Annotated in this window: 48 protein-coding genes (2 of these 48 running past the window's edge); 30 read left to right on the top strand and 18 right to left on the bottom strand. The window is 66.9% G+C overall.

Annotated elements, in window-relative coordinates:
* The 7 genes in view from KW836_RS15080 to treY are tightly spaced (at most 17 nt apart) and all read left to right on the top strand, a layout consistent with a single transcriptional unit that may run on beyond the window.
* Window positions 1-2,955 carry the 3' portion of an alpha-1,4-glucan--maltose-1-phosphate maltosyltransferase gene (locus tag KW836_RS15080; protein WP_218343785.1) on the top strand. The gene continues 243 nt to the left of window position 1, outside the view, so only the last 2,955 of its 3,198 coding nucleotides appear in the window; its start codon lies off the left edge, out of view; the stop codon is at window positions 2,953-2,955.
* A 17-nt stretch (window positions 2,956-2,972) separates the two neighbouring features.
* Window positions 2,973-6,329, top strand: a complete 3,357-nt coding sequence (treS, locus tag KW836_RS15075; protein WP_218343783.1) for a maltose alpha-D-glucosyltransferase — start codon at window positions 2,973-2,975, stop codon at window positions 6,327-6,329.
* Window positions 6,326-8,530, top strand: coding sequence for a 1,4-alpha-glucan branching protein GlgB (gene glgB, locus KW836_RS15070; protein ID WP_218343781.1), 2,205 nt, complete (start codon window positions 6,326-6,328; stop codon window positions 8,528-8,530). The genes treS and glgB overlap by 4 nt, the downstream gene beginning before the upstream one ends.
* Before the next feature lie 4 nt (window positions 8,531-8,534).
* Window positions 8,535-10,646: a glycogen debranching protein GlgX gene (gene glgX, locus KW836_RS15065; protein WP_175136536.1), complete on the top strand. Its 2,112-nt coding sequence runs from the start codon at window positions 8,535-8,537 to the stop codon at window positions 10,644-10,646.
* Complete coding sequence (gene treZ / locus KW836_RS15060; RefSeq protein WP_218343779.1) at window positions 10,643-12,430, top strand: malto-oligosyltrehalose trehalohydrolase; 1,788 nt, start codon at window positions 10,643-10,645, stop codon at window positions 12,428-12,430. Before glgX ends, treZ begins: the two co-directional genes overlap by 4 nt.
* A complete protein-coding gene (gene malQ / locus KW836_RS15055) occupies window positions 12,427-14,622 on the top strand; it encodes a 4-alpha-glucanotransferase (protein ID WP_218343777.1) in 2,196 nt (731 codons plus the stop codon). The genes treZ and malQ overlap by 4 nt, the downstream gene beginning before the upstream one ends.
* Window positions 14,619-17,246 carry a malto-oligosyltrehalose synthase gene (gene treY / locus KW836_RS15050; protein ID WP_218343775.1) on the top strand — a complete coding sequence of 876 codons (2,628 nt, stop codon included), beginning with the start codon at window positions 14,619-14,621 and terminating at the stop codon, window positions 17,244-17,246. Before malQ ends, treY begins: the two co-directional genes overlap by 4 nt.
* A gap of 127 nt (window positions 17,247-17,373) precedes the next feature.
* On the opposite strand, the gene KW836_RS15045 is transcribed toward treY, so the two are convergent.
* Together KW836_RS15045 and KW836_RS15040 are read right to left on the bottom strand one after the other, a co-directional pair.
* The gene (locus KW836_RS15045; protein ID WP_175136540.1) at window positions 17,374-17,550 is read right to left on the bottom strand and encodes a hypothetical protein; all 177 of its coding nucleotides are present in this window, start codon (window positions 17,548-17,550) and stop codon (window positions 17,374-17,376) included.
* A 163-nt stretch (window positions 17,551-17,713) separates the two neighbouring features.
* Complete coding sequence (locus KW836_RS15040) at window positions 17,714-18,625, bottom strand: EAL domain-containing protein (RefSeq protein WP_218343773.1); 912 nt, start codon at window positions 18,623-18,625, stop codon at window positions 17,714-17,716.
* Between the two features lie 299 nt (window positions 18,626-18,924).
* Between KW836_RS15040 and KW836_RS15035 the strand changes: the two genes are divergently transcribed.
* Window positions 18,925-21,048: an FUSC family protein gene (locus KW836_RS15035; RefSeq protein WP_218343771.1), complete on the top strand. Its 2,124-nt coding sequence runs from the start codon at window positions 18,925-18,927 to the stop codon at window positions 21,046-21,048.
* A gap of 154 nt (window positions 21,049-21,202) precedes the next feature.
* Window positions 21,203-22,039 carry a universal stress protein gene (locus tag KW836_RS15030; RefSeq protein WP_175136543.1) on the top strand — a complete coding sequence of 279 codons (837 nt, stop codon included), beginning with the start codon at window positions 21,203-21,205 and terminating at the stop codon, window positions 22,037-22,039.
* Between the two features lie 114 nt (window positions 22,040-22,153).
* Here KW836_RS15030 and KW836_RS15025 read toward each other — a convergent pair whose 3' ends face one another.
* From KW836_RS15025 to KW836_RS15015, 3 genes are all read right to left on the bottom strand, one after another.
* Window positions 22,154-23,110 (bottom strand): 2-hydroxyacid dehydrogenase, encoded by a 957-nt coding sequence (locus tag KW836_RS15025; RefSeq protein WP_218343769.1) that lies wholly within the window; start codon window positions 23,108-23,110, stop codon window positions 22,154-22,156.
* A 180-nt stretch (window positions 23,111-23,290) separates the two neighbouring features.
* Window positions 23,291-23,443, bottom strand: coding sequence for a DUF3309 family protein (locus KW836_RS15020; RefSeq protein ID WP_076520934.1), 153 nt, complete (start codon window positions 23,441-23,443; stop codon window positions 23,291-23,293).
* A 46-nt stretch (window positions 23,444-23,489) separates the two neighbouring features.
* Window positions 23,490-23,654 (bottom strand): hypothetical protein, encoded by a 165-nt coding sequence (locus KW836_RS15015; protein ID WP_167427925.1) that lies wholly within the window; start codon window positions 23,652-23,654, stop codon window positions 23,490-23,492.
* Between the two features lie 183 nt (window positions 23,655-23,837).
* On the opposite strand from KW836_RS15015, the gene KW836_RS15010 reads away from it, so the two are divergent.
* Entirely contained in the window at window positions 23,838-24,890 is a 1,053-nt protein-coding gene (locus KW836_RS15010; RefSeq protein WP_218343767.1) for a DNA topoisomerase IB, read from the top strand.
* Here the strand turns inward: KW836_RS15010 and KW836_RS15005 are convergent, their stop codons facing one another.
* The gene (locus KW836_RS15005) at window positions 24,891-25,142 is read right to left on the bottom strand and encodes a hypothetical protein (protein WP_056561187.1); all 252 of its coding nucleotides are present in this window, start codon (window positions 25,140-25,142) and stop codon (window positions 24,891-24,893) included.
* Window positions 25,143-25,289: 147 nt separating this feature from the next.
* Between KW836_RS15005 and KW836_RS15000 the strand changes: the two genes are divergently transcribed.
* The 3 genes from KW836_RS15000 to KW836_RS14990 all read left to right on the top strand — a co-directional run bounded on the left by KW836_RS15000 (window position 25,290) and on the right by KW836_RS14990 (window position 27,008).
* On the top strand, window positions 25,290-25,619 hold the full coding sequence (locus tag KW836_RS15000) for a four-helix bundle copper-binding protein (protein ID WP_175136547.1): 330 nt from the start codon (window positions 25,290-25,292) through the stop codon (window positions 25,617-25,619).
* Window positions 25,620-25,714: 95 nt separating this feature from the next.
* On the top strand, window positions 25,715-26,035 hold the full coding sequence (locus KW836_RS14995) for a YqjD family protein (protein WP_224776797.1): 321 nt from the start codon (window positions 25,715-25,717) through the stop codon (window positions 26,033-26,035).
* 82 nt (window positions 26,036-26,117) lie between these two features.
* Window positions 26,118-27,008, top strand: a complete 891-nt coding sequence (locus KW836_RS14990) for an SDR family oxidoreductase (protein ID WP_218343765.1) — start codon at window positions 26,118-26,120, stop codon at window positions 27,006-27,008.
* A gap of 75 nt (window positions 27,009-27,083) precedes the next feature.
* Here the strand turns inward: KW836_RS14990 and KW836_RS14985 are convergent, their stop codons facing one another.
* Together KW836_RS14985 and KW836_RS14980 are read right to left on the bottom strand one after the other, a co-directional pair.
* On the bottom strand, window positions 27,084-27,728 hold the full coding sequence (locus KW836_RS14985; protein WP_370633030.1) for a DUF4142 domain-containing protein: 645 nt from the start codon (window positions 27,726-27,728) through the stop codon (window positions 27,084-27,086).
* Between the two features lie 7 nt (window positions 27,729-27,735).
* Window positions 27,736-28,326 (bottom strand): hypothetical protein, encoded by a 591-nt coding sequence (locus KW836_RS14980; protein ID WP_218343763.1) that lies wholly within the window; start codon window positions 28,324-28,326, stop codon window positions 27,736-27,738.
* Between the two features lie 168 nt (window positions 28,327-28,494).
* Between KW836_RS14980 and KW836_RS14975 the strand changes: the two genes are divergently transcribed.
* Window positions 28,495-28,761, top strand: coding sequence for a hypothetical protein (locus KW836_RS14975; protein ID WP_218343761.1), 267 nt, complete (start codon window positions 28,495-28,497; stop codon window positions 28,759-28,761).
* A gap of 51 nt (window positions 28,762-28,812) precedes the next feature.
* On the opposite strand, the gene KW836_RS14970 is transcribed toward KW836_RS14975, so the two are convergent.
* Window positions 28,813-29,028, bottom strand: a complete 216-nt coding sequence (locus tag KW836_RS14970) for a hypothetical protein (RefSeq protein ID WP_218343759.1) — start codon at window positions 29,026-29,028, stop codon at window positions 28,813-28,815.
* Between the two features lie 151 nt (window positions 29,029-29,179).
* On the opposite strand from KW836_RS14970, the gene KW836_RS14965 reads away from it, so the two are divergent.
* The gene (locus KW836_RS14965; protein WP_175185471.1) at window positions 29,180-29,554 is read left to right on the top strand and encodes a hypothetical protein; all 375 of its coding nucleotides are present in this window, start codon (window positions 29,180-29,182) and stop codon (window positions 29,552-29,554) included.
* 6 nt (window positions 29,555-29,560) lie between these two features.
* Here the strand turns inward: KW836_RS14965 and KW836_RS14960 are convergent, their stop codons facing one another.
* A complete protein-coding gene (locus KW836_RS14960; RefSeq protein ID WP_175136551.1) occupies window positions 29,561-30,946 on the bottom strand; it encodes a sigma-54 dependent transcriptional regulator in 1,386 nt (461 codons plus the stop codon).
* 176 nt (window positions 30,947-31,122) lie between these two features.
* Between KW836_RS14960 and KW836_RS14955 the strand changes: the two genes are divergently transcribed.
* Both KW836_RS14955 and KW836_RS14950 read left to right on the top strand, forming a co-directional pair.
* Window positions 31,123-32,127: a sigma-54-dependent Fis family transcriptional regulator gene (locus KW836_RS14955; RefSeq protein ID WP_255595686.1), complete on the top strand. Its 1,005-nt coding sequence runs from the start codon at window positions 31,123-31,125 to the stop codon at window positions 32,125-32,127.
* Between the two features lie 157 nt (window positions 32,128-32,284).
* On the top strand, window positions 32,285-33,730 hold the full coding sequence (locus KW836_RS14950; RefSeq protein ID WP_218343757.1) for an RNA polymerase factor sigma-54: 1,446 nt from the start codon (window positions 32,285-32,287) through the stop codon (window positions 33,728-33,730).
* A 122-nt stretch (window positions 33,731-33,852) separates the two neighbouring features.
* Here the strand turns inward: KW836_RS14950 and KW836_RS14945 are convergent, their stop codons facing one another.
* From KW836_RS14945 to KW836_RS14935, 3 genes are all read right to left on the bottom strand, one after another.
* Window positions 33,853-34,215, bottom strand: a complete 363-nt coding sequence (locus KW836_RS14945; protein WP_175136553.1) for a hypothetical protein — start codon at window positions 34,213-34,215, stop codon at window positions 33,853-33,855.
* 145 nt (window positions 34,216-34,360) lie between these two features.
* A complete protein-coding gene (locus tag KW836_RS14940) occupies window positions 34,361-37,357 on the bottom strand; it encodes a GAF domain-containing protein (RefSeq protein WP_218343756.1) in 2,997 nt (998 codons plus the stop codon).
* A 98-nt stretch (window positions 37,358-37,455) separates the two neighbouring features.
* The gene (locus tag KW836_RS14935; RefSeq protein ID WP_218343754.1) at window positions 37,456-38,736 is read right to left on the bottom strand and encodes an MFS transporter; all 1,281 of its coding nucleotides are present in this window, start codon (window positions 38,734-38,736) and stop codon (window positions 37,456-37,458) included.
* A 104-nt stretch (window positions 38,737-38,840) separates the two neighbouring features.
* Here KW836_RS14935 and KW836_RS14930 point away from each other — a divergent pair, with 104 nt between their 5' ends.
* Both KW836_RS14930 and KW836_RS14925 read left to right on the top strand, forming a co-directional pair.
* Window positions 38,841-39,740 (top strand): LysR family transcriptional regulator, encoded by a 900-nt coding sequence (locus KW836_RS14930; protein ID WP_175121602.1) that lies wholly within the window; start codon window positions 38,841-38,843, stop codon window positions 39,738-39,740.
* Window positions 39,741-39,891: 151 nt separating this feature from the next.
* On the top strand, window positions 39,892-41,538 hold the full coding sequence (locus KW836_RS14925) for a mucoidy inhibitor MuiA family protein (protein ID WP_370633029.1): 1,647 nt from the start codon (window positions 39,892-39,894) through the stop codon (window positions 41,536-41,538).
* Between the two features lie 17 nt (window positions 41,539-41,555).
* Here KW836_RS14925 and KW836_RS14920 read toward each other — a convergent pair whose 3' ends face one another.
* Window positions 41,556-42,782 (bottom strand): EAL domain-containing protein, encoded by a 1,227-nt coding sequence (locus KW836_RS14920; RefSeq protein WP_218343752.1) that lies wholly within the window; start codon window positions 42,780-42,782, stop codon window positions 41,556-41,558.
* A 316-nt stretch (window positions 42,783-43,098) separates the two neighbouring features.
* On the opposite strand from KW836_RS14920, the gene KW836_RS14915 reads away from it, so the two are divergent.
* The 4 genes from KW836_RS14915 (at window position 43,099) to KW836_RS14900 (ending at window position 46,773) form a co-directional block, all read left to right on the top strand.
* Window positions 43,099-44,232 carry a 3-deoxy-7-phosphoheptulonate synthase gene (locus KW836_RS14915; RefSeq protein WP_239213366.1) on the top strand — a complete coding sequence of 378 codons (1,134 nt, stop codon included), beginning with the start codon at window positions 43,099-43,101 and terminating at the stop codon, window positions 44,230-44,232.
* Window positions 44,233-44,356: 124 nt separating this feature from the next.
* Window positions 44,357-44,851, top strand: a complete 495-nt coding sequence (locus tag KW836_RS14910; RefSeq protein WP_175121604.1) for a hypothetical protein — start codon at window positions 44,357-44,359, stop codon at window positions 44,849-44,851.
* 319 nt (window positions 44,852-45,170) lie between these two features.
* A complete protein-coding gene (locus KW836_RS14905; RefSeq protein ID WP_175121605.1) occupies window positions 45,171-45,893 on the top strand; it encodes a response regulator transcription factor in 723 nt (240 codons plus the stop codon).
* A gap of 10 nt (window positions 45,894-45,903) precedes the next feature.
* Window positions 45,904-46,773 carry a CoA ester lyase gene (locus tag KW836_RS14900; protein ID WP_218343750.1) on the top strand — a complete coding sequence of 290 codons (870 nt, stop codon included), beginning with the start codon at window positions 45,904-45,906 and terminating at the stop codon, window positions 46,771-46,773.
* 146 nt (window positions 46,774-46,919) lie between these two features.
* Here the strand turns inward: KW836_RS14900 and KW836_RS27910 are convergent, their stop codons facing one another.
* The gene (locus KW836_RS27910) at window positions 46,920-47,048 is read right to left on the bottom strand and encodes a hypothetical protein (protein ID WP_255595679.1); all 129 of its coding nucleotides are present in this window, start codon (window positions 47,046-47,048) and stop codon (window positions 46,920-46,922) included.
* Between KW836_RS27910 and KW836_RS14895 the strand changes: the two genes are divergently transcribed.
* The 4 genes from KW836_RS14895 (at window position 47,047) to KW836_RS14880 (ending at window position 52,326) form a co-directional block, all read left to right on the top strand.
* Window positions 47,047-48,678 (top strand): ATP-binding cassette domain-containing protein, encoded by a 1,632-nt coding sequence (locus tag KW836_RS14895; protein ID WP_218343749.1) that lies wholly within the window; start codon window positions 47,047-47,049, stop codon window positions 48,676-48,678. The two genes, KW836_RS27910 and KW836_RS14895, sit on opposite strands and share 2 nt — an antisense overlap.
* Before the next feature lie 137 nt (window positions 48,679-48,815).
* Window positions 48,816-49,685 carry an archaetidylserine decarboxylase gene (asd, locus tag KW836_RS14890; protein ID WP_175121608.1) on the top strand — a complete coding sequence of 290 codons (870 nt, stop codon included), beginning with the start codon at window positions 48,816-48,818 and terminating at the stop codon, window positions 49,683-49,685.
* 101 nt (window positions 49,686-49,786) lie between these two features.
* On the top strand, window positions 49,787-51,019 hold the full coding sequence (locus tag KW836_RS14885; RefSeq protein ID WP_218343747.1) for an alpha-hydroxy acid oxidase: 1,233 nt from the start codon (window positions 49,787-49,789) through the stop codon (window positions 51,017-51,019).
* A 137-nt stretch (window positions 51,020-51,156) separates the two neighbouring features.
* Window positions 51,157-52,326, top strand: a complete 1,170-nt coding sequence (locus KW836_RS14880) for a metallophosphoesterase (RefSeq protein WP_175136561.1) — start codon at window positions 51,157-51,159, stop codon at window positions 52,324-52,326.
* Between the two features lie 67 nt (window positions 52,327-52,393).
* On the opposite strand, the gene KW836_RS14875 is transcribed toward KW836_RS14880, so the two are convergent.
* On the bottom strand, window positions 52,394-52,849 hold the full coding sequence (locus KW836_RS14875; RefSeq protein ID WP_056561122.1) for an Lrp/AsnC family transcriptional regulator: 456 nt from the start codon (window positions 52,847-52,849) through the stop codon (window positions 52,394-52,396).
* 97 nt (window positions 52,850-52,946) lie between these two features.
* Window positions 52,947-53,738 (bottom strand): MetQ/NlpA family ABC transporter substrate-binding protein, encoded by a 792-nt coding sequence (locus KW836_RS14870; RefSeq protein ID WP_239213423.1) that lies wholly within the window; start codon window positions 53,736-53,738, stop codon window positions 52,947-52,949.
* Between the two features lie 192 nt (window positions 53,739-53,930).
* Between KW836_RS14870 and rocD the strand changes: the two genes are divergently transcribed.
* Complete coding sequence (gene rocD / locus KW836_RS14865) at window positions 53,931-55,166, top strand: ornithine--oxo-acid transaminase (protein ID WP_217481032.1); 1,236 nt, start codon at window positions 53,931-53,933, stop codon at window positions 55,164-55,166.
* A 56-nt stretch (window positions 55,167-55,222) separates the two neighbouring features.
* The gene (gene rocF, locus KW836_RS14860) at window positions 55,223-56,161 is read left to right on the top strand and encodes an arginase (protein ID WP_254594871.1); all 939 of its coding nucleotides are present in this window, start codon (window positions 55,223-55,225) and stop codon (window positions 56,159-56,161) included.
* Window positions 56,162-56,233: 72 nt separating this feature from the next.
* On the opposite strand, the gene KW836_RS14855 is transcribed toward rocF, so the two are convergent.
* On the bottom strand, window positions 56,234-56,974 hold the full coding sequence (locus KW836_RS14855) for an IclR family transcriptional regulator (RefSeq protein ID WP_218343745.1): 741 nt from the start codon (window positions 56,972-56,974) through the stop codon (window positions 56,234-56,236).
* A gap of 225 nt (window positions 56,975-57,199) precedes the next feature.
* Here KW836_RS14855 and KW836_RS14850 point away from each other — a divergent pair, with 225 nt between their 5' ends.
* Window positions 57,200-57,671: the start of an ABC transporter substrate-binding protein gene (locus KW836_RS14850; protein WP_175185323.1), read on the top strand. The gene runs 737 nt beyond the window's last position; only the first 472 of its 1,209 coding nucleotides appear in the window; its start codon is at window positions 57,200-57,202; its stop codon lies off the right edge, out of view.

The following is a 57,671-nucleotide window of genomic DNA, read 5'->3' as shown; positions in this document are numbered from 1 at the left end:
ACGCAGGCCTCGGCGCAATTGTCGGCGCACGGATTGGCGCTGTTCGTGGATGTGATTCTGGACCGCAGCGCGCGCAACCCCGTGGCGGCCACCGCCGCGCCGGGCTGGTACCGCTCGCTGCACGAAGAACCCGCGCGCGATCCGCGGCTGACGCAGGAAGAGCGGGGGGTGCTGCATTTGCCCGAAGGCGCCCTGCCCCCCGGATTTCTGACCGCGTGGACGGAACGTCTGCTGGGCTGGGCCCGTAGCGGTGTGAAGGGGCTGGTTTTCCAGGCGCCCCACCGCTTGCCGGCAGAGGCTTGGCGTGAGTTGGGCGGCGCGCTGCGCGCACAGAATCCCGACGTGCGGCTGCTGGCGTGGACACCCGGTCTGTCGCCCGCGGATCTGGCGGCCTTGCGCGACGCGGCGTTCGACGCGGCGTTCTCGTCGCTGCCGTGGTGGGACTTCAAGTCTTCATGGCTGGCCGAAGAAGACGCGCGGCTGCGCGCCATCGGCGAGGTCATCGCGGCGCCGCCGCAGTCCGGTGCGCTGCGCCCAACGGAGGACGGCAGACGCGCCATCTGGAGCGCGGCCGTCACCGGCGATGGCTTGATGCTGACGGACGAGGACGAACGGCGGCTGCCGGATGTGGAAACGGTGAACGCCTGGTTTGCCGGACCGCGGCTGAAGGGGCCACTGCGCATGCTGGGCGGCCGCGATGGCAGTTGCACGGCGCTGCTGCGCGACGCGGGCGACGGCGCCACGCTGGCGCTGGCGATCAACCCCTCGGCCACCCAGGATGCGGCGATGGACTGGGACGCGCTGGCGCCTATGCTGCCGCCGGCAGATCTTGTGCCGTTCACGCCACCCACCGGTCTGCAGAATCAGGCCAACGATCTGGCGGGCGGCGAGTGCGCGATGCTGATGTTCCAGCCGACGCAGCCGGTGCGCGACGCCGTGCGCCATCACCGCACCCGGGCCGATGATCTGGCCAACCAGCGCGTCGCGCTGGAGAACATCAGTCCGGCCGTCGATGGCGGGGCCTATCCCGTCAAGACCATTCCGCACGCGCGTATCGTCGTGCAAGCCGACATCTTCATGGACGGCCACGATCAGCTGGCCGCTGAAGTGCGCTGGCGCGCCAAGGACGAGGCCCGTTGGCACATCGTGCCCATGACGCGCGGCCTAAACGACCGCTGGGAGGCCGCCTTCCGGCCGCGCCGCATCGGCGCGCATGAATTCGTCGTCGCCGCCTGGTTTGACGCGTGGCACACATTTACGCATGACATCGAGGTCAAGCACCAGGCCGGCCGCGACCTGAGCCTGGAAGTGCACGAGGGCCTGGCGCTGCTGCGGGATGCCCTGGCGCGGGCGCAGGCGGGCTCACCCGCCGGCGCTGACGCAGAGCCGGTGCGCGAGGCGCTGGCCGCCTTTGCGGACGCCGACCTGGCCAACCCCGTTCCGCCGACTGCCGAGCAAGTCGCCGTGCTGCTCGATCCCGCGCTGGCGCGGGCGATGCACGAACTGGACGACCATCCCTTTGAAGCCGTCACCGCCATTGCCTACCCGGTCTGGGTGGACCGCGTCCAGGCATGCCATTCAAGCTGGTACGAGCTGTTTCCGCGATCGCAAGCCGCCGAACCCGGGCGCCACGGCACCTTCGACGACGTGATCGCGCGGCTGCCCGACGTGCGCGAGATGGGCTTCGACGTGCTGTACATGCCGCCCATCCATCCGATCGGCCAGCGCAACCGCAAGGGGCGCAACAACAGCCTGCGCGCCGAGCCCGGCGACGTGGGCAGTCCTTACGCCATCGGCGCGCAAAGTGGCGGGCACGACGCGATCGAGCCCGCGCTGGGCACGCTGACGGATTTCCTGAACCTGGTGGATGCCGCCGCGCAGCACGGCATGGAGATCGCGCTGGACTTTGCCATCCAGTGCTCGCCCGACCACCCGTGGCTGGCCCAGCATCCGGACTGGTTCTCGTGGCGGCCCGACGGCTCGCTGCGCTACGCCGAGAATCCGCCCAAAAAGTACGAGGACATCGTCAATGTGTCCTTCTATGGCGGGCAGAATCGCCGCGGACGCAAGCTGGGCCTGTGGCGGGCACTGCGCGACGTGGTGCTGTTCTGGGTGAACCATGGCGTTCGCATCTTCCGCGTCGACAATCCCCACACCAAGCCGCTTCCGTTCTGGCAGTGGCTGATCTGCGAGGTCCACGCCAAGCATCCGGACGTCATCTTTCTGTCCGAGGCCTTCACGCGCCCGAAGATGATGTACCGCCTGGCGAAAATCGGCTTCACGCAGTCGTACACCTACTTCACGTGGCGCAACGAGCGGGCCGAACTGGAGGCCTACCTGCAGGAGATCTCGTCGCCACCCGCGGCCGACTTCTTCCGGCCGCATTTCTTTGTGAACACGCCGGACATCAACCCGTTCTTCCTGCAGACCTCGGGACGCCCAGGCTTTTTGATCCGCTCGGCGCTGGCCGCGCTGGGGTCGGGCCTGTGGGGCGTCTACAGCGGCTTCGAGCTTTGCGAAGGCGCGGCGCTGCCGGGCAAGGAAGAGTATCTGGACTCCGAAAAATACGAACTGCGGCAACGCGACTGGCACGCGCCGGGCAATATCCGGGCCGAAATCACACGCCTGAACCAGATCCGCCGCGCCAATCCGGCGTTGCAGACGCATCGCGGCCTGACGCTGACCACCAGCACCAACAACCGGGTGCTCGCGTTCTACAAGTCCACGCCGGGCCACGGCAACGTGGTCCTGACCGTCATCAGCCTGGATCCGTTCCAGGCGCAGCAGACGCGGGTCGAGGCGCCGTTCTGGCTGTTCGGCGAGGCCGACGCCGGCCAGCTGTCCGCCGAAGATCTGCTGACTGAAACCCGCGAGACCTGGCACGAGAAGCACCGCACGCTGACGCTGACCCCCGACCAACCTTATCGCGTGTGGCGGCTTTCGCTGCACGGATGAAGCCCGCGCCCAACGCCATGATGAGTAAAGCCCAACCCATTCAGGACGATCCCCTCTGGTACAAGGACGCCGTCATCTACCAGTTGCACGTCAAATCCTTTTTTGACTCGAACGGCGACGGCGTCGGCGACCTGCCAGGCCTGATCTCCAAGCTGGACTACATCGCCAGCCTGGGGGTCAATACCATCTGGCTGTTGCCCTTCTACCCCTCGCCGCGCCGCGACGACGGGTACGACATCGCCGACTACCGCGGCGTGCATCCGGACTACGGCACCATTGCCGACGTGCGCAAGCTGATCCGGGCCGCGCACGCGCGCGGCCTGCGCATCATCACCGAGCTCGTCGTCAACCATACGTCGGATCAGCACCCGTGGTTTCAACGGGCGCGCGCGGCCAAGCCCGGTTCGGCGGCGCGCAATTTCTATGTATGGTCCGACAACGACAAGGCTTATGCCGGCACGCGCATCATCTTCTGCGACACCGAAAAGTCGAACTGGACCTGGGACCCGGTGGCCAACGCCTATTTCTGGCACCGCTTCTATTCGCATCAGCCCGACCTGAACTACGACAATCCGCAGGTGCTCAAGGAAGTGCTGTCCGTCATGCGCTATTGGCTGGACATGGGTGTGGATGGTTTGCGCCTGGACGCGGTGCCCTACCTGGTCGAGCGCGAGGGCACCAACAACGAGAACCTGCCCGAGACGCACGACGTGCTCAAGCAGATCCGCGCGGTGATCGAGGCCGAGTATCCGGGCCGCCTGCTGCTGGCCGAAGCCAACCAGTGGCCCGAAGACGCGCAGGAGTATTTCGGCGCGGGCGACGAATGCCACATGTCCTTCCACTTTCCGCTGATGCCGCGGATGTACATGGCGATCGCGCAGGAAGACCGCTTTCCGATCACCGACATCATCCGCCAGACGCCCGACATTCCGCCCACCTGCCAATGGGCCATCTTCCTGCGCAACCACGACGAGTTGACGCTGGAAATGGTGACCAGCCGCGAACGCGATTACCTGTGGAATGTCTATGCAGCCGAGCCGCGCGCCCGGATCAACCTGGGCATCCGCCGCCGCCTGGCGCCGCTGCTCGAGCGTGACCGCCGCCGCGTCGAGCTGATGAACAGCCTGCTGCTGTCGATGCCCGGCACGCCGGTGCTGTATTACGGCGACGAACTGGGCATGGGCGACAACGTGCATCTGGGCGACCGCGACGGTGTACGCACGCCGATGCAATGGTCGCCGGACCGCAATGGCGGTTTCTCTCGCGCCGATCCGGAGCGCCTGCCGCTGCCGGTGTTGATGGGACCCTTGTACGGTTACGAGGCCGTCAACGTCGAGGCGCAGCAGCGCGACCCGCATTCGTTGCTGAACTGGACGCGCCGCCTGCTGGCGCAACGCGGCCAAAGCCATGCCTTCGGGCGCGGCACGCTGCGTTTCATCTTTGCCGGCAACCGCAAGATCCTGGCCTACCTGCGGCAATGGGAAGACACCACGATCCTGTGCGTCGCCAACCTGTCGAACGCGGCGCAGCCGGTCGAGCTGCACATGCAGGAGTTCAATGGCCGGGTGCCGGTGGAGATGCTGGGGGGCACGCCCTTCCCCGCCATCGGTGAACTGCCTTACCTGCTGACGTTGCCGCCCTACGGCTTTTACTGGATGGACCTCAGCCAGGACGCCGCGCCGCCCGGATGGCATGCGACAGCACCGGAACAGATGCCCGAACTGATCACGCTGGTGCTCAAGACCCGCGGTGGCGCGGCGCTGACCGATGCGTCGCGCGCCACGCTGGAACGTGAAATCCTGCCGCAGTATCTGGCGCGCCAGCGCTGGTTTCCCGGCTCCGAACCGCCCTCTCGTGCGCGGCTGGCCTACGCCACCCCGTTCGAGTCGGCGGACGGCGAGTACTACTGGGCCGAGATCGAGCCCGAGGACGGCGCCGAGGGCATCCGTGCGCAAGCGCCCTTCGTGCTGGTCTGGGACGAAACCGCCGTCATCCAGTACGCGATTGCCCGCGTGCGCCGCGGCGCCGAGGTCGGCGTGCTGGCCGACGCCTTCCTGCAGCCGGGGTTCGTGCGCAGCACGCTCAAGGCCATGCAGGCCGGTGCGGAGCTGGACGGACGCAGCGGCGGCAAGCCGGGCGACAAGCCGGGCGTGATCCGCTTCCTGCCCGAGGCCGGCCTGAAAGACATGGACTTCGATGGCGACGTGGACATGCATTGGTTGTCGGGCGAACAGTCCAACAGCTCGGTCATCGTCGGAAACCAGGTCATCCTTAAGATCATCCGCAGCGTGCAGCCTGGCCTGTCTCCGGAATCGGAAATGACGCGCTACCTGACCCGCGCGGGCTACGGCAACATTCCGCCGCTGCTGGGCGAAGTGCAGCGCGTGGACGCTGACGGGATCGTGCATACCTTGGCGGTGGCGCACGGCTACGTGCCCAACGAAGGCGATGCCTGGAGCTGGACGCTGGACTTTCTGAAGCGCACGCTGGCCAACGCGCTGCTGGTGGGGACCTCGCCCGAGGAGTATGAGGAAACGCTGCAGGGCTACGCGGTGATGGCCGCAACCATCGGCGAGCGCCTGGGCCAGATGCACACGGTGCTGGCGGCGCCCACCGATGACGCCGGCTTCCAGTCGCGTCCGGCCAGCGAGGCCGACGCCGAGGCCCGGGCCGAACAAGTGCGCGCGCTGCTGGACCGCGCCGAAAAGAACCTGCGGACCGCGCTCGACAAGCTGGAAGAGCCGTCGCGCGCCTGCGCCGAATGGTTCTTCGAGCATCACGCGCGCCTGGCCGAGCGGGTGTCCGCCATGGCGCAGGCCGAGGCCGGGTCGCCCTGGCTGCGCATCCATGGCGACTTCCACCTGGGCCAGGTGCTGGTCGCGCAGACGGACGCGTACCTCATCGACTTCGAGGGCGAACCGATCAGCAGCCTGGAGGCGCGGCGCGCGCTGGCCTCGCCGTACAAGGACGTGGCCGGCATGCTGCGCTCGTTCGACTACGCGGCGGCATCCATTGCCCGCTCCGACCTCATCGGCGGCGCGCATCTGGACGCCAACGCGGGCGCGGACGAGGTGCCGGCGCCGACCGTTGCGCCGGCCGAACAGCGCGACGCACTCCTGTCGCGGTTCCGGCAGCAGGCGTGCGACGCCTTCCTGCAGGGTTACCGCGGCGCGCGCGGCGGCGACCTCGCCGACGGCGCGGACCGCGAGAACACGCTGCTGACGCTGGCGCAGCTTGAAAAGGCCGCCTACGAAGTCAGCTACGAAGCCGCCCACCGTCCGGACTGGATCTCGATTCCGCTGTGCGCCCTGACAGAACTGGCGCGCAGTGTCCTGCTTTCCGCCGCCATCGACGCCGAAGGAAAAACGCCATGAGCGGAGCTCAAACCTCTTCGCCCTCCGCCGATGTGGCGGAGGGTTATATCAACCCGCAGGAACTCACCGCGCTGGCCCACGGGCTGCATGACAATCCGTTCGGCGTGCTGGGCCCGCATAACGGCTGGCTGCGCGTCTTCGTGCCCGGCGCCTCAAAGGTGGCGGTCCTGGATCCGGACGGCGAACGCACGGCATTGACGGAACAGGCGCAAGGCCTCTTCATCGGCCGCGCGCCGTACGCGCAGGCGGGTGATGGGTCGTCGTACCGCCTGGCTATCCAATGGCCGGCGGCCGAGCAGATCACCGCGGACCCGTACGCCTTCGGCGCGCTGCTCGACGACACCACGCTGCAACGGCTGGCGCAAGGCGCCTGGCGCGAGGCCGGCGAGGCGCTCGGCGCGCATCTCGTCGAGGTCGACGGCGTCAGCGGCCTGCGCTGCGCGGTCTGGGCGCCCAACGCCCGACGCGTCGCCGTGGCGGGCGACTTCAACGGCTGGGACGCCCGCCGCCATGGCATGCGGCTGCGCCATGCGGCAGGCGTCTGGGAGATCTTCATTCCGGGCGTGCGGCCTGGCGAACGCTACAAGTTCGCCATCACCGACCGCAACGGCAACCAGTTCATGAAGGCCGATCCGATGGCACGGCGCAGCGAGATGGCGCCCGCCACAGCTTCGATCGTGGACGATCCCGCGCCCTACACCTGGTCCGATGAAGACTGGATGCAGGGACGCGGCGCGCGTCAGTCGCCCGATGCCCCCATCTCCATTTACGAAGTCCATGCCGGGTCCTGGGCAGGCTGCGAGTCGGGCGTCTGCGGCTGGGACCAGATGGCCGACAAGCTGCCCGGCTACGCCCGCGCCATGGGGTTCACGCATCTTGAGCTGATGCCGATCATGGAGCATCCGTTCGGCGGCTCGTGGGGCTATCAGCCCCTGGGCATGTTTGCGCCGACCGCGCGCTACGGCCCGCCCGAGGCCTTCGCGCGTTTCATCGACCGCTGCCACGCGGCAGGCATCGGCGTGATTCTGGATTGGGTGCCCGCTCACTTCCCCGACGATGCGCACGGGCTGGCCGCCTTCGACGGCACCTCGCTCTATGAATACGAGGACCCGCGCGAAGGCTATCACCCCGACTGGCACACCATGGTCTACAACCTGGGCCGCAACGAGGTGAAGGCTTTCATGATCGCCAGCGCGATGCATTGGCTGCGGCGTTTTCATATCGACGGGCTGCGGGTGGACGCCGTGGCGTCGATGCTCTACCGCGACTACAGCCGTCAGCCTGGTGAATGGATCCCCAACCGCTATGGCGGCCGCGAAAACCTGGAAGCCGTCCAGTTCCTGCAGGAGTTGAACGACACGGTGCGCGCCGAGGTCCCGGACGCGATCATGGTGGCCGAGGAATCGACCGCGTGGCCGGGCGTCACCGCGCCCGTGTCGGAAGGCGGCCTGGGGTTTCACTACAAATGGAACATGGGCTGGATGCACGACACGCTGCGCTATCTGTCGCAGGATCCCATCCATCGCCGCTACCACCACCACGACATCACGTTCGGCATGGTGTATGCCTTCAGCGAGCGCTTCATCCTGCCGCTGTCGCATGACGAAGTGGTGCACGGCAAGGGTTCGCTGCTGGGCAAGATGCCCGGCGACACGCAGACCCGGCTGGCCAATCTGCGCGCGTACTACGGCTTCATGTGGGCGCACCCCGGCAAGAAGCTGCTGTTCATGGGCGGCGAACTGGCCCAGCCCGCCGAATGGAACCACGACGCCACGCTTAACTGGAACCTGCTGGACCACGCCGGCCACCTGGGCATCCAGCGCCTGGTGGCCGACCTGAACCGGCTGTATCGCGACGTGCCGGCGCTGCACGCGCGGGATGCAGACCCGTCGGGTTTCGCGTGGACGATCCTGGACGATCAGGACAACAGCGTCGTCGCGTTCCTGCGCACCGATGGCCAGCAGCAGATGCTGGTGGTGTCGAACTTCACGCCGGTCACCCGGCACGATTACCGCATTGGCGTTCCGCGCGCCGGCCGCTGGGCCGAACGGCTGAACACCGATGCGTCCCACTACGGCGGGTCCGGCCAGGGCAACCAGGGCGGGGCTCACACCGGCGACATGGCTGCCCATGGGCAGCCGCAGGCCCTGTCGCTCACCCTGCCGCCTCTCTCGACCCTCTTCCTGATGCACGAAGGCTGAATCCATGGATCCGTCCCAACTGACCCGTATCACCGGCGGCCAGCCGACACCGCTGGGCGCCACCAGCGACGGCCTCGGCGTGAACTTCGCCGTGTTCTCCGCGCACGCCACCCGCATCGAACTGTGCATCTTCGACCCCAAGGGCCGTAAGGAATTGCGGCGCTTCGACCTGCCCGAATGCACGGACGAAATCTGGCATGGCTACCTGCCGGATGCGCAGCCCGGCCTGCTGTATGGCTACCGGGCCCACGGCCCGTACGATCCGCAGAACGGGCACCGCTTCAATCCCCACAAGCTGCTGCTGGACCCGTACGCCCGCCAGTTGAGCGGGCCGCTGCACTGGAGCCCCGCCCTGTTTGGCTACCGCATGAATCACTCGCGCGCGGACATGAGCTTTGACCGTCGCGACAGTGCACCCGCCATGCCCAAGGCCATCGTGGCCGATGAAGTCCCGTTCAACTGGGGCAACAGCAAGGCGCCGTGCACCTCGTGGAACGACACCACCATCTACGAGGTCCACGTGCGCGGCGCCTCGATGCAGCGCGAAGACCTGCGCCAGCCGCTGCGCGGCACCTGCGCCGCCCTGGCCGATCCGCATTTCATTGAACATCTGCAACGGCTCGGTGTGACGGCGGTAGAGCTGCTGCCCGTCTATGCCTTCCTGCAGGACCACTTCCTGACCGAGCGCGGCCTGCGCAATTACTGGGGCTACAGCACCCTGTCGTACTTTGCGCCCGAGCCCGGCTACCTGATGCAGCACCCCAACGAGCTGCGGCTCGCCATCCGCCGCCTGCACGCGGCAGGCATCGAGGTCATCCTGGACGTGGTCTACAACCACACCTGCGAAGGCAACGAGATGGGGCCGACCTTGTCCTGGCGCGGCCTGGACAACGCCAGCTATTACCGCCTGATGCCGGGCGAAGAGCGCTACTACATCAACGACACCGGCTGCGGCAACACGGTCAACATGTCGCATCCGCGCGTGCTGCAGATGGTGACCGACTCGCTGCGCTATTGGGCCACGTCCTACGGCGTGGACGGCTTCCGCTTCGACCTGGGCGTGACGCTGGGTCGCGAGGGCAACGGCTACGACCCCGGCTCGGGGTTCTTTGACGTCATCCTGCAGGACCCGGTCCTGTCCAAGCTCAAGCTCATCTCCGAGCCGTGGGACATCGGTCCGGATGGCTACCAGCTGGGCAACCATCCACCCGGGTTCGCGGAGTGGAACGACAAGTTCCGCGACACCACCCGCCGCTTCTGGCGCGGTGACGAGGGCATGCGCGGCGACATGGCGGCCCGGCTGTGCGGGTCGCGCGACATCTTCGATCGCCGCCATCGCCGCCCCTGGTCGACCGTCAACTACGTGGCCTCGCACGACGGCTTCACGCTGGCAGATATCGTCAGCTACGACGGCCGCCACAACGAGGCCAACGGCGAGGACGGCAACGACGGCCATTCCGAGAACTTCAGCCACAACTGGGGCGCCGAAGGGCCCACCGACGATCCGCAGATCCTGGAGACGCGCGGCCGCGTGCAGCGCGCGCTGCTGGGATCGGCCATGCTGTCCGACGGCACGCCGATGCTGCTGGCCGGCGACGAATTCGGCAACAGCCAGGAAGGCAACAACAACGCCTACTGCCAGGACAACCCCATTTCGTGGCTGGACTGGACGCAGGCGCAGAGCGACGCTGGCCGCGCGCTCAGCCGCTATGTCGGCCGCCTGACCGCGTTGCGCCGCGCGCATCCCAGCGTGCGCAGCGCCCGCTACGGCGATGCCGGCCAAGAGATTCTGCCGGGCATCCCCGCGATTTCCTGGTTCGACGCTTCCGGCGCGCAGCTGGACGGTCCGGCCTGGGAAGCGGAGCAGGAACGCGTGATGGGCTTGCGGCGCGCCGCGCAGCGCCCCGAAGGCGGCGCCGACGTGACGCTGTTGCTGATGAACCCTACCCACGAAGCGGTCACCTTCACGCTGCCGGAGCCCGCGATCGCCTGGTCGCTGGAGCTGGATTCGGACAAGCCCGCCGCGCCCGCGCCGTGGGACGAGCCGACCGTGACGGTGGCCCCGCATAGCCTGGTCCTGCTGGCCCAGCGTGCGGAACCCGGAGAAGCGCCATGACGCATTCGTATTCCTATGGCGCGATTTCGCTGGAAAGCGGCGTCACGCGCTTCCGGCTGTGGGCGCCCAGCGCCCCGCCCGGCCTCGCGTTGGAGGTCGAGGGCCATCCGCCCATTCCGATGCGCCCCGGCCCGGACGGCTACGCGCAGGCCGACGTGGACTGCGCGCCGGGCACGCGCTACCACTATCGGCTGGACGAGAACACCGTCATGCCCGATCCCGCCTCCCGCCTTCAGGACGGCGACGTGCATGGCGACAGCATCGTCGTGGAGCCTGGCGCCTACCGCTGGCGCCATCCGGAGTGGACCGGCAGGCCGTGGGAAGAAACAGTCATCTACGAGGTCCACGCGGGTCTGGCCGGCGGCTACGCAGGCCTGATCGCGCGGTTGCCGGAACTGGCGGCCATGGGCATCACCATGCTGGAACTCATGCCCATCGCCGATTTTCCCGGCGAACGGAACTGGGGCTACGACGGCGTGCTGCCGTATGCGCCCGACACGGCATACGGCTCGCCGGACGACCTGAAACAGCTCATCGACGCAGCGCATGGCCACGGCATGGGCGTGATGCTGGACGTGGTCTACAACCACTTCGGGCCGGACGGCAATTATCTGTCCGGCTACGCCGCGCCCTTCTTCCGCACCGACATCGATACGCCGTGGGGCGCCGCCATCGACTTCCGCCAGGAAGCCGTCAGCACGTACTTCAAGGAAAACGCGCTGTACTGGCTGACCGAATACCGCTTCGACGGCCTGCGTCTGGACGCCGTCCACGCCATCGCCGGACACGAGTGGCTGCACGAGCTGGCCCGCTTCGTGCGCGATGGCGTCTCGGCCGAGCGCAACGTGCATCTGGTCGTTGAAAACGACGACAACCGCGCCAGCCTGCTGCGCGGCGACTTCGAGGCGCAATGGAACGACGATGCGCACCATGTGCTGCACCATCTGCTGACCGGCGAATCGCGCGGCTATTACGCCGACTACGCCGAGGCGCCCGCGCAGGCGCTGGCCCGCTGCCTGGCCGAGGGCTGGGTGTACCAAGGCCAGCCGTCGCCCTATCGCGGTGGCCAGCCGCGGGGCGAGCGCAGCGCGGACCTGCCGCCCACCGCTTTCGTGCTGTTTCTGCAAAACCATGACCAGACCGGCAACCGCGCACGCGGCGAACGGCTGACCGCCCTGGTCGACAACACCCAGCGGCTGCGGGCGGCCGTGGCGCTGCAACTGCTGGCGCCGCAAATCCCCTTGATCTTCATGGGCGAGGAACGAGGATCGCGCGCGCCGTTCCTGTACTTCACGAGCCATACCGACCCGGAACTGGCGCAGGCCGTGCGAGACGGCCGACAACGCGAGTTCTCGGCCTTTCCGGAGTTTGCGGGCGACTCGCCCACCGCGCAGCTGCCCGACCCGAACGACGAATCTACCTACCACGCCAGTTCGCCCTGGCAGGACGAGCCGGATGCGGCCGAGTGGATGCGCGACTATTCCGCGCTACTGCAACTGCGGGCGCGGTCGATTGCGCCACGCCTGGCGGGTGCGGTCAGCTTGGGTGCCGCGGCGGTCGGCGATCGCAGCGTGTTCGCCCGTTGGGAACTGGCCGACGGCGCCCGCCTGACGGTCTACTCCAACCTGGGACCCATGCCGCAGACCGTCCCGGAATCGCTCATGCCCGGCCCGGACGTGTTCGCGACGCTGCTGTTCGAATCACCCGCCGGCGGACGAGACCGCCTCGCACAAGGCGAGCTGTGCCCGGATTGCACCGTGTGGCTGCTGGAGGAACCGGCATGAAGCGCGGCAAGGCCGAGCCGGACGGCTTATCCGCATTGGCCCAAGACGCCGGCATCGCGGAGCACTGGTCGGATGCTCGGCAGCGGCCGCAACAGGTGTCGCCCGATACGTTGCGTGCGCTGCTGGCCGCCATGGACCTGCCGGCCGCCACGGCCCGCGATATCGAGGACAGCCGCCGCCGGCTGGCGGAGCAGGCCGCGGACGCCCTGCCGCCCATGGTGGTGACGCGCTGCAACGCCCGCACCGCATTGCCCAAGACGGCGCGCGGGCCGTATCGCATCCTGTGCGAGTCCGGCCGCATCCTGGACGGCCACATACAGGCGGGCGCGGACGGCGTGCCCTGCCTGGTTGCGCCTGACGAGCCCGGCTACCACCGCCTGCTGCTGACATCGGCCGAGGCGACGCTGGCGGTTGCCCCGCAAAAGGCGCCCAGCCTGGCCGACCTGACCGGCGCGGCCAGCCCGCGCTGCTGGGGTCTGGCCGCGCAGGTCTACAGCCTGCGCCAGGATGCGCATGCCGCCGTGCCGCGCACGCACGGCTTCGGCGATTTCGGCGCGCTGCGCGAACTGGCGGTGGCCGCCGCGGAGCAAGGCGCCGACATGCTGGCCATCAGCCCCGTCCACGCGATGTACACGGCACAACCCGAGCGCTCCAGCCCGTATTCGCCGTCCAACCGCCTCTTCCTGAACGTGCTGTACGCGGCGCCCGGCTCGGTGCTGGGGCAAGACGCGATGATGCGCGCGCTGTCCGGCGTGGAGCCGGCCGAACTCACCGCGTTGGACGGGCTGGATCTCATCGATTGGCCGGCCGCCGCAGCGATCCGGTTGCGGGTGCTGCGCGCGCTGCATGCGGAGTTTGGGCGCAGCGGCGCCGTCAGCCAGCGGGCGCGCTACGCGCAGTTCTGCGAAGACCGCGGGCAGGCGCTGCGCGATCACGCGATCTTCGAGGCACTGCATGCCGCGCAGCGCGCGCCGGACGGCACCATCCCGCCGTGGCAGAAATGGCCGGCCGCCCTGCGCGATCCGGCCTCTTCACAGGTCAGGCGTTTTGCGCACGACCATCCGCTTGAAGTGGACTTTCATCAGTTCGCGCAGTGGCTCGCAGCGGAAAACCTGGCCGCGGCACACGCGGCGGGCCGCGAGGCCGGCATGCGTCTCGGCCTGCTTGCCGACCTGGCAGTGGGCGCCAGTCCGGACGGCAGCCACGCATGGAGCCGGCAGGCCGACCTGATGCGCGGCATGTCGGTCGGCGCGCCGCCTGACATCTACAACCCGCTTGGACAGGGCTGGGGCCTGACCGCGTTTTCGCCGCGCGCGCTGCACGCGAACGGCTACGCCGCGTTCATCGAGATGCTGCGCGCGGTGCTGGCCCACACGGGCGGTGTGCGCATCGATCACATCCTGGGCATGGCGCGGCTGTGGCTGGTGCCGGAAGGCGCGTCGCCCGCCGACGGCGCCTATCTGCGCTACCCGCTGGACGAGATACTGGCGCTGATTGCGCTGGAGGCGTGGCGCCACCGCGCCTGCGCCATCGGCGAAAACCTGGGCACGGTGCCCGAAGGGTTCGACGACCGGTTGAAGGACAACGGCGTGCTTGGTATGAACGTGCTGTGGTTCATGCGCCAGGCGCCGCAAGCGCAGCCGGAAGCGGGGGCCGAAGGTGCGAAGGCGCCACGCTCTCATGCTGCGGGTGCAGAAGACGTGGGCCCGGACGAAGTGGACGCCGAATCGCCTGCCGGATTCACGCCGCCCGCCGAATGGCCCGAGAACGCCGCCGCCATGACCACCACCCACGACCTGCCGACCCTGCTCGGCTGGTGGAAAGCGCGCGACATCGACTGGCGCGTCAAACTGAACCTGCTGGGCGCCGACGACGACGAGGCAAGCCTGCGGGCCGCCCGCGCGCAGGACCGCGAGATGCTCTGCCGCGCCCTGGACCTCGATGTCGAAGCACCGCCCGACGAGGCGCCGGTCCCCGAGCTGTTGCGCTTTGTGTCGTCCAGTCCCTGCCCGCTGCTGCTGGTGCCGATGGAAGACATCGCCGGCGTGGTGGATCAGCCGAACCTGCCGGGCACCATCGACACCCATCCCAACTGGCGCCAGCGTTTGCCCTTGAGCATCCGCGCGACCTTTGCAGACCCCGCCGCGCAAACCCGCCTGGATGCCGCGCGCGCCGGAAGGAGACAATCTTGAGCACACCGCTAGCCACCGCCCGCCTGCAACTGCATGCAGGATTCACGCTCGATGATGCGTGCGCGCAGGTGGACTATTACGCAGACCTGGGCGTCAGCCATCTGTATCTGTCGCCCATCACGCGCGCGCGCGAGGGTTCCACCCACGGCTACGACGTCATCGACCATGCCGTCGTCAGTCCGGAACTGGGCGGCGAGCCCGCCCTGCTCCGCCTGGCCAGCGCCGCCCGCGCACGCGGCCTGGGCCTGATCGCGGACATCGTGCCCAACCACATGGCGGCAAATCCCGCGAACGCGTGGTGGCGCGACGTGCTGGCCAACGGCCCGGCAAGCGCATTCTCGGGTTACTTCGATATCGAATGGAACCCGCCCGCGCCGGCACTGCGCAACAAGGTGCTGCTGCCGGTGCTGGGCGACCCGTACGGCGCGGCCCTGGAGCACGGGGCCATCACGCCGCAATGGGACACCGACGCGTCCACCCCCGAGCTGGACGTGCATGGACAGCGCTTCCCGCTGACGCCGTCGTCCGTGCCGCGCGGCGCCGAGCGCCAGGCCTGGCTGCGCGAGCACGACCCGGCTCAGCCCGGCGGGCGTCAGCGCCTGCATGAACTGCTGGAACGCCAGCACTACCGTCTTGCGTGGTGGCGCACGGCGCCGGACCAGATCAACTGGCGGCGCTTCTTTGAGATCAGCGAACTGGTCGGCGTGCGCGTCGAGGAAGAAGCGGTGTTCGATGCCGTGCACGCGCTGGTCCTGCGGCTGTACGCGCAAGGCGTCCTCGACGGCCTGCGCATCGACCATATCGATGGGCTGGCGTCGCCGGGCGGGTATCTGCGCCGACTGTCGGCGCGGCTTGAGCAGGCCAACGCCAACCGCCCCGCGGCGCTGCGCCAGGAGCAGCCCTACCTTGTGATCGAAAAGATCCTGGCGCATGACGAGGCGCTGGACCCGCGCTGGCTGACGGACGGCACCACCGGCTACGACTTCATGGATCAGGTGAGCGCGGTGCTGCACGACCCGCAGGCCGAAGCGCCGCTGCGGGAGTTCTGGCAAACACTGACCGGCGATGAGCGCGACCCCGCCGAGCAGTTGCGCGCGGCGCGGGTGCGCATGCTTGCCCGCCATTTCCCGGCGGAACGGCAGGCGCTGGTGCGCTGCCTGGAACAGATCGCCGCCCGCGACCTGCGCACGCGCGACTGGACCGCCACGGCGATCGACCGCGCGCTGAGCGCCCTGTTGGCCGCCTTCCCCGTCTACCGCACCTATGCGGAGGACGAGGGCCGCAATCCGGCAGACGCGCAGCAGCGCGAGATCGCGGTCGAGGGCGCGGCGACGGCGATGGCGGCCCGCGAAGGCTCCGCCGACACGACGCTGCTGGCGCAGCTTGCGCAGTGGTTGAACGGCGAAACGGATCACCCCACCGCCCTGCGCCGCTTCCAGCAATTGACGCCGCCGCTGGCCGCCAAGGCGCTGGAAGACACGCTCTTCTACCGATACGGCCCGCTGCTGTCGCGCAACGAGGTTGGCGCGTCGCCGGCCTGCTTCAGCCTGTCCGCCGAGAACTTCTTCGCCGCCAGCGCCGCCCGCGCGCGGACGCATCCCCGCGCCATGCTGGCCACCGCCACGCACGATCACAAGCGCGGCGAAGATACGCGCATGCGGCTCGCCGTCCTGACCGAGATGCCCGACCGCTGGCAGGAAGCGGCGCGAGGCTGGATAGACGCATTGCCCGGCGGCATCAGCCGCGCAGACCGCTACATGCTCATCCAGACGCTGATCGGCGCCTGGCCCTGCGAATGGCGTGCGGACCCGGCCGACTGGGCGCCCGACGCCCTGCAGCAATGGCTGGACCGGATCGGCCAATGGCAGGAAAAGGCCCTGCGCGAGGCCAAGCTGCACACGAGCTGGACCGATCAGGATCCCACCTACGAAGCCGCCGCGAAAGAATGCCTGGCATGGCTGGGCGGTGATCCCGAAGGCCGCCGCGTGCTGGCCAGCATTGCCGCCTTTGCGCTCGACATTGCGCCAGCCGGGATGGTCAACAGTTTCACGCAGACGCTGCTGCGCAATACGTTGCCGGGCGTGCCGGATCTTTATCAGGGCACGGATCTGTGGGATTTCAGTCTGGTCGACCCCGACAATCGCCGGCCGGTCGATTACGCCCTGCGCGCCCAGCTGCTCGCGGATGGTTCGCACGACGTAGCGATGGACCTGTCCGAATCGGCCTGGCGCACGGGTGCGGTCAAGCAGGCGTTGATCCACCGGCTGCTGATGGCCCGCCAGCGGGCACCCGAGCCTTTCGCGGGCGGCAGCTTCCAGGCTGTTTCGGCGCAGGGCCCGCAAGCCGGTCACGTGCTGGCTTATGTGCGGCAGCACGGCGGCCAGACCGCCCTCATCGTCGGCGCGCGGACGTGCGCGCTGCAGTTGGCCGGATACGCGCGGGGCGATGCCGCCGGGGCGCGAGGATTCTGGGGCGACACGGCGCTGCGCCTGCCCGACGGCATCCCCGGCCTGTCACTGCACGACGCCCTGACAGGACGCCGCGTGCGCGCTGGCGCCGACGGGCTGCTGCCGATGATGGAGCTGCTTCGCGACGGGCCAGCCGTACTCTGCCTGTCTGCCTAGGGCGGCGGTCAACAGCTTCCAAATGCAATTCGGCCCCGGCCGCGTCACGGAGGGGGACGCGGCCGGGGCCGTCAAGTACTACGCAAACAGCCGCGCGCTGGTCACACGGCTGGCGTAGCCAACGCCTTTAGCGCTGATTCTTGTTTTGCTGACCGGAAGTCTGACCTTGCTGATTACGGTCTTTTTCCATTTGCTGGCCAGCTTGACCGGGCTGCTGACCCGGCTGGTTGCGATCCCGGGGATTTTCCTGGGATTGTTGCTTTTGCGGTTGCTTCTGCTGGTCGGGTTGGTTCTGGTTGGCCATTACACGTCTCCTGAATAGAAGCGGAGATATTCCGCACTTATCCTTGAGCAACCGCCGTGCCCAACCCGGTGCGCTGGGGGGAAGCGGGGATGGGTGTTTCCGGGGACGGAGGCCGCGGGCGGAATTCCCGCGCCGATCGGTAAAAACTACCCTTGCACAGGTGCTACAGCAAGGTGGAGTGCACAACCGGGCGGCCCGGTTCCGCTTCCTGGCTGGGACCGTCGAACGCATCCAGCCAAGACGACGCATAGGCGGCGGGCGCCGCCAGCGGCTCGCCGCCGTCCCGCTGCGTGCGCAAGCGCAGAATTAATTCGTCCAGCGGCATGGGTCGGCCCAATGAGAACCCCTGCCCATAGCGGCATCCGGCCGCACGCAGAGCGGGTATGTCGGCCACGTTCTCCACGCCTTCCGCGACCACGCGCCAGCCCAGGCGGGTCGCCAGCTCCGCAGCCGTGCGCAGAACCTCGAAGGCAACGGCGCTGCGCCGCATGCGCGTGACGAAATACTGGTCGATCTTCACTTCGGACAGAGGAAGCGCGGATAGCAGCTTCAGTGACGCATGGCCGGTGCCGAAGTCGTCCAGACTGACCTCGCAGCCCGCCTCTTCCAGCCGTAGCAGCGACGCGCGCAGCACATCCAGGTCGTGGATGGGCTGGTCTTCGGTCAGTTCGACGCGCACCAGCGACGGGGGCAGTTCCGCGGCGCGTACGCGGTCAAGCAGGAAATCCACGCAGCGCAGTTCGGACAGTGTCGTGGCGGGCGCATTGATCGCCAGCGGCACGGCCACGCCGACGCGGCGCAGCGTCTGCAGCGCGTCGATGACCCGCACGCACACGCGTTCAAACAGCGTGCCGTCCAGCCCCAGCCGGTTCACCGCGGGGATGAAGTCGGCAGGCATGACGATGCCCAGTTGTGGATGCTGCCAGCGCACCAGCGCTTCGGCAGAAACGATGCGACCTGTGAGCAGGTCGACTTGGGGCTGCAAGAGTACGCGCAGCCCGTCACGTCCGGTGACCATGGCGGTAATTTCCGCATCGCTGACCACGGGTTGTTGGCAAGACTCGGTATTGATCATCGGCTTGCTCCAGATGCGTCCCGACAGGTTGCCTGCGCTGTCCGGGCGCAGATCGGGACACGATATTGACGCATTCTGCGCTCTCCACGCCATAAAGTCACACACATGTAACCAACGGTGTTAAGGTGCGCAAATTCATGTTTGGCGCGGGTTTCCGGGCGGCTCGGGTGCCGCTTCGTCCGGCCTTTGTGCCGCGGGTCTCCGCCGCGTGGTGCAATCTCCCGCCCTTGCCTTGTCGACATGGTAGGGTTGCCATCTTTCCGGCCGCCCAGCCAATTTTTCCGCTGCATTTCATCCGCGTGACTAGTCTGCTTACCCGTTGGCGCGCCTCCCTGCGCAATGTGCTGTGGCTCGATGCCCTGCAAGCCGCCGCCATCAGCGCGGCCCCCGTTATCCTTGCCGTGCTGGTGCACGAACCGCGCCTGGGCTGGACCGCCATCGCCGCGTTCTGGGCCTGCTTCGGCGACCCCGGCGGTCCGCTGCGCAAGCGCGCCGGGTCAATGCTGGCGCTGGGTCTGATCGGCGCCCTGTACTGCCTGCTGGCCAGCGCCAGCGCCTCACATGTCTGGGTGCTGTTGCCGCTGACCTTTGTGTGCTGCACCTTCGGCGGACTGCTGCGCGTGCTGGGCCCCGCCGCCGCCATCGTGGGCACGCTGCTGTCGGCCGGCTTCGTCGTGGCCGCCGAGCTGCCGGCCCCGACGCTCACCGAAAGCCTCTGGTACACGTTGTTCTTCCTGGCAGGCGCGGTGTGGGCAATTTTGATGACGGCGCTCGTCTGGCGCCGCCGGCCCTGGAAGGACGCCACCCATGCGGTCGCCCATTGCTACCGGGGTCTCGCGGACTTTTCCGATGCGCTGGCCCGCATGTATTCCGGCCTTGCGCCGGCCGCGGGGCCGCAGGCCTGGAGCGCCGTCGTCCGCCCGCAGCGCAGCGCCCAACGGGCCGCGCTGGAAGCCGCCCGCGTCCGGATCCGCGAAGTGCTGGACGCCCGCCCGTCGCGCCGGGCCCGCGCGCATCAATTGCTTTACCTGCTGGACAGCGCCGAGGACAGCTTCATTGCGCTGGTCGCCGCCGCCGACCTGCTGGAGTCCAATGCCTCGCGCTGGCTGGGCCGCAGCGCCGGGGCGCACCTGTCGCACGCGCTGCATCGTTACGCCAGCGTCTGCAACGCGATCGCCAGCACGTCCGACGTCAGCGACGCCAAGCAGGCCGAGTGCCTGCGCGAGCGCCTGGCCCACTACAACGCCGGACTGCGCGACCTGCGCGGCGGGGCCATGGCTTATGCGCCGGACCTGGCCTCGGTGGTGCCAGTGCTGGACCGCCTGCTGCACAACGCCCAGGCGGTGACGCAGTCGCTGTTCGATCTGGGCGCGACCCCCGCCGCGCCCGCGCACCGCGCCAGCGATGGCACCGGTGCCCGGCAGGCCTGGCGCACGCTGCGCCAGAACCTGCGGTTTGAATCCGATGCCTTCCGCCATGCGCTGCGGGTCGGCGTGGGCGCCACCATTGCCGTGGCGCTGTCCAAGACCTTCGCGGTCAATCACGGGTACTGGATGTCGCTGACGCTGATCTTCATCCTGCAGCCCTACTTTGCGACCACCTGGCAGCGCACCGTCGAACGGGTGATAGGCAGCGTGGCCGGCGCCATCAGCGCCTCATTGCTGGGGCTGTTGCTCACGACGCCGCTGTCCGTGGCGCTGGCGGTCCTGCCTATCGCGCTGGGCACGTTTGCCGCGCGCACCGTCCACTACGCGCTGTACACCTTCTTCCTGACGTCGCAGTTCGTGCTGGTCAGCCACATCCAGCAGCCCGAGATCTATGAGCCGACGCTGGCCGCGCTGCGCGCTTTCAATAGCGTGCTGGGCGGCATCCTGGCGCTCTTGGTCGGCTTTCTGGTCTGGCCCGAGAAAGAGCCGCGGCAGTTGGCCGGCGCCCTGGCGCGCGCGTTGCAGCGGCATGCCGATTACGCCCTGGCGCTGGCCCAGGAAAAAAGCGGCGACGCCGCTTCCCGCGACATCGTCGGCCTGCGTCGGCTCGCCTGCCTGTCTGCCGACAACGCCGAGGCGTCGCTCCAGCGGCTGCAGCAGAATCCGGTGCATCGCGACCGTAACGTGGACACCGCCGTGAACCTGCTCAACGCCATGCGCCGCATCACGGCGGCGGGCACCGTGCTGGAAATCCAGCCAGCGCTGCCGCCAGAATCGCCGGCGGCGGCCGCACTGCGGGACTACGGCGCGGTGCTGGCGCACGTGCTGCATCCGGAAGGCTCCGGCCCCGTCCCCGAGGCCCGCGGGATGGCGGTGCCCGCTGCCATTGCCGACGCCGAACCGGCGCTGGCCGCGCCGCTCGACCGCATCGCACAGCAGGCGCGTCAGATCCGCCAACTGCGCGACCGCGTGCAGCGCGATCCGGCGCCGCAATAGCCGCATGCCATGACGGCTTGCAACAGCGGCTTGCAATGGCGGCTTGCATTGAGCCGGCGGGGCGAAACTCCAACCGGCTTGATGCGCATCAATAGAGCGCCCTGGTTAAACGGCAACCATACGGACATGGCTTGTTCAACCAAGGAGGCCCACCATGTACCGCCGCATTTCCGTCCACCTGGACCACGGGTTTGACTGCAAGCGCCGCACCGCGCTGGCGCTGGAACTGGCCAAGCGCCACAAGGCCGAACTGGTGGGGGTCTACGCCAGCTCCGCGCCGCCGCAGTACTACTACGGTGAATCCGTCATGATGTCGCGCACGCTCAACATCATGAAGAACCTGCAGGCCCAGAACCGGGGCGAGGTGCAGAACGCCTTTCTGGAATCCGCGGCCATCGCAGACGTACCGGCCGTCGTCCGCGCCGGTGAATCCTCGCCCAGCGCCACCGTTGCCCTGCACGGCCGGGCCAGCGACCTCATCATCGTCAGCCAGCAAAACCGCGACGATGTCGAGGCCGCCCACGAAAACGAATTCGTCGAACAAACCCTGCTGACCGCCGGGCGTCCCGTCCTGGTGGTGCCGTCCAGCGGCGAATTCCCGGTCGTCGGCGACCGCGTCCTGCTCTGCTGGGACGGCAGCCGCGAAGCCGCCCGCGCACTGGCCGATGCCACCCCGCTGCTGCAAGGCGCCTCGCATGTGGTCGTGCTGACCATGGACGAAGGCGCGGCCACCCGCAACGTCGAATCCATCCCCTTCGAAGATCTGGTCACCTACTTCGTGGCGCACGGCATTTCCGCGCCGGACCACGTGCGCCGCGACATCAAGGGCGTTGGCGTCGGCAGCACCATCCTGAACGCCGCCGCCGATTACAGCGCCGACCTGATTGTCATGGGCGCGTACGGCCACAGCAAATTCCGGGAATGGGCGATGGGCGGCGCCACCGCCTCCATCCTGAAGAGCATGACGGTGCCGATCATGTTTTCGCACTGATGGCGTAGCCCGCATAAACGCCGACGCCGCGTCCACAAAGGGCGCGGCGTCGGCGTATTCAATATCGGCGCATCCGCCGGCGCCATACTCGCGCCGGCAATCGGCCGCGCGGCATTACGCAGCCACGAGGTTCGCGTCCCGCACCGGCGTCAGCACGGGCTTGCCGGCAAAATGCGCCGTGGCGTTTTCCAGGAACAGCGCCACGGTCGCCGCCACCGCTTCCGGCGAACGCCCTGCGCTGTGCGGCGTCAACACCACGTTGTCCAGCTGCTTGAGCGCATCGGGAATGGTCGGCTCGCCGTCCACCACGTCCAGTCCGGCGCCGGCAATGCGCTTCTCGGCCAGCGCGGCAATCAACGCGTCCGTGTCGACCACGCTGCCGCGCGCGATGTTGATCAGATAACCGTCCGGACCCAACGCCTCCAGCACGCCGGCGTCCACCAGATGATGCGTGCCGGCGCCGCCGGGCGTGGCCACCACCAGAAAATCGGACTCGGCCGCCAGCGCGCGCGGATTGTCGAAATACGTGTAGCCGGACTCAGGACGGGCGCGGCGGTTGTAATACCCCACGCTCATGCCAAAGCCGTTCGCGCCGCGCCGGGCGATTTCCAGGCCGATCGTGCCCAGGCCCAGAATGCCCAGCCGCTTGCCGCTGACCTGCGGGCCCATGAACCCGCTCCAGTGCCCCTGCCGGACCCAGGCGTCAGCCTGTGGCAGCCGGCGCGCGGCGCCCAGCAGCAACGCCATCGCGTGGTCGGCCACGGATACAGCGTTGGCGCCGGGACCATTCGTGACCTCGATGCCACGCGCGTGCGCCGCAGCAAAGTCGATATTTTCATAGCCGACACCCAGCGAGCACACGATGCTCAATTGGGGCAGCGCCGCAATTTCATCGGCGCGCAGGCCGGTGGCGCCGCGCGTCAGGACGGCACGAATCCCGGCGCCGTGGTCCTGGATGGCCTGGGCGCGGGTCTGGTCGGTGGTGGCGAGGATCGGGCGAAAGCCCTGGGATTCGATGACGGGAAGATAGTCCTGAACGCTGTCGATCAGGATCAATAAGGGGATGCTCATGTCGGGCTGCGGGTCTATGTGGGTTGCTGCTGAAACCCGCAGATCTTACGCCCGCCGCGGCGAGCGCGCCAGGACCGGCGCCGGGATGGCCCGCCGATTCGGCGTGTGCCGCCGCGGTCCATCCTGATGCGGCCTGCCAGACGCGCGCACGCGCCCGGCGGCCGTCAGCGCATCAAGGCGCTATATGCGTCCCATCAGCAGCAACACAATGAGCACGATCACGACGATGCCAAGCAGGCCGCTGGGGTAATAGCCCCAGCTACGGCTATGGGGCCACGCAGGCACGGCGCCGATAAGCAGCAGGATCAGGATGATCAGCAGGATGGTCGACATAATGACTCCTTGGTCTTATTGATTCGAGTTGTGTAAGAGCGACGCCTCAAGCGTCTTTCGGCGGCACGATTTCCTTGACCGGCGGGGACAGCGGCGGCAGATCCACGTCCGGCTCATCGGTATCCGGGTCCACGGGCAGGTCGCCCGGCGGCGAGCCGGGCGGAATCGGGTCCGGCTTCGGCGGCACATGTAGTTGCAGGACGGTTTGCATTGCACTCTCCTCTGAAGATTCTCTCGCGGGCGGCGCTGCCGGTCCGGCGGGCGGTTCCGGTAGCACGATTGCCGACAACGCCTTCAGCAAGCGCCGTGCCCAAACCCGCGCGCCGCCCGGCGCGGGGCGTTCGGGAACGCGGCATGCTGGGTCGGGGCGCTACCGCGCGCACCCGGAGATTGAATGAGCACCCGCACGCAAAAGGACCCGGATCCCCTGCCCGTCGAAGAGGCGGCGCTGACCTATGTGGACGACACGGAACCCGGCTACACCCGCGTGCGGGTGAATGGCCATACGTTCCACTACCTGGACGAGAAAGGCGCCCGTATCACCAACGAATCGGAAATCCAGCGCATCAACGCGCTGGCAATTCCGCCGGCCTACGAAAACGTGTGGATCTGTCCGTTGAAGGATGGGCACCTGCAGGCCACGGCGCGCGACGCGCGTGGCCGCAAGCAGTACCGCTACCACCCGGATTGGACGGCGGTGCGCGATGCCACGAAGTACAAGAATCTCCTGTCCTTCGGCCATGCCCTGCCGCGCATCCGGCGCCAGGTCGAGCGCGACATGAAGACACCGGGCCTGACGCAGGACAAGGTAATTGCCGTACTGGTGCGCCTGCTGGAGATCACGCTGATCCGCATTGGCGGACGCGAATACGCGCGGGCAAACAAATCCTACGGCCTCACGACGCTGACGCGCCGCCACACCACCGTGGCCGGCAGCCGCTTCCGGTTCCGGTTCCAGGGCAAGAGCGGCGTGGCGCACGATGTCACGGTCACGGACCGGCGGGTCGCCCGCATCATCAAGCAATGCCTCGACATCCCCGGCCAGCAGCTATTTCAATATCTGGATGCGGACGGCGACAAGCGTCCGGTGGATTCGGGCGCGGTCAATGCCTACCTGCGCCACGCGGGCGGCGGGGAATACACCGCGAAACACTATCGCACCTGGGCGGGGTCGGTGATGGCCTATGCCGCGCTGCAGGCGCGTCCCTTCGAGGACGAGCGCCAAGCCAAACAGGAGGCCGTGGACGTCATCAAACAGGTGTCCAAGCGTCTAGCCAATACGCCGGCCGTCTGCCGCGCGTGTTATGTGCATCCGGCGATCATGGAGGCCTACCTGACCGGCACGCTGCCGGCCCGCAAGGCCGCGCCGGCGGGTCCTCGCGGGCTCAGCGCCGACGAGCGGCGCCTGCTCGCTTTCCTTCATGAACAGCAGGCGGCCGATGCGTAATCAGAAGATCGACGAGCGCGCGTTTTTGGCGCGGGGCTGCGGCGCGGAACCGTCGGCCCAGTTCGACTCGGTCTTGTTGTCGACCACTTCACGCTTGTCGCGGGCGGCCTCGTCGGGCGTATCGGCATCGGGTTTGTCCGGTAGATTCGGCACGTCGACGGGACCGCTCGGCGGCAGTATCTTAGCGTTATCCTGCGCGGATTTGTCGGCGCGCGCCGACGGGGTGGATTTGGGTGCGGACGAAGGTTTCATGGTGGTCTCCAGCCAGTGCGAACCTTCATCCTACGGCCCCTCGCCCGCTGGACAAACTGTCAAGACCTTCAAATTGCAAGCGGATGTGCCGCCGAGCGCCCTGCCCTTGTGTGGCTGCACGGCGTCGGCCGTTCACAAGGAGATGCAATGCGAGACCCAAACTTCGAGCAATGTGTGCAAGCCTGCTATGAATGCGCGGTGGCGTGCGACCAGTGCGCCGCCAGCTGCCTGCGGCAGAATCCGGCGCAGCTCAGGGCCTGCATCGCCTTGTGCGTCGACTGCGCGGCAGTCTGCCGGCTATGCGCGGCCCTGCTGGCGCGCGATGGCGAATTTGCGCAAGCGCTGTGCACGGTGTGCGCGCTGGTCTGCGATGCCTGCGCACGCGAGTGTTCCACGCATGAATCCGAAAAGTGCCAGATCTGCGCGGGGGCCTGCATCGCCTGCACGCTGGCATGCCGAGACATGGTCGAGGCGTAAGCCTTGCCCCGCCCCGCGGCCGCCCGGGCCGGCCGCGCCGGCGCATTTTCCGCCCGACAGTCAAGGAGCTTTCGATGGCCACGACGAATACCCCTATGCCTTCCGACTTCCCCGAGAACGGCCCCGACAATCGTGGCGCCTACAGGCGCTCGCGGCATCCGGAAAGCTGGATTGACGAGTTGGAAGCCACGCTCAGCGACAGCTCGGCAACCGACCTTGAGGCCTTGAAGGCGCGCTTGGGCGATCAGCTTCAAGCCACGCGTCAAAGCTTGCGCGACGCGTCCGACAACGCGCATGACCTGATGCGCGAAACCCTGGATTGCACCGAGGAATACATTCACGCGCGCCCCTGGCAGGCAGTCGGGCTGGCGGCGGGTGCGGCGTTTCTGCTCGGCATCATCGTCGGCCGTCAGTAGCCGGTCGGCTCGGTCGCCGGGAACGGCGTTTGCTTGACTCCCGGGCGCAAGGCGCATCCCGCGCCGCCCAATGGGAGAAAACATGAGCACACCCAAGAACGCCCAGACCGGCGACCGCCCGCATCCCACGCCGCCCATGCCAGGCCAGCACCTGGACGAACAGCCAGGCGTTGAAGCCGACATGGTGCTCAAACCGCAGTACCGGGCGCCCGGATACAAAGGCAGCGGCAAGCTTCAGGACAAGGTCGCCATCATCACCGGCGGCGACTCCGGCATTGGCCGCGCGGTGGCCGTCCTGTTTGCGCGCGAAGGCGCTGACGTCGCGGTGCTGTACCTGAACGAACACGAAGACGCCAAGGAGACCAGCCGCGCGGTCGAGGCCGAAGGCCGCCAGTGCCTGCTGATCCCCGGCGACGTGCAGGATTCAGCCTTCTGCAACGAAGCGGTGGCGCAGGTCGTCAAGCATTTCGGCAAGCTCGACATCCTGGTCAATAACGCCGCCTTCCAGCTGCATACCGACACGCTGCCGGAAATCAGCGACGAGAAATGGGACAAGACGCTGCGCACCAACATCACCGGTTATTTCTATATGGCGCGCGCGGCGCTTGAACACCTGAAGACGGGCGACGCCATCATCAACACAGGATCCGTCACGGGCCTGAACGGCAGCGGCAAGCTGCTGGATTACTCGGCGACCAAGGGCGCGATCCATGCGTTTACGCGATCACTCGCATCCAATCTGGCCGAGCAAGGCATCCGCGTGAATGCGGTGGCGCCGGGCCCCGTGTGGACGCCCCTGAATCCGGCCGACCGAAGCGCCGAAGAGATCAAGTCGTTTGGCGAAAAGACGGACTTGAAACGCCCCGCCCAGCCCGAGGAAATCTCGCCGGCCTACGTCTTTCTGGCATCGCCCGAATGCTCGAGCTACATCACGGGCATCGTGCTGCCCATCACCGGCAGCGCGGGCGACTGAGCGGCTGGACATGACCGAAGGGCCGTACTTTTAACGGCCAATCCCCCGGACACCTGCCGCGCCGTGCGCCGGCCTTCACTTTTCCGGCACCACAGAAGCCGGCGCGGCGCGGGACGCCGGGGACACCGGCGGTGCTTCCCCCTTCGGCGCGGGGTGGATCTTCTCACCATTGACGGCAGGCTCACGCTGCAGCGCGCGGCTCATCGCATAGTGATCTTTCAGCATCGGCAAGGTGCGGACCGCAAAGTCACGCACCTGCGCGTCTTCTGACGCTTTCGCAGCAGTCTCAAACAGGCGGTTGGCGGTTGCGTGCGCGTCCACGGCGGCCTTCTGGATGTAAAGCTGGTCGAACGACGCGCCGGTCATGCCGCCCAGCTCGTGGAGCGTCGCGCGTTCAGGCTCGGCCGGCTGATCCGGCAGCGCCACATTTTTCGCCGCGGCCAGCGCCTTCAGTTCTTTGTTCACCGCGGTGTGCTGTTCGAGCATCTTCGCCGCAAAAGCGCGCACCTGCGCATCCTGCGCGCGCTTGCCGGCGAGCTCGGCGGCCTGTACTTCAAACATGCCCGAGCCCGACGCCGCCTGCAGAAAGCGGGCGTCGGACGCGTCCAGTTCGGCGGCGTGGCTTACATGGCCAACGCCCGCCAGGACGACCGCAACGGCCACAGCCGCCAGCGAGGGGATGGTAAATGGCTTCATTGTTCTGTCTCCGTGAGCGGCCACGCGGCCTTCAGTTCGCGGTGGTCGGCGCTTCGACGCGGCGCGGCGGGTCCAGCGGATCGAAATCCTGCCATTTGCCGTCCTGCCAGCGGCCATTCGCGCGCTCGATGTCCGTGCCGCCTGCCGCGCGCAGAATCTGACGCGCCTGCTGTTCGCGCCCAATATCCACATGCAGCGCCAGCATCACGCCCGCCTGCCGCACCGGCGGATGCGACTTCTCCGGTTCGCCCGGCGCCGTGCGCACGCGTTTCTTGCGGCCGATCACCCACATGGCGCCCGCCAGCGCGCCGATATAAGCGCCCACGCCCGCTGCCGCGATGGTGATGAAGATGGACGCGGCCAATTGCGCGGCAATCACCCCCGCCACCAAGGCGAACACCAGGCCCAGCAGCGACGCGCCGGCCACGGCGCCGAAGTGCCCGCCTTTGGCGTCCGGATCGGCGACGCGGTCACCGCCCAACGGAAAGCGCCCGTGCTCGCCCGCAATGCTGACGTAGAACGTGTGGATGTCGTCCTCGGCATAGCCCTCGGCAAACAGCTTCTGGGCGGCCAGCGTGGCTTCGTCGAAGGTCTGGAACCGTGCAGCGACAATCAAGGACATGACAATCTCCCGGTAGAAAATTCACCCAGCAGGAGCAACTTCCATACCCGCGCGGCGCCACTCGGTCCTTGACTGGCAATCGCGGCATGGCGCTTGCTGCGATTCGATGGCAAATGGCGACGTCCACGGATGTGTCCTGGACGCGCTTTTCCCAACTTGGAGATCCCCATGCCCCGTATCCCCGACACCGACCTGAACCTTGACGACAGCGGCCGGCCCGACCTGGGCCCTAGCGACTCTTCCGATTCGGCCAGCGACCTGCCGCTGGACCGCCGGCACACCGACAGCGACTCCCAGGCCACCGGCGAACGCGAGAGCGTGGAACCGGACCTCATGGACGACGACGGTGCAGACGTCGCCACTGATCGCGTCACGGACGCAGACGAGGCCGGCATCTCGCGCGATGCGCCCGACCCGGTCCGCAATGGCGGCTAAGCCCGGCGTCTGCTTCGCGCCGCGCCAGCCGCGCGGCACGAAGCGCAACGGTCACTTCCCTTCGGGCCGCTTCCCGGGATACTGACCGCCTTCCTCGTACTCGGGCCCTCCGCGGTTAGGCTTCTTGTCCGATTCCCGCTTGTAGGGATCTTCCTTGTCGGTCGCCTTATCCGCGCCAAATTGGCCGCTCTGGTTCGACGCTTCCGTTTCGTCCTTCGGGGTGTTGGCCTTGGACTTTCCCGGCTGTTGTTCGTGTTGGGTCGTCATGAATGCTCTCCTTGAAACGCGCCCGTCCGAAGATGGCGGACAGGCAGCGGCTCATTGCGCAAGCGCCGTGCCTGAAAAACCTGGGCACGGCACTTGCTCTGACCCTGGTTGGGTCCGCCAACTACCGGACCAATTTCCCAAGGAGTCAGTCATGAAGCTGTCCAAAACGATTTGCCCCGCTTTCGCCCTGTGCTTTTCGGTCCTCGCGTTCCAGGCCTCCGCGCAGACCGGTGCTGCCGGCGTTCGCACGAACGATCAGATCGACAACCAATACAAGATGGACAAAAAGCAATGCGACGGCATGAAGGGCAACCAGAAGGATGTCTGCCAGCAACAGGCCGAAGCCACGCGCGACAAGGCCAAGGCAGACGCCAAGGCCGCCAAGGAAAAGGCCGAAGCCTCGCATGACGCCGCGAAAACGCGCAATGATGCCGACTATAAAGTCGGCAAGGAAAAGTGCGACGCCATGTCCGGTAATGCCAAGGACGCCTGCATGGCAGACCTGAAGACCCGCTACAACAAATAAGCGGGTCTAGGCGGATTCCCGGGACGGTCCACCCGCCCGGGAATTCTCGCCAGGCAGCGGATAGCCCGCTGCCGCGTATTCCTCAAGACGGTTGTAGAGCGTCTTGGGACTGATGCCCAGCACGGCAGCCGCCTGCTTTTTCACGCCGTTGCAGCGTTCGAGCGTCGCCAGGATAAGACGCCGATCGGCCTCTGCCAGCGTCTCTCCGACAGGCACGCTGACCTGACCGCCAGACGACTCGCCAGCCGGCGAGACCTGCGGCACCAGCATTTCCAGATCCAGCACATCGCCGTCAGCCATGATGAACGCGCGGCGAACAAAATTCTTCAGTTCGCGCACGTTGCCCGGCCACTCGTATTGCTCCAGTGCCGCGGCCGCTTCGGGCGAAAACGCCTTGTTCTTCCCGGATTCTTCGTTGAGCGTCTGCAGGAAGCGCTGGGCCAGAAACTGGATGTCGCTGCCGCGGTCGCGCAGCGCCGGCAGTTCGATGGGAAACACGCTCAGCCGGTAGTACAAGTCTTCGCGCAGCTTGCCTTCCTGCACCGCCTGTTCCGGATTGCGGTTCGTGGCGGCCACCACGCGGATGTCGCAGGCGATCTCGCGATTGGTCCCCACGCGCATGAACTGCCCCGTCTCCAGCACGCGCAACAGCTTGACCTGCAGGTCCAGCGGCATTTCGGTGACTTCATCCAGGAACAGCGTGCCGCCGTCCGCGCGTTCGAAGTACCCCTTGTGCTGGCGGTCGGCGCCGGTAAAGCTGCCGCGCTCGTGCCCGAACATTTCGCTTTCGATCAGGTTGGGCGAAATCGCGCCGCAGTTGACCGCGATGAACGGCCGCTGGCGGCGCGGGCTGAGTTCGTGGATGGCATGGGCAGCCAGTTCCTTGCCGGTGCCGCTTTCGCCGATCAGCAAGGTGGTGACGGTGGTGGGCGCCACGCGCCCGATCTGGCGGTACAGCGTCTGCATCCGTTCGGACTTGCCGTACAGCTTGCCGAAACGGCCCGGCTCCTCGAAAGGCGTGCCGGGCAGCTCGCCGCCCGAATTCACCATGATGCGCTTGAGGATTTCTTCCAGGCGCTCCATGCAGATCGGCTTGACCAGATAGTCGGTCGCACCCAGGCGCAAAGCCTGGACGGCGTTGTCGACAGTACCGTGGCCGGTCATCACCACCACTTCCGCGCTACTCGCATTAACGTTCTTGAAAATGTCCATGCCGCTGCCGCCCGGCAATCGGACGTCAGTCAGCACCAGGTCGGGCGCTTGCCGTTCGAGCTGGATCAGGGCGTCCTTGACGCTGGCTGCCAGGGCCACCGAAAACCCGCTATCGCGGCCGATTTCGGCCAGTGTTTCTCGTATCGCATCGTCGTCATCGACGATTAGCAGGTGAGGCATGCTATCTCCGTATCCCTTCTATAACGCTCAGAATAGTCACTATGGGGGCGGCCAGTGCAAATATTTTTCGGATTCCACCAACGTTTTCCAATGCTTGCAACTCGTCGCAATCAGAGAGTAGGCTGCACTCTACGATGCACTTATTGCAGGCCCGCTTCCGGGACTGAGGATCAAGCATGGCTAGTCGAAATACCGCTACGCGCACCACCGCGCCTTCGCCCACTTCCGTGTTCGCCGACACCAGCGGCATGTCGCCGCAGATGCGAAAACTGGGAAACCAGATCGCCCTTGCGGCGGCCACCGATGCAAGCGTGTTCATTATCGGTGAAAGTGGCGCTGGAAAGGAAATCGTAGCGCGCGCCATCCACGATGCGAGCGATCGCCGCGACCAGCCGTTCGTGGCGGTCAACTGCGGCGCGATCAGCGGATCGTTGGCGCATGCCGAACTTTTTGGTCACGAAAAAGGCAGCTTCACCGGCGCCGTGTCCCAGAATGCGGGCTATTTCGAGTTTGCAAGCGGCGGCACATTGTTTCTGGACGAAGTCACCGAAATGCCGCCGGACATGCAAGTGCACTTCCTGCGCGTGCTCGAAGTCGGCACGTATCAACGCGTGGGCGGCACCGATGTGTTGCGCGCCAATGTGCGCGTCATCTGCGCCAGCAACCGCGACCCCGCTGCCTCCGTCGCGGACGGCCGGTTGCGTCAGGACTTCCTGCACCGTCTGCTCGTGATTCCTTTGCGCGTGCCGCCGCTGCGCGAGCGCGGCGACGACGCCCTGCTTCTGGCCAAGCAATTCCTGGACACGTTGAATGCGCAGCACGGCACGCAGAAGACGTTTTCGCCGCACATGCTGGAAGCGATCAAGGCGCACGACTGGCCGGGCAACGTGCGTGAACTGCGCAACGTGATCCAGCGCGCCTACATCATGGCCGACACGGAGCTGGACGCCGAGCTGCTCACGCGCAAGCGCGGCCCGAACCAGGCTCAGATGCGCGAAGGCTCGCTGAACTTTCCCGTAGGTATGCCGCTTGGCCGGGCCCAGCGCGAGTTCATCCTGGCCACGCTGGCGCATCATGCCGGCGACAAGCGCCTGGCCGCCGAGACGCTCGGCGTCAGTCTGAAGACGCTGTACAACCGTCTGGATGTCTATGAAAAGGACGAGCCCGAAGCGGCCGCCTGAGCAGTTATTACCACCCCCTTTGTAATACTGTCCCAGCATGCCGCGTTCCCGCCGCGGCTCCCCCCTTCAAATGGGGCTGGCACGATTTTTGCGTCTATGAAAGGAACGAGCCGCCTTCCGGCGGCTGCCCCTTCAGGAGACTCGATTGGGCCACCCGATGCAAGAACTTCGCCTGCGCCAGCAAATGACGCTGGCGCCGCGTCTGCAACAATCCGTCAAGCTGCTTCAGATGTCGGCGTTGGAGTTCACCACGGCCGTGCAACATGCGCTTGCGACGAACCCTTTTCTCGAAGATCCGGACGAATCGGAGCCCGAGGCGGCCCCGGCTGCGCCCGGCGTCCGCGGTGAGATGACGGAGCAGGCCGACGGACAGTCCGCGCCAGAACCGGTCGCGGCATCCGAAAGCCCGGACATGGATGAACCCCTGCCCGACGCGCCGGCCTATTCCGGCGACTATCCCACGCACGCTCCGTCCGGCGGCGACAGCGATCTGGGCCAATGGGCCTGCGCCAACGTGTCGATGCGTGATCGCCTGTCCTTCGAATTAGGCAACTACCACCTGCAGCCGCGCGACCGCCTGCTGGCTGAATTCATCATCGACGCGCTGGACGACGACGGCTACCTGCGCACCCCGCTGGAAAATCTTTGTACGGCCGCCGACGAAGACATCAATCCGATTCCCGACGAAAGCGAATGGATGGCGGCCCTGCGCCTTGTGCAGCAACTGGATGCGCCGGGGATCGCTGCGCGCGATCTGCGCGAATGTCTGACGCTGCAACTGGCGGCGCTGCCCGACGAAGACGACGCCACGCGGGCGCTGGCCCAGCGCATTGTGCAGGACCATCTGGAACGTCTGGGCAAGAACGATTACGCCGGCCTGCGCCGTGCTTTGGCATGTTCGGACGATGCCCTGCGCGACGCCTGCGCGCTGATCCGGCGCCTGGATCCCAAGCCCGGCGGCCGCTACAGCGGCGACGCGCCGGTGTACGTCGTGCCCGATGTGTTTGTCGACAAATGGCAGGGACGCTGGCGCGTGCTGCCCAATCGCAGCGCCATGCCGCGCGCACGTCTGCACAGCGCCTATGCGGACCTCTTCCGCCGCGCCCGGCTGGACGACCGCAGCCCCATGGCGCAAGAGCTGCAGGAGGCGCGCTGGCTGGTGCGCAATGTCGAGCAGCGCTACACCACCATTCAGCGCGTGGCCGAAGCGATCGTGAAGCGCCAGCAGATGTTCTTTGAGTACGGCGAAGTCGCCCTGCGTCCGCTGATGCTGCGCGAAGTCGCCGACGATCTGAACATGCACGAGTCCACGGTGTCGCGCGCCACGGTCAGCAAGTACATGACCACCCCGCGCGGCGTCTTTGAATTCCGCCACTTCTTCTCGCGCGAACTCGCAACAGAATCGGGCGGCTCGTGTTCCGCCGCAGCCGTCCGCGCGCTGATCAAGGAAATGGTGGACGCCGAAGATCCGTCCATGCCGCTTTCCGACGTGGCATTGACGCAGCAACTGGCGTCCAACGGCATTCTTCTCGCCCGCCGCACCGTATCCAAATACCGCGGCCAGTTGCGCGTGCCTCCGGCTGAATTGCGCCGCCAGCATTGAATCGCGGCACCGGCATGAACCGGTGCCGCGATTACTTGCGCGGGGACGGCCTTTGACCCCGACTTGATTTCCGCGGCACAAAAAAAAGGCTTCCTTTCGGAAGCCTTTTTGTGTGGGGCTGCTTACTTGCTGCCGCCCGTGTTCGGATATCCCGGAGGAGGCGCGGCGCCTCCGGCCGGAGTAGCCGGCACATTGTCATTGGCTTCGCGCTTGCGATTGGGCATTTCCGACCCATGCTTGTCGGACTTCATGTGACCGCTCTTGTCCAGGTTCGGCGGCGTGGTGCCGGTCTGGGGCGCCGCGTTCGGGGCGGGCGGAATCTGGCCCGGAGGCACCTGGGTGTTGGGCGGCACGGCAGCCCCGTCATTCGGCGTCGTGGACGGCGAGGTCGGGGGCGAGCTGCGGCCCGTGGATTGGGCATAGGCACCGCCGGCGGCAAGGCCGGCAATCATGGCAAACGCGCAAGTCATGGCACGGTATTTCATAGCGTAGCTCCTTCCTTGGTTGAAATGCTTCAACCTAGTCGCAAGCCCCGTGCCTGACCCCCGCTTTATCTACTCCCCCTGCGGTAGTCCGCCATGCGGGGCATTTTTTACCTGCCGTTGAAACACTTGACCGCCTATTTGACCTCTACCCCGCCCGCTGCGGCCCCGCGCTCTCCTCCAGCATCCGCTGCACCCGTTCGCCCAGCGCATCCAGCGAGAACGGCTTGACGATGAGTTCCATGCCGTCCTCCAGGAAACCACCCGCGCTGGCCGCGCTTTCGGCGTAGCCCGTCATGAGCAGCACGCGCAGGCCGGGGTGAGCGACGCGCGCGGCGTCCGCCAACTGCCGGCCGTTCAGGTTGGGCAGGCCAACGTCCGTCACCAGCAGGCTCAGGTTACGCGTGGACGTCACCAGCTCCAGACCTGCCTCCCCGTCGCCGGCCGTCAACACATGCAGGCCCATATCCACCAGCGACTCGCGCACCATTTCGCGCACGTTCGTGTCGTCTTCGACGACGATGACGAAGGCCTGGCCGGCCGACGCCGCTTGCGTGCCGGTCGCCCGCGGCGCATCCGCGGCCTGTTCCGGCACGCCTTGATGGCGAGGCAGGTACAGCCGCACCGACGTCCCGACGCCTACGGCGCTTTCCAGCACGGCACTGCCGCCGGCCTGCTTGGCAAAACCGTAAGTCATGGACAGCCCGAGCCCCGTGCCTTCGCCCAGCGGCTTGGTGGTGAAGAACGGGTCGAAGGCGTGCGCCAGCACATCGGGCGACATCCCGCAGCCCACGTCTGACACCGTGACCTCGACAAACGGGCCCGGCTTGACGCCTGGGCTCTGGCGCAGCGACGCTTCGTCCAGCTGCGTGTTTGCCGCCGCAATGGTCAACACGCCGCCATTGGGCATGGAATCGCAGGCGTTGATCACCAGGTTGAGCATCGCGTTCTCAAACTGGTTCTTGTCGCAATTGATCGGCCACAGGTCCGGGTCCAGATCGAAGACCAGATTCACGCGCTCGCCGGTATACCGATGGAACAGGTCCATCATGGAATGCAGCGTGCCCTCCACGCTGAACGGCTTGGGGTCGATCGGCTGGCGCCGCGAGAAGGTGAGCAGGCGCTGCGTCAGGTGTGCGGCACGGTTCGCGGAATCCATGGCCACCGTGATGAACCGCTGCGCCTGTTCGGGCACGCCGGCAGACAGCTTGCGCTGAATGAGATACAGCGCACCGGTGATGCCCTGGAGCATGTTGTTGAAATCGTGCGCGATGCCGCCGGTCAGGCGTCCCACCGCCTCCATCTTCTGGGCCTGGCGCAATGCATTCTCGGTGTCGGCCAGCGCCTCGGCCTGCGCTTTCAGATCGGAATCATCACGTCCCGCGACGTACAGGCTCTCTTGCGACCACGACATGCTCCACGTGATCCAGCTGTAGCCGCCCTCGCGCCGCAGGACCCGGTTTTCCAGGTGCCGGGCGGGTTGAGTGCCGTCCGCCTGCGCGTGCGGCGACCAGGCGGTGCGCGTCGCGTCCAGGTCGTCCGGGTGGATCAGCTCGGCCAGCCCCATCGACAGAAACTGGTCGGGACTCCAGCCCAGAATGGGTTGCACGGCCGGATTCACGCTGGCAAACCGGCCCCTGCTGTCGATGACGGCCAGCAGCTCGGGAGACATTCGCCAGATGCGATCCCGCTCGGCAATGGCGTGCTCCACCCGCTGCTCCAGCATGCGTGCGTATTGCGAACGCTCGACCGCGTCGCACATCCGTTCGGCGACTTCCTCGATGAACGCCAGATCCGCCGGCTTGAGCCGGCTGCTCGACAAGGGGCGGACCAGCAGCGCACCGCCTTGCCGCGCCCAGCGGCGCATCGGCACGACGATGGCCGACGGGCGGATGTCGCCGCCCTCTTGCGCCACCAGCGGCTGCAGATAGGTCGTGCGCCCCTTGCGGACGGCGTCGAAAAAATCTTCGTCCAGTTGTTCTGTCGCCAGCGCGCCGTGGCTCGCCACATCATGCTCGGAACGCCAGCAGGTCGACACCACCGGCGCCGCGCCGTCGCCGGCCCAGTCCAGAACCGCCACCAGTCCCAGCGACAGGTGCTGACCCAATCCCGCGCAGGCGGTTTCCTCGATGGCCGGCTGCAGATGGAGTTCTCGCATGCGGTCGCCCAGCGCCAGCAGGAAATTCTTGCGATGCTGGCCTTCCCACAGCTCGGTCTCGGCGGCTTTGCGCGCGGTGACGTCAAGAAACAGCGCCATGATGCGATCGGGGCCTTCCTTGCGCGCCCGCGCCTCGTACCACGCATCCTTGGGCGCGGGCACGGCAAATTCAAATTGGGCGGGCTCGCCCGACTCCACGACCTGCGCGAACGTATCCAGGATCTGGCTGGGAACGCCGGGAATCATCTCGCGCAGCGTGTGGCCCAGCGTGTCGCCCTCGCGCATGCCGCTCTGGCGTTCAAAGGCGGGGTTCACCTCCAGAAAGCGGAAGTCGGCGATGCGGCCGTCCTCGCTGCGCAGCGCTTCGGCAAGAAAAAACGCTTCCTGCATGCCGTCGAACATCGCCCGCCAGCGCTCGCCGCTGCGTCGCAAGGCCACGTCCAGCAGATGCCTTTCGATCGCTAACGCCGCGCTACGCGTTACCAGCGCGATCGCGTCGATATCCTGCGCGGTCGGCAGCCGGCATTCTTCGTAGTAATTGGAGAAGACGCCCAACAGCCGTCCGTCTGGCGCCTTGATCGGCGTAGACCAACACGCGCGCAAGCCATTCTCCAAGGCAAGGTCGCGCCACGGCGCCCAACGCGGATCGTTGGCAATATCGTCCGTGTAGACCGGCTTGCCCGAATGCGCTGCCGCGCCCCACGAGGCGGTCATCGGCCCGATGGCTACCCGGTCCACGGCGGCATTGAACGCGTCCGGCAGGCCGGGTGCGGCGCAATGCCGCAATTCGGTTCCCGCGTCGTCCACCACCGCGATGGACGCGCGCAGCGTCACACTCGACTGCGCCTCGACGGCGTTCAGCACATGTTCCAGTACCTGCCGGATCGGTACGCCGGCAGCTATGCGCTCCAGCATGATGCGTTCGTCTTCCAGACGAGCTAGCGTGTCGGTCCATGGCAGGGACACGCGGTCTTGCTTGGTCAGCATGGTTCCCCCTATCGCAATACAGAATGTATCGCGATAGAAGCGCGCGTGGCGCAACCCTGCGTAACGCGACGCTACCCTTCCCTGAAAAAAGGGTGCGGTCAGGCGGGGCCAGCGGCGCCAGCCGCGGGATGCCGCCGTCCGGTGCGCCAGGCGAGACCCGCGCTGATCACGAGCGCGGCGGCCAGCAAGCCGCCCGCCATGGCGGCCACGCCATGCCAGCCGCCGGCGGTCCAGAATTGGCCGCCAAGTGCCCCAAGCACGCTCGATCCCACGTAATAGACCAGCAGGTAGAACGAGGCGGCCAGCGCCTTGTAGCCACGCGCCATCTGCCCGACCCAGCCGCTCGCGACGGCGTGGGCCGCAAAAAAGCCGAAGGTGAAGACGACGATGCCTGCGATCAGCACGGGCAACGCGTTGGAAAGGGTCAACAGCAGGCCCGCCAGGGCAAGGCCGGACGCGGCGGCCAGCATCGCGCCGCGCCCGTGCCGGTCAGCCAGGCGGCCGAACCAGGTCGAGGCGAAGATGCCCACCAGGTAGACGACAAAGATGAACCCGATGAAGGTCTGGCTGAGCGAGAACGGCGGCAGCAGCAGGCGAAAGCCGACATAGTTGTAGACCGCGACGAACGCGCCCATCAGCAGCCCGCCCATGGCGAACAGCGCGCACAGCGGACCATTCTTCAGGTGCGCGCCGGCGCCTTCCCGCACATCCGCCCACACGCCCGCCCATCCCTGGCCCCGGCGTGGCGTGAACCGGCGCGAGGCCGGCAGCAGCCACACGAACAGCAAGGCCGCGATGAGGCCCAGCAATCCCAGCGTGCCCATCGCCGCGCGCCAGCCGAAATGGTCGGACACCAGGCCGGTGATGACCCGTCCCGACAGCCCGCCGAATGCGCTGCCGCTGATGTAAAGCCCCATCGCGAAGCCCAGTGTGCCGGGCTCCACCTCTTCGGCCAGGTAGGCCATGGCCACGGCGGGCACCCCGCCCATCGCCACGCCTTGCAGCGCGCGCAGCGCCAGGAGACTCTGCCAGTCCGGCGCGACGGCCGCGACGGTTCCGAGCACGGCGGAGGCAAACAGCGACCACGCCATGACCCGCTTGCGCGGCAAGGCGGCGGAAAACAGGCCCACAAAGAAGATCGCGATGGCCAGCAACGCCGTGCACAGCGACAACACAAGGCTGCTCTGCGCCGGCGATACGTTGAACGCATGAGTGAACAGCGGCATCAGCGGCTGCACGCAATACAGGAGGGAAAAGGTGGAAAAACCGGCGGCAAAGAGTGCCCACTGGGCACGGCGCAGTCCCGGCGTACCGCGCGCCAGATACTCGGGCGCCGTGGCGCCACGTTCGGTTGCGGGACTTGCAGAAGGGGTAGACATCAGGATTCTCGAAAAACACCGGGCTTGAGCCCGTGCAGACAAAGTAGACTTTTCCCCTGCATATGTCCAATATATGAAACCTGATCCGTTCATATTTTAAAAAGATGGAATTGCGCCACCTGCGTTACTTCACCGCAGTTGCCGAGGAACTGCACTTCACGCGCGCGGCGGCCCGCCTGGGCATCGGCCAGCCTCCGCTCAGCCAGCAGATCCAGCAACTGGAACGCGAGATCGGCACACCGCTGTTCCTGCGCTTGCCCCGGGGCATCGCGCTGACCGAAGCCGGCGCCCAGTTCCTGGACGATGCGCGCGCCATCCTGGCCAGCGCCGACCGCGCCATCGACATGGCCAGACGGCTGGGCCGCGGCGAACGCGGCGCCATCACGGTGGGCTTCACTGCATCGGCAGTATTCCACCCCTACCTGCCCCGTGCCATCCGTGCCTACCGCGACCGCTATCCCGACGTGCGCATCACCCTGACCGAAAGCAATACCATCTCGCTGCTGCGCGGGCTGCGCGCTGGCGAGGTGGATGTCGCCTTTGTGCGCCCCCCTTACGTGCTGGACGCCGAATTCGAATCCGAGCGCGTGCTGGACGAGCCGATGTTGATCGCCCTGCCGCCCGGCCATCCGCTCAGCCGCAAACGTGCCGTTCCCATCGCCGAACTGGCTGACGAAGATTTTGTGCTGTATCCGCGGCCCATCGGCGCGGGCCTGTACGACGCCATCCAGTCCGCCTGCCAGCGTGCCGGCTTTGCCCCGCGCGTCATCCAGGAGGCCCCGCAGATGGCGTCGATCGTGAGTTTGGTGGCGGCGGGCGTCGGCATTTCGATCGTGCCCGCCGCCATGCGGCACATGGGCGCGCAAGGCATCGAGTATCGGCCCATCAAGGGCGATGCCCCGCACGCCCTGCTGGACATGGCGTACCGGCGGCACGACCGATCGGTGGCTGCGGAAAACGCGGTCGGCATGTTGCGGCGGCTGGCGCATCCGGAGCGCGATTGAGTTTTCACGAACCAGCCGTATCCCCCTGTCGCGTTTGTCATTTCCTGTAAACCGTCCGGGCGAAGCCGGCGATAGACTCTCGCGCTTGCCGGCGATGCGTCCCCGTGGGAGACCCGCTGTCAGCCGCGTTCAACTTTATAAAGGTGCTCCCGTGAGACGTACCCTTCTGGCCCTGGCTTTTGCGTCGATCCCCGGACTGGCTGCCGCCGCCGCGCTGCCCTCCTCCATCGGCGCCGTCACTGTCTACCAGGATCGCGCCGTCGTCACCCGCGCCGCCAGCAGCGAGCTAGCCGCGGGCGAACACGAGCTGGTGCTGGAAAACCTGCCCGCGTCGCTCCAGGAAAACTCGCTGCAGGTGTCTGCCAAGAGCACCGGCCAGGCCACACTGCTTGACGTCAAGGTCAGCGACGTCTACCAAGCCGCCACCGCCAACGAACGCGTGCGGCAGATCGAGGCGCAGATCGACAAGCTGGTCAGCCGTCAGGCCGCGCTGGACGACGAAGCTGCGGTGCTGGATAACCAGCGCGAACTCATCCTGATGATGCAGCGCGGCGCCACGGAACCGGCCAAGGACGGCGCGCGGCTCACGCTGGACGAACTGAAGGCGATCCAGACCCTCAGCGCCGAGTCGCTGGCCACGACGCTGGCGGGCCTGCGGCGCGTGGCAGAACAAAAGACCGAGCTGGAGCGCGAGATGACGGCGCTGCAAACCCAGCTTGGCCTGGTGCGCGGCGAATCGGGCCGTCGCACGAAGACCGTCACATTGCGGGTCAACATGGCGCGCGCGGGCAAGCTGGACCTGGCGCTGTCGTATGCGGTGGCGGGCGCACGCTGGACGCCGGCCTACGACGCGCGCCTGCGCCCTGCCGACCGCAATGTGGATCTGGGCTACTTCGGCGTCATCCGCCAGAACACCGGCGAAGACTGGCAGAACGTGAAGCTCACGCTGTCCACTGCCCGGCCGTCCCTGGGCGGCGGCGCGCCGACGCTGCGTCCGTGGATCATCGACGTGGCCGCGCCGCCCCCGCCGCCCCGGCCCGTTGCCGCGCCCGCCCCCGCCGCCGTGCAGGCCGAGATGCACGCCAAGCGCGCGCCGCGCGCCAGTGCGGTGGAAGACAGCGCCGTGCTGCCCGAGCCCGAAGCCGAAGCCATCGATGTCTCGACGGCCCAGGTCCAGAACGCCGCGACCAGCGCGTCGTTCCAGATCAAGAATCCGGCCACGCTGCTGTCGGACAACACCACGCAACGCGTCGCCATCGCAACGACCCAGCTGCCTGCGACCTTGCAATACCAATCCACGCCGGGGCTGCGCGAGACCGTCTACCTGACTGCGCAGGCCAGCAACAACACCGACTTCCCCTTCCTGGCCGGTCCGCTCAATACCTTCCTGGACGACGCGTTCGTGGCGTCAGGCACCATGAAGGCCGTGATGCCGGGCGAAAAACTGGAGCTGGCCCTCGGCGCCGACGATGGCATTTCCATCAAGCGCCAACTGGTGAACCGCTATACCGAAAGCACCGGTTTCTCGGGCAGCGGCAAGCGCGTCACCTACGAGTACAAGATCACCGTCAAGAACAACAAGGCCACCAAGGAACAGGTGTCCTTCGCGGACCGCCTGCCCATCTCGCGCAACGAGAAGATCGTGGTCAAGCTGCTGTCGCCGTCCGAGCGCGACATCAAGCGCGAGGAAGACGGCAAGCTGGTGTGGGACTGGGAACTTGAGCCGGGCAAGTCGCGCGAGACGGTGCTGAAGTTTTCGGTCGACTATCCGGGTGACGTTGCCGTGTTCGGTCTGTGACGTGCAACCTGTGACCCTCAATGCGTGCGGCAGAACTCGATGAACGCATCGGGGTCCAGGGGCACGGAAATCCCGTAGCCCTGCGCCACATCGCAACCCAGTTCGCGCAGGAGCTGCACATCGCGCTCCTGCTCGACGCCTTCGGCGACCACGCGCCGGCCCAGCACCCGCCCCATTTCAATCGCGGCCGCCACGACGGCGCGCGAGGCGGGCTCGCGGTGCATATGCACGATGAAGTCGCGATCGATCTTCAATTCATTGAACGGCATGGCGGAAAAGAGCCGCATGGACGCGATGCCGGCGCCGAAATCGTCCATCGCCAGCTCAAAGCCGCGCACACGTAGAAGGTTCAGCGTCGACGACAGCGCGAGCCAGTCGTTGACCGGCTCATCCTCGGTAAGCTCCACCTTGATCAGCCGTGCGGGCAGTCCCGCCTGCCCTACCTTCTGCTCCAGCAGGCCGGGCAAGTCGCGCGAGCACAGCGTGGACGCCGAGGCGTTGATCGCAATCGGCACGGCGATGTCCTCGTCCTGCATCTGACGCAACACGTTCAGCACGCGGTCGGTGACGCGGCTGAACAGCATGCGGTCCATGCCCAGCCGGTGCGCCGCCGGCACGAAGTCCGCAGCGGAAACGGCGCCCAGCTTCGGATCGATCCAGCGCGACAGCGCCTCGGCCGCGACCACGCGCCCCGTCGACAGGCTGATCTGGGGTTGCAGCACCACGCTCATCCCGGTGCCGGAAAGCAGCGCCTGGCTCAGCGCGGCTTCCATGACTTCGCGCCGCACCGACTTGGGTTTGTCCGGCGACGCCGATTCGTCGTCGATGCTGTGCAGCGCATTCTTGATGGCCTGTTGCATCGCCACGCGCGACACGGGCTTGGAAAGCGCCTGCGCCGACGGGCAACCGGCTTGCAGGGCCAGGCGGACATGCGACTGCAGCAGTTCGTCGCTCAGGCTGCTGATCCAGATGATCGGCGGCATGCTTTTCAGGCGCCCCGCGTCCACCAGCCTGCGCAGGTCGTTGGGCAGCCGCGTGCCATCGCCTTCGCCCATCACGATATCGCTGATCAGCACGTCATGATATTGACGCGTGATCGCGCCAACCGCCTCGATGCTGCTTGCCAAGCCCGCCACGCGGCGATAGCCCAATGCCAGCAGCATGTTCTGCAGGTAGGCGCGTTCGACTGGGTGATCCTCCACGAGAAGAATCCGTCGGGACGCTCCGGCATCGGGTTTTGGCATTGCTGACCGTCCTGGACCTGTATACACGGTAAGAAGCCGCACGCGGCCCCCGCCTGCGCCTGCCGCAAGCCGGTTGCACCCGGCCAACTGAGAGCGTGAATCAATGCTAAGGCATCCACGCGAAACATGTCTTTATCGATAACGGGTTAATTCAGTTCGTCACCGATAGGCGTAGCCAGCGGCGCCTCCGCCGTCCGGCTCCGTTCATTGGGGCCTGTCCCCGCCGCACAGACTTGCCTCAGCCACCCATCCGCCTCCACCGTCCGCGGGTGCGATAATGGCGGACTTTCCCGCATCTACCGGCACGGAGCTTCTCTTGACCCGCATTGACGACCCCCTGCACGACCGCGAGGTCGGCGCCGCCGACGCCACCCAGGACAACACGCGCACCGACGACACCCGCATCAGCGCCGTGCGCCCGCTGATCTCACCCGCGCTGCTGCAGGATGAACTGCCGGTGTCAGCCGACATCCAGACGCTCGTCGAGCAAAGCCGCGCGCAGATCGCCGACGTGCTCCACGGCCGCGACGACCGGCTGGTCCTGGTGGTGGGCCCCTGCTCCATCCACGACCACGCGCAAGCCATGGAATACGCGCGCAAGCTGCGCGCCGCCGCCGACGAGCACAAGAAAGACCTGCTGATCGTCATGCGCGTCTACTTCGAGAAGCCCCGCACCACCGTCGGCTGGAAGGGCTACATCAACGACCCGCGCCTGGACGGCAGCTTCCGCATCAACGAAGGCCTGCGCCGCGCCCGCGAACTGCTGCTGGACATCAGCGGCCTGGGTCTGCCCATCGCCACGGAATTCCTGGACCTGCTCAGCCCGCAGTACATCGCCGACCTGATCGCGTGGGGCGCCATCGGCGCACGCACCACGGAAAGCCCCAGCCACCGTCAGCTCAGCTCCGGCCTGAGCTGCCCGCTGGGCTTCAAGAACGGCACCGACGGCGGCGTGCAGATCGCGGCCGACGCGATGGTCGCCGCGAGCGCCAAGCACGCGTTCATGGGCATGACCAAGATGGGCATGGCCGCCATCTTCGAAACCCGCGGCAACCAGGACACCCACGTGATCCTGCGCGGCGGCAAGCAAGGCCCGAACTACGACGCCGCCAGCGTGCAAGCCTGTTGCGACGCCCTGCGCAAGGCCGGCCAGCGCGAACAGGTCATGATCGACTGCTCGCACGCCAACTCCAACAAGTCGCACGTGCGCCAGATCGACGTGGCCAACGACATTGCCGCCCAACTTGCCCAAGGCGACTCCCGCATCACGGGCGTCATGATCGAAAGCCATCTTGAAGAAGGCCGCCAGGACCTCAAGCCCGGTGAGCCGCTGCGTCATGGCGTCTCCATCACCGACGCCTGCCTGGGCTGGACGCAGACCGAGCCCGTGCTGGCCGCCCTGGCCCTGGCCGTGCGCCAGCGCCGCGAAAAGCTCGCCGCGCGCGGTTGATCGCTCGCGGGCGTCGCGCGGGATAGCCCCCGCGCCGCCTGTTACAGCACGCACCTGAAACAATTGGTATCATGCGCGTCTTCAGGGGCCTTGCGCCCCCTCCCGCTTTTCTTTTCGTTCAGGTATGGATCGTTCTCGCCTTGTAGGGGCCGCACCGGCCCAGTCCGCCCCCATGCGGCACAGCATTTTCATTTACACCGAAGAACAACGCGGCAACCAGATGGTCGAGTCCCGCGTGATCGGCATGATGTCCGACGTGTCCGGGTCGGAAAAACTCATCGTCGTGGAAGACCCGTTTCACGGGCTCAAGTACGTCTACCGCATCGACCACGAGAGCAACAATCTGGACGCGGCCGCCATCACCGAGATCGACGAATCGCGGTTCAACGGCAAGTCCTCGATCGAGATCAATGCCATGTCGTACCGGCTGGGCACCGCGGACAATGCCGTCAAGCTCTTGCGCGGCAAAACGCGCTGGATCCAGGATAAGGGCTCGGTGCTGTCGGTGCTGCTGCAAAATGCTGCTGCGCGCAAAACGCGCTTTGCGCCGGCCCGGATTGAACGCGATCGGATGCGCAAAGTGCCCGAGGGTGTGCCGGTGGAATTACTCCCTTCGTAGGCGGGACGGTATCCACCCCGGTTCTTCTTATCCACAGAATTTGTGGATAAGAAAAACCCAAACGCCCGGCTGATGGCCTTTCGGGGGATGCGCACCGGGCTGCGCAATTTTTGACCAACTGATTTTTCCCTGCCGCCTGGATCGCATCCTTGATCCATGCCGCGCCGCCGCATCGGCGGGAATGATATTCTGCGCGCACGCACGCCAAAGACGTATACCGTCGTCCTCTGATTTTTCCGCGCGATCGCGGCCATTCAAGAATTCACAGCATGACCAGAACACACCTGTTCGCCCCCGGAGCGCCCAAGCGCGCCACACCGTGACGATCATCGTCGTCGACGACCACGGGGATTGGCGCGACTCCATCGCCGAGTACATCCAGGACCTGGGTCTGGACAAGACCATCCTCACCGCAGGCTCGCTGGCCGAGCTTGACGAGCTGTTGCTCACCGTAACGCCCGCGATCCTCGTGCTGGACGCCATGCTGCCGGACGGCGATGGGCTGGCGCGCGTGTCGCATCTGCGCACCTCCTATCCGTCAATGGGCATCATCATGCTCACCGGACGGCTTCTGAGCGAAGACAAGGTATCGGGCCTGAGCCTGGGCGCCGACCACTACCTGACCAAGCCCGTCAACCTGGCCGAACTCGGCGCCACGCTGGTGTCGCTGTCGCGGCGCCTGCGCGTCGTGCCGGCCGCCGACACAGAGGACGCGCAATCGGACGCCTGGCGCTTCGACCCCGCGCGCCGCACGCTGACCTCGCCCAGTCAGATCAGCGTCGACATCACCGATACCGAAAGCCGCCTGATCGGCGCGCTGATCCAGGCGGCGCCACTGCCGCTGACGCGCGCCCGCCTCGTTGAAGCCCTGGGCGCAAGCGCCGAGGCCTACGACACGCATCGGCTGGACGCCCACATGCATCGGCTGCGGCGCAAGCTGCGCGAGCTGGCCGGTGGCGACCTGGGCATCCGCACCGTCTATGGCGTGGGCTACGTCTGCACCACGCCCGTCACCATCGTCGGCAGCCTGCCCAAACTCTGAGACCGCCCGCATGAACGCCCCTATCCGCCCCCGCCGCTCCGTTCTCTACATGCCCGGCGCCAACGCGCGCGCATTGGACAAGGCACGCACGCTCGACGCGGACGCGCTGATCCTCGACCTGGAAGACGCGGTGGCGCCCGACGCCAAGGCGCAGGCCCGTGCCCAGGTCGCCGCGGCGCTGCGCGAAGGCGGCTATGGACGGCGCGAGTGCATCGTGCGCGTCAACGCGCTGGATACGCCGTGGGGGATGGACGACGTGCGCGCCGTTGCGCAAGCCGGCGCCGATGCCGTGCTGCTGCCCAAGGTCGAATCCCCCGCCCAGTTGGCCGCGCTGGCGCAGGCCCTGGACGCGGCGGGCGCGCCCATGGATCTGCCGTTGTGGGCCATGGCCGAAACACCGCTGGGCTTTCTGCGGCTCGATGCCATCGCTGGCGGCCATGAACGGCTGGCCGCCATCGTCGTCGGTACGTCTGATCTGGTGAAGGATCTGCATGCGCGCCACACGCCGTCGCGCGACGAGACGCTGCTGGCGCGCTCGCTTGCCGTGATGGCAGCACGGGCGCACGGCCTTGCGGTTCTGGATGGCGTCCATCTGGATCTGAACGACGATGCTGGCTTGCAGGACGCCTGCCGGCAAGGACGCGACCAGGGCTTCGATGGCAAGACGCTGATCCATCCGCGCCAGATCGCCGCTGCGAATGCCGCCTTTGCGCCGACGGCAGAAGAGCTCGATACGGCGCGCAAACGGCTGGACGCGTGGCGGGCCGCGCAGGCCGAAGGTAAAGGCGTGGCGGTGGTTGACGGGGCCTTGGTCGAGAACCTGCATGCCAGCGAGGCCGAGCGCGTGCTGGCGCTGGCGGCGGCAATTCAGACGCCGTAGGGGGATGCGGCCGGAACTGTCCGGCCGGATCGCCGCAACCGAGGCTGCCCGGCCGGACCTTCCCGGCCGGACCTGCCCGGCCGGAGCTTCCCGGCCAGACCTGCCCGGCCGGGTACAATCCCCCCTTCGTTCGGATTGAGTCCGCTTCATCCGACCACGTTCGCGCCGGCGCGCATGATGCGCGTGCCATCCCGCCGCGGTTCCTGCTTTCCTGCATACAGCCCCCAGAGGGCGTCTTGCCGCGCGCGCATCGCGCCATCCAGTCCTACATTCATGATCCGCTTCCAACAAGTTTCACTCATGCGCGGCGTCAAGCCGTTGCTCGACAAGGTCGACCTGCTTCTGAACCCCGGCGACAAGATCGGCCTCATCGGCGCCAATGGCGCGGGCAAGTCGAGTCTGTTCGGCCTCTTGCGCGGCACGCTGCACGCCGATCAGGGAGACCTGGACTACCCGGCGTCCTGGCGCGTGGCCCACGTCGCGCAGGAAACCCCTGCGCTGGACCGCCCCGCCATCGAGTACGCGATCGACGGCGACACCACGCTGCGCAAGCTGGAAGCGGAACTGGCCGCGCTGGAAGCCGAGCCTGAAAGCGCCGAAAACGGCCTGCGCATGGGCGAGATCTACGCCGCGCTGGCCGACGCCGATGCCTACACCGTCCACTCGCGCGCCGAGCAGTTGCTGACCGGCCTGGGCTTCACGCAGGCGCAGATGCACCTGCCGCTCACCAGCTTCTCGGGCGGCTGGCGCATGCGACTGAACCTGGCGCAGGCGCTGATGTGCCCGTCCGACCTGCTGCTGCTGGACGAGCCCACCAACCACCTGGATCTGGACGCGATCATCTGGCTGGAAGACTGGCTCAAGCGCTATCCGGGCACGCTCATCGTCATCTCGCACGATCGGGACTTCCTGGACGGCGTGGTGAACGTGATCGTCCACATCGACGAACGCAAGCTCAAGCGCTACTCGGGCCACTATTCGTCGTTTGAACGCCAGCGCGCCGCGCAGCTTGAACTGGCGCAGGGCATGATGGAAAAGCAGATGCGCCAGCGCGCGCACCTGCAATCGTTCATTGACCGCTTCAAGGCGCAAGCCAGCAAGGCACGCCAGGCGCAGAGCCGCATCAAGGCCCTGGCCCGCATGGAAGAAGTGGCGCCCCTGCGCGCCGCAGCCGAGTTCTCGTTCGAATTCCGCGAGCCGCTGCGCGCGCCCAATCCGCTGCTGACGATGGACAAGGTCAGCGCGGGCTATCGCATCGAGGACGAGGCCACCGACGCCGTGTCCGACAAGATCATCGTGTCGGGCATCAACTTCTCGCTGCAGGCGGGCCAGCGCATCGGCCTGTTGGGCATCAACGGCGCAGGCAAGTCGACCTTCATCAAGACCATCGCGGGCGAGATCGAATCGCTGGCCGGCGACACGCAGTTCAACAAGGGATTGTCCATCGGCTACTTCGCGCAGCATCAGGTCGAGATGCTGCGGCACGACGAATCTCCGTTGTGGCACATGACCAAGATTGCGCCGACCGTACGCGAACAGGAACTGCGCAACTTCCTGGGCAGCTTCAATTTCAATGGCGCGATGGCCACCAGCTCGATCGCGCCTTTCTCTGGCGGCGAAAAGGCACGGCTGGCGCTGGCGCTAATCGTGTGGCAACGCCCCAACCTGCTGCTGCTGGACGAACCCACCAACCACCTTGACCTGGAAACGCGCGAGGCGCTGACGGATGCGCTGGCGCAGTTCGAAGGCACGCTGGTGCTGGTGTCGCACGATCGCCATCTGCTGCGCGCCACGACCGACCAGTTCATCATCGTTGCGGACGGCAAGGTCAACCCGTTCGACGGCGACCTGGACGACTACAAGGACTGGCTCTACAAGACCAAGCTGGCGGCCAAGGCGGCCTGAGCGCGTTTTTGCGCGCCGTGCGCGCGCAACCGCGTTACAATCGCGCCGAATTGCCGGACTCCAGCGTCAACCTGGCCCGCACGGCAACCATCAACCACGTCCCGCTGTATGCGGGACGCGTTTTTTTAGCGCCATAGATGCCTATCAAAGACCAACTTTTTCTTGCCAGCCAGTATCTCGCGCCGCACCACCTGGTGTCGCGCTTCTTCGGATACGCATCGGACTGCCGCGAACCCGCGGTGAAGAACTGGATGATCTCGCGTTTCGTCCGCAAGTACGGCGTGAACATGAGCGAGGCGCTGCAAGAAGACCCGTTGGCCTACGACTGCTTCAATGACTTCTTCACGCGTGCGCTGAAAGACGGCGCGCGCCCGCTGGACGAAGAACCTGGCTCGGTGGTGTGTCCGGCCGACGGCGCCATCAGCCAGATGGGCGCGATCGAACAAGGCCGCATCTTTCAGGCCAAGGGCCACAGCTACGGACTCGCGGACCTCCTGGGTGGCGACACCGAGCGCGCCGCGCCGTTCCAGGGCGGCCAGTTCGCCACCATCTACCTGTCGCCCAAGGACTACCATCGCGTCCACATGCCCGTCGCCGGCACGCTGCGCGAAATGATCCACGTGCCCGGGCGCCTCTTCTCCGTCAACCCGCTGACCGCCCGCAACGTGCCGCGCCTGTTCGCGCGCAATGAGCGCGTTGTCTGCATCTTCGACACCGAGCACGGCCCCATGGCCGTGGTGCTGGTGGGCGCGATGATCGTGGCGTCCATCGAAACCGTGTGGGCAGGCCTGGTCACGCCGTTCAAGCGCCGGGTCAAGTCCGTGCGCTACGACGCGGCTGCCCGCGCGCCCATCTTTCTTGAAAAGGGCGCCGAGATGGGCCGCTTCAAGCTGGGTTCCACGGCCATCGTCCTGTTCGGACCCGACAAGATCCGCTGGGCCGACACGCCCTCGGTGACGGGCCCGGTGCGCATGGGCGAGCTGCTGGCGCTGCCCACGCAGGCATAAAGCACAAAACCTGTTCGCCAGAAGCAAACAGGTCACTTCAGTTTTATTCGCTTTCTGCGTTCGACGGCCGTTGCTAGATTACGGGCTTTTACCGGCCCGCCATGACTACCACCGCCCTGCCCGCCGCGCCCCCTGACGCCGCCTCTGGCGCCCTCGCCCGCAAGCTGCCCCGCGCGCTCGGGCGCATGCTGTCCCTGGACGATTTCGAAGCCGCGGCTCGCCGCCGGCTGCCGCGCCCGATCTTCGGCTACATCGCCGGCGCAGCCGAAGACAACCAATCGCTCAAAGGCAACCGCGAAGCCTTCGCGCAGTACGCGTTCACGCCGCGCGTCCTGGTTGATGTCTCCCGCCGCACGCAACAGACCGATCTGTTTGGCCGCACCTACGCGTCGCCCTTCGGCATCGCGCCCATGGGCATCAGCGCGCTGTCGGCTTACCGGGGCGATGTCGTGCTGGCGCGCGCGGCGCGCGAGCAGAACGTGCCCGCGATCCTGAGCGGCACCTCGCTGATTCCACTTGAAGCCGTCATCGCCGAAGCGCCCGGCACCTGGTTCCAGGCCTACCTGCCCGGCGACCCCGCCAAGATCGACGCGCTGATCGAACGCGCGCGGCGCGCCGCCTTCGAAACTCTGGTGCTGACCGTGGACATTCCCGTGTCCGCCAACCGCGAGAACAACGTGCGCACGGGTTTCTCGACGCCGCTCAAGCCCAGCTTGCGCCTGGCCCTGGACGGGCTGGCGCGCCCGCGCTGGCTGGCCGGCACGTTCGTGCGCACGCTGCTGGCGCATGGCATGCCGCACTTCGAGAATTCCTTCGCCACGCGCGGCGCGCCCATCGTCTCCGCCTCGGTGCTGCGCGACTTCACGGCACGCGACCATCTCAGTTGGGAACACGTGGCGCGCATCCGCCGGCAATGGCCGGGCACACTCGTCATCAAGGGCATCCTGCACCCGCGCGACGCGGCGCTGGCAAGGCAGCATGGTGCCGACGGCATCATCGTGTCCAATCACGGCGCGCGCCAGCTTGATGGCGCCATTTCGCCGCTGCGCGCCTTGCCCGGCGTGGTCGCCCAGGCCGGCGCGATGACCGTGATGATGGACAGCGGCGTGCGGCGCGGCGGCGATGTGCTCAAGGCGCTGGCCCTGGGCGCGCGCTGCGTGTTCGTGGGCCGCCCCTTCAACTACGCCGCAGCCGTAGGTGGCCAGCAAGGCGTGGCGCATGCCATCGGACTGCTGCGCGCCGAGGTCGACCGCAACATGGCCATGCTGGGCATCAATCGCCTTGACGAGATGGACGCCAGCCTGATCTGCCGGGAAGGCGAGCAGCCTGCCTGAGGCCGCCGCGCCAGGCGCCCAGGAGCCGGGCGCAGCGGACGCGCAGCGCCGCGTTTATCAATCGCGGCGCCGCCGGAGCATAGAATGGCGATTCCCTGATTCCCTGCGCGTCCGTTGCGGCGCGCCCGCCCGCCGCCGTGTCCCTGCGCCAATCCTCATTCTTCCTGCGGTTCCTGACCCTGGGCGCCCTCGCCCATGTGTACGTCGGCGCCCGTCTGATCCCCGACCTGCTGCTTGGTGGCGAAGGCACTGCCGCCGCCATCCTCTTCCTGATGCTGTCGTGCGTGCTGATCCCGATGGGCATGCTGGCGCGCTCTTCCGTCAATCCGCCTTGGGGCGACCGCATCGCCTGGGTCGGCCTGCTGGCCATGGGACTGTTCTCGTCACTCTTCGTGCTGACCGTGCTGCGCGACGCGCTGATGCTGCTTCTGTGGCTGGGCAATCTGGCGGCTGGCGCCGATCTGCCGTGGCTCGACCTGCGGCGCGCCACCGCGTGGACGGTCATCGGGCTATCGCTGGCCGGCACGCTGGCGGGCTTTTACAACGCCCGGCGCCGCGCCCGCGTGGTCGACGTGGACGTGCCGATCGCCGGCCTGCCGCAAGACCTGGACGGCTTCACCATCGTGCAGATCAGCGACATCCACGTCGGCCCGACCATCAAGCGCCGCTATGTGCAGGCCATTGTCGACGCGGTCAACGAACAGTTGCCCGACATGATCGCCATCACCGGCGACGTGGTGGACGGCAGCGTCGAGCAGCTTGCGGCGCAAGCCCGTCCGCTGGGCGATCTGCGCGCACCGTTCGGCGTGTATCTGGTCACCGGCAACCACGAATACTATTCGGGCGCGGGCCCCTGGATCGCTGAATTCCGCCGCCTGGGCCTGCGCGTCCTCCTGAACGAACATGCCGTAATCCATCCGTCGGGCCTGCCTGTGGTGGTGGCCGGCGTCACGGACTTCAGCGCCGGGGCCTTCGATCCGCAGCAGCGCAGCAATCCGCGTGCGGCGCTGGCCAACGCGCCGGCCGACGCCTTTCCGCGCATCCTGCTGGCCCACCAGCCGCGCAGCGCTGCCGCGGCGGAACCGGCGGGCTACACGCTGCAGCTCTCCGGCCATACGCATGGCGGGCAATTCTTTCCGTGGGGTTTCTTCGTGCGGTTCCAGCAACCGTTTACGGCGGGGCTGCACCGGTTGGGACAGATGTGGGTCTACACCAGCCGCGGCACCGGCTATTGGGGACCGCCCAAGCGGTTGTGGGCGCCGTCGGAGATCACGCGCCTACGCCTGCGCGCCGCCCCCGCCCGCTGAAGGGCGGGATGCTCTCGAGACGGCCAGCAATCAGGCCGCCTGGGGATGTTGTTCAAGCGGCCAGCAATCATGCCGCCTCAGGCAGCGGCCCGCGCTCCAGATAACTGGTCAGGGCGATATCGCTGGTCGTGTTGGAGATGCCTTCAATCTGGTGGATACGCGCCAGCAGCAATTCCAGCGCCTGGGTATCGCGCACACGCACCTTCAGCAGCATCGCGCTCTTGCCGGTGATGGTGTGGATCTCCTCGACCTCATTCAGCTCGGCCAAGCCCAGCACCTGCTGCGTGATGGTCCAGTTGATCGTGTCGACATGCACGAAGGCCAGCAACGGCCGGCCCATCTTTGCGCCGTCGAGCTTGGCGGCGATGCCCTTGATCAGCCCGTCGCGCTTGAGCCGCTTGACCCGCTCGTGCACCGCGGGCGCCGACAGGTTGAGCTGTTTGCCCAGCTCCGCATAGCTGGGCGTGGCGTCGTCGGCCAACAGCGTCAAGAGTTTCCGGTCGCGGTCATCGAGGTCAGACATTGGAATCAGGTTCGGCGCGCAGCGCGGCCGGCCTTTGATGAAAAGGGTTTGTCGGGGCAAACCCTGATTTTATTCCGATTGCCGTCCTGAAACCGCCTTACCAGGGGAACGAAATCAGGTCGCCGTACAGCCGCTTGAGCGTCGCCTTCACTTCGGGCGAGTTCTGATAAATGGCAATGAACTTCAACAGGCGCGGGTCCTGCGCCTTTTCCGGCTTGGCCACCCAGCGGATGGCGTAGCGCCGGATGCTGTCCGGATCGGTATTGTCGAAGGCCAGCCCATCCTTTTCGTTCAGGCCCGCCTGTTTTGCGAACGTCGTATAGGTGACCGACGCCGTCACGTCGTCGAACGTGCGGGCCGACTGCGATCCTTCGATCTGGACGAACTTGAGCTTCTTGGGATTGGCCACCACGTCCTGCAGGCTGGCCTGGTGTGCGACGCCCGGCTTGAGCGTGATGAGTCCCATCGACTGCAGCAGCAGCAAGGCGCGGCCGGTATTGACCGGGTCGTTCGGCACCGCGATGGTCGCGCCCTCGGGCACCGGATCCCCCTTCTTCAGCTTTTTGGAAAACAGGCCGATGGTGGTCGAATAGCCGTATGCGATGGGCTGCAGGTTGGCGCCGCGGCGCTGGTTGAAGAGTTCAAGAAACGGCGCGTGCTGGAAGAAATTGGCGTCCACCGACCCGTCGGCTACCGCAATGTTGGGCAGCACCCAGTCATTGAATTCCACCAGCTTGACGTCCAACCCTTGCTGCTTGGCCTGCGCGATGGCCAGTTCGGTGGCCTCGTTGGCCACGCTGGCAATCACGCCGATCCGCAGGGGCTGTTCCTGCGCCGCCGCCGGGGCAATCACCGCCAATCCCAGCGCCGCCACCGCGGCGCCGCGCATCAGTCTCTCAAGCAATTGGTGCACAAGCATGTCAGCCATCCACAGAATCGGAACGCCGGACGACGGTCCGGCACAGGCGCTATTGTGCAGCACCCGGCGCGCCGGTCACGGAAAGGCCTTTGTCATGCAATGGCAATGCCAAGCCGCGCCCACGGCGCTAAGATGGCCGCAGTATGCCTTTGGGAGACGTTCATGAGTGCCGTGATGCCCCCCCAACCCAACCCGCAGTCCGCCGCCAGCCGCCGCGACCACATCGAAGACCAGTTGGGCGCGCACAACTACCACCCGCTGGACGTCGTGCTGGCGCGCGGCAGCGGCGTCTGGGTCTACGACGTGGACGGTCGCAAGTACCTGGACTGCCTGGCCGCCTATTCCGCGGTCAACCAGGGCCATTGCCACCCGCGCATCCTGGCGGCCATGACCGAGCAGGCGCAAAAGCTTACCCTGACCTCGCGTGCGTTTCGCCATGACCAGATGGCGGGCTTCTATGAAGACCTGGCGCGCCTGACGGGCGCTCACAAGATCCTGCCCATGAACAGCGGCGCCGAAGCCGTCGAAACGGCCATCAAGGCCGTGCGTAAGTGGGGCTACGAGGTGCGCGGCGTGCCCGAGGGCAAGGCCGAGATCATCGTCTGCGCCAACAATTTCCATGGCCGTACGCTGGGCATCGTGGGGTTTTCGACCGACCCCGACGCCTATGGCCATTACGGCCCGTTCGCACCCGGCTTCAAGGTCGTGCCTTTTGGCGACTTCGAGGCCTTCGACGCCGCCATCAGCGACCGCACGGTCGCGTTCCTGGTCGAACCGATCCAGGGCGAAGCCGGCGTGGTGATGCCGCCGCCCGGGTACTTCAGCCGCGTGCGCCAACGGTGCACGGAACGCGGCATCACGCTGATCCTGGACGAGATCCAGACCGGCCTGGGACGCACGGGCAAGCTGCTGGCCGAGGAGCACGAAGGCATCGAAGCCGACGTCACGCTTATCGGCAAGGCGCTGTCCGGCGGTTTCTATCCCGTGTCCGCCGTGCTGTCCAACGCCGACGTGCTGGGCGTGTTCCAGCCCGGTCAACACGGCAGCACCTTTGGCGGCAATCCGCTGGCGTGCGCCATCGCGCGCGCCGCGCTGAGGGTGTTGACCGAGGAAGGCATGATCGAAAATGCGGCCGCCGTGGGAGCGCATTTCCTGGAGCGCCTGCGCAGCCTGCCCGGCCCGGTGCGCGAGGTCCGCGGGCGCGGCCTCATGCTGGCCGTGGAACTGGAGCCGGACGCCGGCGGCGCCCGCCTCTGGTGCGAACGCCTCCAGGCGCGAGGCTTGCTGGTCAAGGACACCCACGGTCATACCCTGCGCCTGTCGCCTCCCCTGATCGTCACGCGGGACGAGGTGGACTGGGCGTGCGACCAACTGGCAGCGGCGCTATCCGCCGCGTGACCCCACGCGCCGCAACGTGAACACTGCAATACGGAGCATGCGAATTGACGAACGCATTGACGAAACCCCCCACCCTGCCCACCCAAGTCACCCTGATCGGCGCACCGACCGACATCGGCGCCGGCGCGCGCGGCGCGTCAATGGGCCCTGAAGCGCTGCGCGTCGCGGACCTGGGGCCGGTCATCGAAGCGCAGGGCTTTCAGGTCCGCGACCGCGGCAACCTGTACGGCCCCGCCAATCCCTGGCTGCCCCCCGTGGACGGCTACCGCCACCTTGAGGAAGTGACCGCGTGGAATCAGGCGGTGCACGATGCCGTGTACGAAGAACTGGCCGAAGGCCGCCTGCCCGTCCTGCTGGGCGGCGACCACAGTCTGGGCATCGGCTCGGTCAGCGCGGTGGCGCGCCACTGCCGCGCCACCGGCAAGAAACTGCGCGTGCTATGGCTGGACGCGCACGCCGACTTCAACACCCATCTGCTCACGCCCACCGGCAACCTGCACGGCATGCCGGTGGCCTGCCTGTGCGGCAATGGTCCCGCGCCGCTGACCGGCATGTCGGGCGAGTTTCCGGACATCGAGCCGTCCTGCGTGCGGCAGATCGGCATCCGCAGCGTGGATCCTGGCGAAAAACGCCTGCTGCACGACGCCGGCCTCGAGGTCTTCGACATGCGGTATCTGGATGAGATGGGCATGCGCGCCACAATGCAGGCCGCCTTGGCCGGGCTGGACGCCGACACGCATCTGCACGTGAGTTTCGACGTGGACTTTCTCGATCCCGAGATCGCGCCGGGCGTGGGCACCACGGTGATGGGCGGCCCCACCTATCGCGAGGCGCAGCTCTGCATGGAGATGATTGCCGACACCGGCCTCATGCGGTCGCTGGACGTAGTGGAACTGAACCCGGCGCTCGACGTGCGCAACCGCACGGCGGAGCTGGCGGTGGATTTGATTGAAAGCCTGTTCGGAAAGTCCACGCTGGTGCGGCGGGGGCCTTGACGCGGGCGGTCGATGACGCGCGGCGCATCGACCGCATCGCTTCCGGCGGCGTAGACCGATGGAAATATCCCCTTATCCCTCGCGATCACGCCGGATCGCCTCGGCCGCGTCGCGCAAATGAATCAGATTTTCCTCGCGCTGCGCCCACACGCGCGGCGTGGGACCTGCCACGCATAGCGCGTACCATTCGCCGCCCAGATCCAGTGCGACGGCCAGCCCCGTGAGGTCCGCGACGCTTTCCCCCACGTTCGAGGCCCAGCCCCGCTCGGCAACCTTGCCCACGTCGGCCAGCAGGGCTTCGCGGGTTGTCAGCGTGCTATCCGTGTAGCGCGTGTATTGCGCCGCCGCCAGGACCTGATCGCGGTCAGCGGCCGGCAGGCGCGCCAGGATGGCTTTGGCAACCGAACTCGTGTGCAGCGGACGTCGTTCGCCGGCGCGCGCCGCATAGTGGACGGGCTGGGTCGACTCGGCCACGTCCAGAAACACGACGGCGCCATCCTGGATCTTGCCCAGCATCACGGTCTCGTTGACGGCATCGCGTAGCACCAATAACCGCGGCCGCACCAGATCCAGCCACGGGTCGCCCGCCAGAATCTGCGCAGCCAACCCGTGCAGCTTGCCGGTGGGGTAATACCCGGCGCGGCGCCTGACCTCGTACAGATACCCCCGAGCCACCAAGGTGCGCACCAGTGCCAGACAGCTCGACATCGGCGCGTCCAGCCCCTGGGCCAGCTCGGTCAGCGGCATGGGCCGCTTCGTCTGCGCAAACAGCTCCAGTAACTCCAGCGTGCGAGCGACAAGCTTGACTTCCACGGCGTCGGCCCTCCTTCGTGGCAATGCGATTTTGGCACCCGGACTAGGGTGTTCCACCGTGTTGACTTTTCATGTACAGGTACCTAAATTCTTGCACAGGAATTTGCATTCACCAATGTGAAATACATTTCAGCCGGCTGGAGCACCGGCGCCCGCCTACCCGAGTTGCCGCGTCATCCATAACGTTCAATAAAACGGTCCGCTTCAGGGCTGGGAGACAGAAAGATGCGTATCAAACCCGTGTTGGCGGCTCTGGCCGCCACCCTGGCCGCCTGCGCGGCCCAAGCCCAGTCCGACGTCGTGCGGCTGGGCGTGTCCAACGACCGTTCCGGCATTTATTCCGACCTTGGCGGCCTCGGGTCCGAGACCGCCGTGCGCATGGCCGTGGAGGATTTCGGCGGCAAGGTGGCCGGCAAGACCGTCGAGGTGGTCGGCGCGGACAACCAGAACAAGGCCGACGTGGCGTCCGCGCTGGTGCGCCGCTGGTTCGACACGCAGAATCTGGTCGCGGTGGTGGACGGCGGCGCCAGCTCGGCCGGCCTGGCCGCCCAGGGCGTGGCGCGCGAAAAAGGCGGCACCGCGCTGATCAGCGGCGGTTTTGCCGGGGACTTCAGCGGCAAGCAATGCAGCAACCTCAGCACGCAATGGGCGCCGGATACCTACGCGCTGGCCAACGCCGTGGTCAAGAGCGTCGTCG

The organism is Achromobacter sp. ACM05 (assembly GCF_019218915.1).
In the GTDB taxonomy this organism is placed as follows: Bacteria; Pseudomonadota; Gammaproteobacteria; order Burkholderiales; family Burkholderiaceae_B; genus Achromobacter; species Achromobacter animicus.
This window is presented reverse-complemented; position numbering and strand designations above follow the sequence as displayed.

What these genes read in the sequence shown, in the direction of transcription:
- rocD (WP_217481032.1), top strand. Translation starts at nt 53,931, where the DNA reads ATGAGTGCCGTGATGCCCCCCCAACCCAACCCGCAGTCCGCCGCCAGC.
- KW836_RS14885 (WP_218343747.1), top strand. Translation starts at nt 49,787, where the DNA reads ATGACTACCACCGCCCTGCCCGCCGCGCCCCCTGACGCCGCCTCTGGC.
- KW836_RS14990 (WP_218343765.1), top strand. Translation starts at nt 26,118, where the DNA reads ATGAGCACACCCAAGAACGCCCAGACCGGCGACCGCCCGCATCCCACG.
- KW836_RS15005 (WP_056561187.1), bottom strand. Translation starts at nt 25,142, where the DNA reads ATGAAACCTTCGTCCGCACCCAAATCCACCCCGTCGGCGCGCGCCGAC.
- KW836_RS14870 (WP_239213423.1), bottom strand. Translation starts at nt 53,738, where the DNA reads ATGCGCGGCGCCGCGGTGGCGGCGCTGGGATTGGCGGTGATTGCCCCG.
- KW836_RS15030 (WP_175136543.1), top strand. Translation starts at nt 21,203, where the DNA reads ATGTACCGCCGCATTTCCGTCCACCTGGACCACGGGTTTGACTGCAAG.
- KW836_RS14960 (WP_175136551.1), bottom strand. Translation starts at nt 30,946, where the DNA reads ATGCCTCACCTGCTAATCGTCGATGACGACGATGCGATACGAGAAACA.
- KW836_RS15040 (WP_218343773.1), bottom strand. Translation starts at nt 18,625, where the DNA reads ATGATCAATACCGAGTCTTGCCAACAACCCGTGGTCAGCGATGCGGAA.
- malQ (WP_218343777.1), top strand. Translation starts at nt 12,427, where the DNA reads ATGAAGCGCGGCAAGGCCGAGCCGGACGGCTTATCCGCATTGGCCCAA.
- KW836_RS14975 (WP_218343761.1), top strand. Translation starts at nt 28,495, where the DNA reads ATGCCCCGTATCCCCGACACCGACCTGAACCTTGACGACAGCGGCCGG.
- KW836_RS14980 (WP_218343763.1), bottom strand. Translation starts at nt 28,326, where the DNA reads ATGTCCTTGATTGTCGCTGCACGGTTCCAGACCTTCGACGAAGCCACG.
- KW836_RS14895 (WP_218343749.1), top strand. Translation starts at nt 47,047, where the DNA reads ATGATCCGCTTCCAACAAGTTTCACTCATGCGCGGCGTCAAGCCGTTG.
- KW836_RS14910 (WP_175121604.1), top strand. Translation starts at nt 44,357, where the DNA reads ATGGATCGTTCTCGCCTTGTAGGGGCCGCACCGGCCCAGTCCGCCCCC.
- KW836_RS15045 (WP_175136540.1), bottom strand. Translation starts at nt 17,550, where the DNA reads ATGGCCAACCAGAACCAACCCGACCAGCAGAAGCAACCGCAAAAGCAA.
- KW836_RS14965 (WP_175185471.1), top strand. Translation starts at nt 29,180, where the DNA reads ATGAAGCTGTCCAAAACGATTTGCCCCGCTTTCGCCCTGTGCTTTTCG.
- KW836_RS14940 (WP_218343756.1), bottom strand. Translation starts at nt 37,357, where the DNA reads ATGCTGACCAAGCAAGACCGCGTGTCCCTGCCATGGACCGACACGCTA.
- KW836_RS14995 (WP_224776797.1), top strand. Translation starts at nt 25,715, where the DNA reads ATGCCTTCCGACTTCCCCGAGAACGGCCCCGACAATCGTGGCGCCTAC.
- KW836_RS15010 (WP_218343767.1), top strand. Translation starts at nt 23,838, where the DNA reads ATGAGCACCCGCACGCAAAAGGACCCGGATCCCCTGCCCGTCGAAGAG.
- KW836_RS14930 (WP_175121602.1), top strand. Translation starts at nt 38,841, where the DNA reads ATGGAATTGCGCCACCTGCGTTACTTCACCGCAGTTGCCGAGGAACTG.
- KW836_RS14875 (WP_056561122.1), bottom strand. Translation starts at nt 52,849, where the DNA reads ATGTCTGACCTCGATGACCGCGACCGGAAACTCTTGACGCTGTTGGCC.
- KW836_RS14955 (WP_255595686.1), top strand. Translation starts at nt 31,123, where the DNA reads ATGGCTAGTCGAAATACCGCTACGCGCACCACCGCGCCTTCGCCCACT.
- KW836_RS15000 (WP_175136547.1), top strand. Translation starts at nt 25,290, where the DNA reads ATGCGAGACCCAAACTTCGAGCAATGTGTGCAAGCCTGCTATGAATGC.
- asd (WP_175121608.1), top strand. Translation starts at nt 48,816, where the DNA reads ATGCCTATCAAAGACCAACTTTTTCTTGCCAGCCAGTATCTCGCGCCG.
- treS (WP_218343783.1), top strand. Translation starts at nt 2,973, where the DNA reads ATGATGAGTAAAGCCCAACCCATTCAGGACGATCCCCTCTGGTACAAG.
- KW836_RS27910 (WP_255595679.1), bottom strand. Translation starts at nt 47,048, where the DNA reads ATGAATGTAGGACTGGATGGCGCGATGCGCGCGCGGCAAGACGCCCTC.
- KW836_RS15020 (WP_076520934.1), bottom strand. Translation starts at nt 23,443, where the DNA reads ATGTCGACCATCCTGCTGATCATCCTGATCCTGCTGCTTATCGGCGCC.
- glgX (WP_175136536.1), top strand. Translation starts at nt 8,535, where the DNA reads ATGGATCCGTCCCAACTGACCCGTATCACCGGCGGCCAGCCGACACCG.
- KW836_RS14970 (WP_218343759.1), bottom strand. Translation starts at nt 29,028, where the DNA reads ATGACGACCCAACACGAACAACAGCCGGGAAAGTCCAAGGCCAACACC.
- KW836_RS14935 (WP_218343754.1), bottom strand. Translation starts at nt 38,736, where the DNA reads ATGTCTACCCCTTCTGCAAGTCCCGCAACCGAACGTGGCGCCACGGCG.
- KW836_RS14950 (WP_218343757.1), top strand. Translation starts at nt 32,285, where the DNA reads ATGCAAGAACTTCGCCTGCGCCAGCAAATGACGCTGGCGCCGCGTCTG.
- KW836_RS14920 (WP_218343752.1), bottom strand. Translation starts at nt 42,782, where the DNA reads ATGCCAAAACCCGATGCCGGAGCGTCCCGACGGATTCTTCTCGTGGAG.
- KW836_RS14900 (WP_218343750.1), top strand. Translation starts at nt 45,904, where the DNA reads ATGAACGCCCCTATCCGCCCCCGCCGCTCCGTTCTCTACATGCCCGGC.
- treZ (WP_218343779.1), top strand. Translation starts at nt 10,643, where the DNA reads ATGACGCATTCGTATTCCTATGGCGCGATTTCGCTGGAAAGCGGCGTC.
- KW836_RS15025 (WP_218343769.1), bottom strand. Translation starts at nt 23,110, where the DNA reads ATGAGCATCCCCTTATTGATCCTGATCGACAGCGTTCAGGACTATCTT.
- KW836_RS15015 (WP_167427925.1), bottom strand. Translation starts at nt 23,654, where the DNA reads ATGCAAACCGTCCTGCAACTACATGTGCCGCCGAAGCCGGACCCGATT.
- glgB (WP_218343781.1), top strand. Translation starts at nt 6,326, where the DNA reads ATGAGCGGAGCTCAAACCTCTTCGCCCTCCGCCGATGTGGCGGAGGGT.
- KW836_RS14945 (WP_175136553.1), bottom strand. Translation starts at nt 34,215, where the DNA reads ATGAAATACCGTGCCATGACTTGCGCGTTTGCCATGATTGCCGGCCTT.